Origin of the sequence: Eubacterium multiforme (genome assembly GCF_030813415.1) — a bacterium.
In the GTDB taxonomy this organism is placed as follows: Bacteria; Bacillota; Clostridia; order Clostridiales; family Clostridiaceae; genus Clostridium; species Clostridium multiforme.
This window is the reverse complement of record NZ_JAUSUF010000003.1, coordinates 1-57,671: the sequence shown is the minus strand read 5'-3', so window position 1 is coordinate 57,671 and position 57,671 is coordinate 1. Positions and strand designations below refer to the sequence as shown.

The following is a 57,671-nucleotide window of genomic DNA, read 5'->3' as shown; positions in this document are numbered from 1 at the left end:
TCAGATAGAGATTTTTTAAATTTTCTAAATAGATTTGAAAACTTTTTAAATTATTAAATTTAATATTTAATTACTTATAAAATAGGGATGTTTCAAATTTTTGAAACATCCCTAATAAATTATATATTTATCTCTATTATTTTAGTCTATTATATTATTTATCTAAAAGATTCTCCTCCTCATCTTTTTCATAATCTTTAAGCAATTTAACTACCACTTTATTTAGGGCAAGTAATGCCAGTAAGTTAGGTATAACCATAAATCCATTAAAGGTATCTGCAAGTTCCCAAACTAAATCAACCTTTAAACAGGATCCTAAAATTATGAAAAATAAAACTGCAAAAGTATAGTATTTTGTTGCTTTTTCTCCAAATAAATATTTAATATTAATTTCTCCAAAGAAATACCATCCTACTATAGTTGAAAATGCAAAGAAGAATAGGCATATAGCTATAAATATATGACCAAAATGTCCAAGTCCCGCATTAAATGCTATTTGTGTTAATTCTATACCAGTTGTTTTTCCATTTAATACACCAGTTGTTAATATTACTAAAGCTGTTAAAGTAAGTATTATAAAAGTATCTATAAAAACACCCATCATAGCTACAATTCCTTGGTCACAAGGATGTTTAACCTTAGCAATTGCATGTGCATGTGGAGTTGAACCCATACCTGCTTCATTTGAAAATAATCCTCTAGATACACCATATCTAACTGCTTGTCTAACAGTTGCACCTATAACTCCACCTGTAGCTGCTGCTGGATTAAAGGCACCTACAAATATAGATTCAAATGCAGGTAAAATATTTGACGCATTTAAAATTATTATAATAACGCTTCCTATTATATAAAATAATGCCATTATAGGAACTATTTTTTCAGTAACTGAAGCTATTTTAGCTCTACCACCAAAAAATATAAATGCTGCTAATATTGCAACTATAATTCCAACGATTAAAGGATTTATATTAAAAGAATTTTTAAAGGCAGCACCTATAGAATTACTTTGAACCATGTTACCCATAAAACCAAGTGCAAGAATTATAAATACTGAGAAACAAGCTGCTAATATTTTACCAAAATTACCTTTAAAAGCAGCTTTAATGTAATAAGCAGGACCTCCTGTAATTTCTCCATTTACCCTAGTCTTATATTTTTGAGCTAATGAAGCTTCAGCAAAAATTGTTGACATTCCAAAGAAAGCACTAAGCCACATCCAAAAAATTGCTCCAGGACCTCCCATTGTAATAGCAGTTGCTGCACCAGCTAAATTTCCTGTTCCAACTTGTGCTGCAATAGCTGTAGCCAAAGACTGGAAGGAACTCATCCCTTCATTACCAGCCTTTTCACCATGTAATGTAAGTTTACCAAAGGTATCAGAAAAACATTTTTTAAATTTCCTAATCTGGACAAATTTTAATCTAAAGCTAAAAAATATTCCTGTACCACAAAGTAAAAATACTAGTATATACCCCCAGAAAAAAGTATTGAAACTAGTTACTTTAGAAAGTAAATTCATAAATAATCCTCCTTTTATTTTTTAAATTTTATTAAAAATAAATATATAATAAAAATTTTTCAATTTATTTTCGTTAATTTTTAAACAAAAGTTTTGCTAAAAACTAGACTAGTTTTATTAATTAGTATTATTTATAAAATCGGTCTTCCTTGCTGTATTAAACGTTATCATAATTTTTAAAAAATCTTAACCTTAAAAACTTTTAATTTAAAAGGTTTTTATAAAACGTCCTATTATATAGAAATTTTTCTTCTTATTTACATTCTAAACCTAATAGAAATTTAATTCCACTTACTTTTTTAATTTAATTAATAAATTTTCAGTATTAAACATAATTTATTAAGTTTTTTTAAGAATATACATTGATAATTATATTATATGTTATAAAATAATCATTTTATAACGTTAACATTTATAATATGTTTATTTACAAAAAATTTTTAAGGTATATTATTAAAGTATAAATAACTATTTTTAATATTTATTTCAATATCTTCTAAAAAATACATTTTAATTAATTCTTATCATTAAAATACTTAATTTAATACTAAAGATGAACTATTATATATGGAAATATTAAATTTCCATAATAAATAAATTTATATTAAAGAGGTGCATGTTATGATCAAAGAAATTACTAAAGAAAATATTAAAAACTATCAAGAGGCTTTAAAAAACATTCCTCATTCTGAAGTTGTAAAAAGAGCTGTTATGAATAATGGAATTAATAAAGCAAGTGAAGACACAGAAGTTATAGCTAAAAATTTAAATAGAAACTTTTCCATAGATATTGATACTGGAGAAGTATCAAATCAAAAACATAGTGGAAGATGCTGGCTTTTTGCAACATTAAATACATTAAGATATGAATTTACAAAGAAATATAATGTTAAAGATTTTGAGTTTTCTCAAAATTATCTATCATTTTGGGATAGATTTGAAAAGGCTAATGCCTTTTATAACTTTATAGTTCAAACAGCTAATGAACCATTAGATAGTAGAATAGTAAATACTTTACTTAAAACTTGTGATGGAGATGGTGGACAATGGGATAATGCACCAGCTTTAATAAATAAATATGGACTACTTCCAAAATATGCAATGCCAGAAACTAATGTAAGTAACGATACAACTAACTTTAACCAAGTATTAAACTTTAAATTACGTAAAGATGCCCTAACATTACGTAATCTTATAAATAAAGGTGCAAAAGAAGAAGAAGTATCAAGCACCATAGAAAAAATGTTAAATGAAGTATATCGTATATGCGTATATTCCTTTGGAGAACCACCTGAAAAATTTGATTTTGAATATAGAGATGAAGATAAAAAGTACCATCAAGATTTAAACCTAACACCAAAAGAATTTGCTAAAAAATATATAAGTAGAAATTTAGATGATTATGTTGTTGTTATAAATTCACCAGATAAAGAATATAATAAAATTTATTCACTTCCTATGGAAAATAACATTATTGGTGGACGAGATGTCTTATTTTTAAATTTAGAATTAGATACTTTTAAAAAGTTACTTATAGATCAACTAAAAGAAGAAGAACCAACATGGTTTGCTTGTGATGTATTAAAACAAATGTGCCGTGATGACGGTTTATTAGGAGCTGATTTATTTAAATATGAAGATTTATTTGATATAGATCTTAATTTATCAAAGGCTGATCGTTTATCCTGTACTGAAGCTACAGTATCCCATGCAATGACAATGGTTGGTGTAGATTTAGTTGATGAAAAACCAACTAGATGGAAAGTTGAAAATAGTTGGGGAGAAAAAGTTGGAAAGAAAGGATATTTTGTTATGGATGATAAATGGTTTAATGAACATGTTTATCATGTTGTTATAAACAAGAAATTCTTAACAAAAGAACAACTTGAAGTTTTAAATACAAAACCTATTGAATTAACATTATGGGATTCAATGGCTTAAAAGCTATATAAGTTTCTATAAAAAGGGGCTATAAGGAAATTTGATTTTACACAAAATTCCTTATAGCCCCTAAAATATACTAATTTTTTTCTCTTATCTTCTTAAGAAACTATTTGTCATTTGAATCTTCTTTTGATTTATTAGTTTCAGAAGATACAATTTCTTGTATAGTATTTAACTTTTGAAGAATAACTCCCAATACAATTAAAACAACTGCAAATAATCCATATTGAGCACAATTTGTCATATAGTAACTTACTATATTAAATCCATTACCACTAACTGTTAATCCACCTTGTGCTATCATTGTTTGAATGTATTGATGACAATTAATAAGAGTCCAAATCATATAAAAAATTATAATTACTGCAATTACATATAAAATAATACTTGCAGTACCTGATTTCTTCATTTTATTTTTCATTGTTTATCACCCTTTCTTTTTATTTGTTAATTTAATAAACTGATTTAAATAGTCCATTTATTTTCTAACATAACTTATTATACCAATCTAATCTGTATTTAATATGAACTTTTTCTTAAAAGATATTATTAAAAATTATTCTTCAAATAATTTTTTAATCTCTTCTTTAGTTAAATCTCTATACTCACCTTTTCTTAAAGTTTCATCTAACATTAATCCACCAATAGATATTCTCTTTAAATAAACTACATAACATCCTACAGTCTTTAGCATCCGTTTCACTTGATTTTTACGCCCTTCTGAAATAGTAAGATATCCTGAAATAACCTTTTGATTATCATAATTTAAATCTATATTACATAAATTATTAATTTCATCTTTAAGATCTTTATATAAGCCACCCTTTGAAATTTTCATTTTAGAAGGTTTAGTTAATATTTCACCTTTTCCTATATAAACTCCCTCTTCTAAAGACTTTATATCCTCTTCACTTAAAAATCCTAATGCCCAAAAGAAATAGGTTTTATTAATATGTTTTTCTGGGTACATTATTTTATGCTCAAATTCACCATCATTAGTAAATAGTAATAATCCCTCTGTATCTTTGTCTAATCTACCAACGTGAAATATTCCATTTTTGTCATTAAAAAAATCAAATACTGTTTTATGCTTGCTATCTCTTTTTGCTGTAATGTAACCTGCTGGTTTATTGAAGATATAATATACTTTTTCATTATAAGGTACTACTTTATCCAAATATTTTATAGTGTCAGTTTTTTCATTTATTTCTATTGCTGGTATTTTTGTAATTTTCTCATTTACTTTTACTTTGCCTTCTTTTATATATATTCTAACTTCTTTACGCTTTCCAATGGCTCCTTGTGCTAAAAATTTATCTAGTCGCATATTTCACTTCTTTTCTAAAAATATTTAATTAAAATCTTTTATATACTAACATAAATTAATAAAAAAATAAAAGCTAACCTACTAAAATATTCAGTTAGCTTTCACCATTTTACTTCTTTCTATCTTGTTTAATCAATATATTTACATTTAAAGATTTTATCATATACTTAATTACTAATTGTACACTTATCTAACCTTTCTGTTTAACAAACTCATATATCCTACCACTACATTCATTAATCAATTCATAATCATGTGTAATAACAATAATCACCTTACCCTCCTCTTTCATTTGCCTTAGATAACGCACCATTTGAAGCATTTGTTTTTTGCATAGCCCACTTGTTGGTTCATCAAAAATAACAATTGGTTTATTACAAACTTTAGCTAAAGCAATCATCAATCTTTGTTTCTCCCCACCTGATAAAACTTGAGGATGCATATCTCTTTTATCATACAAATCAAGCTCTTCAAGTACCTTTTTCTTTTTAATATCATCATTACTTACTATAGATATTTCCTGCCAGACAGATTCTGTAAAAATTTGATAATTCACATCCTGCATAACCATAGAGATAAATTTATAAGGCTTATGGATTTTCTTTCCCTTATAAAAACTTTCTCCTTTTCCCTTTACCAACTTTGAAAGCTTTTTAATAAAAGTACTTTTTCCTACTCCATTTTCTCCAATAATAAAATAAATATCATTTGAAAAATAAATATTCATATTAAATACTTTTTTATTTGCATAAGAGACTTCAAAATTTTTGCATTCTAGTACTATATCTTTTTGTTTTAAATTCATCTTATTATTTTCTTTTTCATATAAATCTACTCTGGAAACACCAATCTTTTTCAAATCATCTATGTCTATTTCATTCATTGTACGAAGATTATATTTTTTTATTAACTGGTGTAAAAATTTTTCAGTTATCATTTCTTTTTCAAATACTTTCACATTCCTCTTATCCAAAATTGCAATTTTATTCATAACATCCTTTAAATAGTAAAGTCTATGTTCTGCTACTATAATAATTTTACCTGCATTCTTGAGTTTTATCATTGCACCTTTTAACAACTCAATAGATTTTTTATCTAAAGAAGAAGATGGCTCATCAAATATATAAACTTCATTGTTCATACAAGCCACACTTGTAATTGCAATTAATTGTTTTTCTCCTCCTGACAAAGAAAAAATATTTTTGTTCATAAGATGCTTTGTGTTTAAAAGTGAAGTATATTCATCAATTATTTTTATCATATCATCTTTTGGTATATTTCTATTTTCCAGTGCAAAGGCAAGTTCATCTGTGGAATCTACACAATAAAACTGTGTCTTAGGATTCTGAAAAACTGTAGATACAAATCTACTTCTATTTGAAATGTCTTCTTTTAATATTGGCTTACCCTCTAATATTATTTCACCAGAAATATCTGCCTCATTAATCTCTGGAATAATACCATTTAAAACCTTCAAAAGAGTACTCTTCCCAGACCCAGAGTTTCCTGTAAGAAGAAGTATCTCCCCCTTTTTTACTTTTAAATTTATATTTTCTAAAATAATCTTATCCCCATACTTTAACTCTAAATTTTTAATTTCCAGCATATTTCCCTCCTATATAAAAACCAATTAATACAAACATAAGAAGAAAGCATATATAGTCTGCTAAAGCAAACTTACTTTCTGTAAGAGTACTTCTTTTTTCTCTTACTTTCATCCCTCTTGTCATTGCTGATATAGCTACATCATCTGCTGTCTTTGTAGCTATCATAAAAAGAGGAACCCCTCTATATTCAAAAAATTTTATTGGCTTAAATAAGAGTCTTCTTGTTGTAAGTCCATGTAAATACATAGCATCTTTTATCTGAGAATAATCCTCTTTAATAGTATTAAAAAATCTTGTCATAACTGTAATAGGTATTATAATTTCATCTGGTATTTTCATTTTTTTAAGACAATACACAATTTCACTCATATTTGTAGAAGAAAGGGTGTATTTACCCATCATAAATCCTGGTAACATTCTAAGGAAAATCATAGAAATAAATAAAAAGAAAGTATTAATTATTCCTGCACTTTGATATAAATAGTATTTTTGTATCAATAGAGCTACAATAATAAATCCTGATCCAATTAAAACACTTTTATACTCCTTTTGAAAAAGTAAAAATACATATGGCAGTAGAGATGCTACTACTGCCACATATAAATATTTTTGTTGTAGATTTCCAAGAAGTAAAGTGTAGGAAAGAATTAGGGTCATAAAAAGTTTTGTACGAAAATCTAACCTAAACTTTTTTCCACTCAACCTTTACCCCTCCTTAACCATACCTGCTTTTACAAAATGTTTCTTTAGCATCTTAATTCCAATTGTACAACCAACATACATACCAAACATTCCAGATATAATTATAGGTAATAATGACCAATTAGGTAGAACGCTCATCATCTTATCTGCAAACTCTTGTCCATAACCCAAATCAATCATTTGCTTAATATAAGCTTCTCTTGCAAAGAAAATAGGAAGCCAATTTCCAAGGCCTGAAAGAGTAGCTACTACAAAGGCAAATCTAGCATATTTAATACTTTTATATTTACCTTTCTTTAGTATAAATTCACCAAGCACTCCTCCTACTGCTGCTGTAAGTAGCATCCAGGGTCCATGTCCCATAACAACGAATATAACTGCAATAATCATCTGCTCAATAAATAGCATTCCTGCTTTTTTTATTTTTGTGGCAAATAGAATTGAAACAGGACCTGAAAGTACACCACTAACAAAAGGTACCAGTGGCATAAGCACAGGAACAAATCCAATCATTCCACCAACAAAAGTAAATGCAAATATTAAAACTGTAAATAATCCTATATTAATCAAATCTTTAACATTAAGTTTTTCTTTATTCATTCTTTTATCACCTACCCTATTAATAAGTAAAACTCTCTGCTAAAATTGTTTTATTCACCAAATCTCCATATACCTTTGAGGTATAAATAAGATCTTTATGTTTTCCCATATTTTCAACTGTTCCATCATTTATAACCACAATTTTATCTACATTTTCAATAGATTTAAGTCTGTGAGATATAATTAATACTGTCTTATTTTTAGTTAACTTATTTAAACTTTCTTGAATCTTCTTTTCATTATCAACATCAAGTGATGCTGCAATTTCATCTAATATTATAATTGGCGCATTTTTTAAAAATGCTCTAGCTATTGATAATCTTTGTCTTTCTCCACCTGATAAACTAGCTCCATTTTCACCTATTGTTGTATTGTATCCATCTGGAAGTTTACTTATAAATTCCTCACAGTTAGCAAGCTTTGCTGCATTTTTCACTTCTTCATCTGTTGCTTTTAAGTTACCTATTCTTATGTTTTCTAAGATAGATGCATTAAATAATGTTACATCTTGAAATACGATAGATACTTTATCAAACAACGATTTTGTAGATATTTCTTTAATATCTTTTCCTGATATTTTAATTGTGCCTGTATCACAGTCATAAAGCCTTGAAACTAACTTTAATATACTAGTTTTACCACAACCACTTTTTCCAACTAGTGCTGTTATTTCATTTTGTTTTGCAACAAAAGTAACATTTTTTAGTACTGGAATATTTTCATCATATGAAAAACTTACATTATCAAGTTCAATATCAAAATTATTTAATAAAACATCTTCTCCCTCTTGTACTTTTGTATTTCTAATTTCTTTTATTCTTTGTATCATGGCATCTATATAAAATAGCTCTGCCATATTAAATCCTATTCCATCAGTTGCCTCTTTTAATTTCATAGAAGCCAAAAGGTATCCGATAAAATATAGTATATTAATCTCTCCAAGAATTAGCATATGTGATCCTAATACAATAACACCTACAAGTGCTAAATAAAGTACTACACTTGCAAGACTATTAAATAACCCAACAGAGACTTCAGAATTAATATGTATTTTTTCTCCCTCTTCCATTTCTTTATATAACTTTTCTTTGATTTGCTCAGACATTCCATAACTTTTAATATCTTGTTGAAGTTCAATTGTTTCTTGGAAACTTTCTGCATTTTCTCTTAGTTTATTGTAGTATTTTGTTTGATTCCTTATCTGCATTCTTTTTGAAAGATAAATTAAAGCAAAATATAAAAATATTGGTATAAGAACTGCAAGACCTAGCTTCACATTTCCAATTATTAGCATAATAGAAATTATTACGAAAAAGACTTCAAATCCAATTGTCTTTGCAATAGCATGAGAAAGTGCATGTTCAAGTGCTGCCACATCCCCCATAATGGTTTGAGCAAGATCAGACAAATCATGCTTTGAAAAATAAGATAGCGGCAAATTGCTAAGTGTTCTTGCAATATCAATACGCATATTTTCACTTTCTTTAAAAGTTGCATTGTACAAAGCATTGTATTCTATGGTAAGTAATATGTACATAACAATAAGTATCACAGCAGAAAATATATAATACAAACTATTACTTTTTACATTAGAGAGTACTAGTTGATCAAAAAATAGCATTAAAAGTATAGCAGGTATCATATTCATTGCATAAGTAAGAAATGATGCAAAGCTTGCTTTTACAAGATCTTCTGCTCCTTGCTCTGTAAGAGCAAATCTTTCTTTAAATAACTTCTTCATCTAAAACCCTCCAATCATTAGCTTTTGCATACATATCTTGAAAATGCTTGTACACACTATCTTCTTTCATTAAATTTTTATCAGTTCCACGTTCTATTATTTTTCCATTCTCAAGTACTAAAATTTCATCCACATTTTTGATACTTGTTAATCTGTGTGCAATCATGATAACCGTTTTACCCTTCATCAGATTTGCAAAGGCTTTTTGAAGTTCGTGTTCATTATCTGGATCAATAGCAGCACTTGCTTCATCAAATATTACTATTTGTGCATTTTTTAGAATTGCCCTTGCAATTGCTATTCTTTGCTTTTCACCACCAGATAAATACACTCCTTTTGATCCTATCAAAGTATTTTCTTTGTCCTTAAATTTATCTAAAATACTATCGCAGCCTGCAAGATGCATTGCACGAAGTACTTCTTCTTTACTAGCATTTTTATTTGCTAAAGCTACATTTTCAAATAAAGTTGTTTTAAATAATTTTGAATCTTGAAATACAAAAGAAATGTTATTAACAATTGCATCCTTAGTATAATTTGTTAGAGGCTTACCTCCAATTTTTATTTCACCATCATTTATTTTGTAAAATCCAGAAATAAGCTTAGCAATTGTTGATTTACCGCTACCACTTTCACCAACAAGAGCATATGATTTTCCAGCATCAAGCTTAAAACTTAAATTTTCTAAAACCATATTATCTGTATAACCAAAGGACACATTATCAAATTCAATATCAAAATTTTTAAAATTTGTTTCTGTTCCAAAGCTCAAACTATCTTTTTGCATTTCATCATATAACTGCTCTAATTTATCAACAGCATCTTGTGCTTGAAAGATATACATTGAAAGATACATAACCTTCATCACAAAAGTAAATAGTACTCCACTTAAGAAAAATAGCATAATTAGTTCTACTGCAATTTCCTTTGGATTACTTGTAATATCTATAAATAACAAAATAAGAGGTACAACAATTGCAACTAACCCAAAGAATAGTTCTTGAAATAAAACATATGGTTTACGACTACTTAAAGAATAATCAAGAGCATATTTTGCATATTCCTTAATGGCATTATTTAGTGCCTTAAAACTCCTAACGTCAACCCCAAAAATTTTTACTACCTGCATTCCCCTAATATATTCAACTGTTTCAGAACTTAATTTTTCAAGAGATTCTTGATATATTTTCATGAAATTCTTCTCACCCATCATAAAAAACATAAGTATACCACTTAAAACAGCAAGTGTTATAAGTACAACACCAACTCTTATACTGACAAAGAAACCAAGAACCAAAACAAGTATTGGAACAATTATAGCTCCAGTATTATCAGGTATAAGATGAGCTACTGCCATATGAGTTTGTGCAGCATTATCATCTAATAGCTTTCTTGTTTTACCAGAAGAATTCATATCAAAAAAACGAAAACTTGCATTAGTAAGTCCATCAATCCCAAACTTTCTTAAATTAGTTTCAAGTCTAAATGCAAACAAATGTGATAGAGTAAGTGATAAAAAGTATAAAATTCCACCACACATCATTAGCACTGCAATATAAAGAGCATATGTACCAGCCCCTTGAGAATTTCCTTCTGTAATGAGTTTATTTAAAAACTCATACAAATAATAAAAAGCACAAATCTGTAATACTGCTGATACTACAGAAAAGAAAATCGTAAAAAACAATAAATATTTCTTTTCTGGAGCATAGCTTATCAATTTCTTATAAACATTGAACATACAATACCTCCTTTTATCCCATTTAGACACTTAAATGCATAGTTTTTTATTTTTATAGAATAAAAAACTATTTTCTTCAGCATCTTGGTTTAATAATTGTATCATATACTAAAATATGGTACAATAAATCAAATATATTATTGTCTAATTGGAATATTGTCTAATTGGGATATTTGGAGGTGCTTTATGAATACTTTTCAAAATTTTCTTGAGGAAATGGGGTGGAATCCCTGTGATACCTTTTGTAAATATTGCAAGGTAGGTAAAATCTTTTGCATGCATAATGAAGACTTTGATGGTTTATATTGGTATTATGAAACAGATCATTTTATTATTGATATCCATGATTTTTTTATAAAAAAAGAAAGAGTAGTTGACTCTTTTCCTGATATGAGTGAGTTTATGTTGCTTTCTTCATCATATATTATATCAGCCAATGGTGAGAGCTTCTCTCCTTATCAAGCCCTTACCTCTAACACTATGTTTGTTACAAGTGTAAACAATCAAAATTATCGATTCCTTCTACACTCAAATTTTCCTTATTTAAGTGTTGGAATAAATTTCAAAGAAAAAATGTTCAAAGAATATATATCATGTAATAAATATACCTCAAATATAAATATTTCTGATATGTTCTTTGATACTAGAGAGCTTGTTACCAAACCTTTAGAAAAAATTGCAAATTCTATTTTAAACTGTACTATGACTTCTCCTGCAGCTGAAATATTTCTTGAGGCAAAAGCAAAAGAGTGGTTAAGTATTACCCTTGATGCTTATGTGAATAAAGCAAAAGCAAAAGTAATATCAAAAGCTGACGAAAAAGCTATTGAAAATGTTGCAAGTTATATAAATGACCACTATGCATTAGATATTCCTCAAGAGCTTTTAGAAAAAATTGCTATGATGAGCGGAACAAAACTAAAAACTTTATTTAAGCAAAAATATCAAATGAGTATTACAGAATACACTCAAAGAAAAAGAATGAATATTGCAGAAACACTATTACTTACTACAACATTGGATATTAAAGATATTGCAAAGGCTGTTGGATATTCATCCCACAGCAAATTTACAACTTATTTTAAAAAATATAAAGGAATATATCCTCGAGAAATCAAAAAGCTAAGTTCTACAAATTATGATGTGTTGCATGTATGTAAAAATGATATTTTAGATAATACATCTTCATTTAAAGATAAACTATAATTTATTAAAAATTATTTATTATTAATATAAAAATTAATGGACACATACTTTCTTAAATATAATTTTATTTAAGAAAGTATGTGTCCATTATGATTAAAATCAGAAAATATTATAGTAAATTTATTTATTCTGGAATTAACTTAACAGAAATAAGTAGAAAACAAGTACGGTAAGTGAAACGTGAAGCTATAAACTGAAGTTTATTTTAATAATCATGAAATTTTACTAATTGTTTTTTTCAATTTAATTCTTAACCATAATCCATATCCCCATATAAAGCATCCCACAGTCAATGTAATAATCTTTTGTATTGTAGATACAGCTATCACAGATGTCAGTGTAATTGCAATAATAATTCCTACTACTATCAATATTTCAGCTAAAACTTGCATATTTTCCAATTCTTTTTTTGCTACAATCACAGTAAGTGTATTTTTTTGTGATTCCATATGCTTTTCCTCTTCATTTAATCTTTTCCCACACAATAACTCATTTACACTAATATTTAATATATCACAAAGCTCAATCATAATAGAAGCATCAGGAATACTATTGCCAGTCTCCCATTTTGATACAGCTCTGTTTGTTATACCTAATTTTTCAGCTAGTTGCACTTGAGTTAAGTTGCTTTCTTTACGACATTCTGAAATAAATTTTCCTATTTGCAATTGATTCATTTATTTTTACCTCCTACACTTAGGATATATTAAAAAGTAATATATTTTAAGGAACTGGTGGTTGATTAATAAAAAATCTACCATTAGTTGAATATATAATTTGTTATTTATTCAGAAAAGAGTACATAAATAATATCGCTTTAAATTCTACTTTATTTAATAGTTTGATAAACAACTATATCAATTAACAAATGTAATTACTTTATAATTTACATTCCATATAGTTAAGATAAAACTATCTTTATCCATTCTAAGCATATTTTCCCATAACATATTTACATTCCATATAGTTAAGATAAAACCCAACTGGACCTGCTAATAACACTTTAATAATATTCCAATTTACATTCCATATAGTTAAGATAAAACTTAATCACGGAGAAGAAACAACAGGTAAACAAGAGTATTTACATTCCATATAGTTAAGATAAAACGAGCAGTAGACAACAATGACGGAAAAATGATAATCGAATTTACATTCCATATAGTTAAGATAAAACCATTAAGTTCCATATCTTCTATTTTAACGGCTCTAATATTTACATTCCATATAGTTAAGATAAAACTTACAATTTTTAAAAGTTCGTCGATTACAATATAAAAATTTACATTCCATATAGTTAAGATAAAACCAAGTTTTTCGATTTCCTCGTTTAACCTAGTAATTTCAATTTACATTCCATATAGTTAAGATAAAACCCCGAATCATCTTGAATCCACTGAAAAACTACTTCCATTTACATTCCATATAGTTAAGATAAAACTCTATTGCTTTTTCTACATCTTCATATGTTGTTGCTGTATTTACATTCCATATAGTTAAGATAAAACCAAGTTCAAAGCTCTCTAAGTATCTATTGGTACTTGGATTTACATTCCATATAGTTAAGATAAAACTTTTAGTTAAAGTTGCCACAAGATTACCATTATCATCATTTACATTCCATATAGTTAAGATAAAACTTCCTTTAATAATTTGCTATCTCTTCCAACCATAAAATTTACATTCCATATAGTTAAGATAAAACGTGCTAATAATTCAACATCTAACTCTGCCTTAGTATCATTTACATTCCATATAGTTAAGATAAAACTAAAAATAGAGTGGAATTTAAAAGCCTTATATTTTGTTATTTACATTCCATATAGTTAAGATAAAACCTAAAAGTTCAAAATATTCTCCATTAATAATTAAATGATTTACATTCCATATAGTTAAGATAAAACCGTATCTTATAGTATCATATTCTAAATCGAATGAAATATTTACATTCCATATAGTTAAGATAAAACGAAGAAGGTAAGAAATGGTACAAACACACAGTAGTTGATTTACATTCCATATAGTTAAGATAAAACTGGCGAACTCGGTGGTAAAATTCCTGACAAGCTAAAAGATTTACATTCCATATAGTTAAGATAAAACCCTTAATCTTTACCTTTGCACCTTCTTTTAATCCACCATTTACATTCCATATAGTTAAGATAAAACATTTCCCCATTTACCGTTTCTATATCCGTTTGAGCCATTTACATTCCATATAGTTAAGATAAAACTTAGTACACCCTGCATTTTTAACAGCGTTAACGATATTTACATTCCATATAGTTAAGATAAAACTTAAAAACTTCTGAGGGTACAGTATTACAAACATTAATTTACATTCCATACAGTTAAGATAAAACTTCACTATATGATATTACTATTGACGGTGAATATAAATTTACATTCCATATAGTTAAGATAAAACCGTGTGTTTTCGTGAACTAATAATAATATAATTGTTAATTTACATTCCATATAGTTAAGATAAAACCATGAACGTATTTAATGAGTTCTATTGGTGGCGTACTATTTACATTCCATATAGTTAAGATAAAACCTTTAGAATTAAATAAATCTTCTTTAACCTTCCCTGTATTTACATTCCATATAGTTAAGATAAAACAAGTAGGGGATATTAAAGATTGGAAGTATTTTGGAATATTTACATTCCATATAGTTAAGATAAAACAAGAATTATCATATATATAAATAGCTGGTTTAGTTTGATTTACATTCCATATAGTTAAGATAAAACCCCATAAAATATTAATAAAAAAATGTCTTAACTAAGCCATTTGCATATTAATATTTTACTATATTTGTAATGTTTTTGCAGTAAATCGTTAGTAATTTATTTTAATATCTTTTTATTTTATATCTAACCCATTGGTATATCTAGCTTATAATATATTTTTATTATTATTTAATCTACTGCAAATTTTATAGAAATAATTCATCATAATTTTTTTCACTACCTATAACATACTTATTTATATTTTTGTTATTCTTCACCTTATAAATATATATAGAATCGTATTTTACATCTAATATTAAATCAATTTCTGATAAACATTTTCTAAGTTTTGCTTCAGTTATACTGCCTTCAAAAACTGAATTTTGTGTCCATGTAAGGTACATCTTTAATTTCTTTCTTACTTTATTTACTCTCTTCTCTCCAACATCATAAGTAATTACAACAAACATATTACCACCATGCCTTTAATCCTTTATACTCTTCATTTTCAATAAAATATTTTATTAATTTATAACACTCAAGTTTTATTAATGTTCTATATGAAACCTTTCTATTTAAAGTTCTATGTTTTATAGTTGTCATTAATTTATTTTCATATTCTCTTATAAACTTTTTCTTTCCCATATCATTTAAATAACAAAGTTCATCTTTAATAATAAAATCTTTTAAAGTTATCATATTTTTATTAATTAATTTAAATATAATTGGATCAACCATTAAAGGTTTAAATATTTCTGCTATATCTAAACTTAATGAAAATCTTTTTGTTGAAGGTTCGTGTAGATAGCTAATTGTTGGGTCTAATTGTGTTTTATAAATTTCTCCAAGAACAGTTGTATACATAAGACTATTTCCAAAAGATATTAATGCATTTATGGGATCTTTAGGAGGCCTTTTTTCTCTTTTATTAAATTTAAATTCTTCTTTTAAAAAATAATTTAAAGCCTCATAATAAAGTTTTCTTCATCTTCCCTCAGCACCCATAAGTTCTGTTATATCATTTGAATTATTTACATTTTCTCTTTCTATTTCTATATTTTCTATTAGTTCTTTTGGAACTTCACTATGTCTTCTTAAATTTCTTAAAATATGATGAAAAGCTGCATCTATAAAAGATTTTGCTATTTTTAATCTCTTCTTTTTATTAGAATATGCAAGTCCTTGTTTAACTAAAAGCAATCCAGAAACATTCTTTTTTCTTGAGTAATATGTACCACTATAAAATCCATAATAATTATATACATTTATGATTACTCCATATCTTGATATATAATTTAAAAATTTTGTATTTAAATCTATTTCTCCAAATAAATGCATTCTCTCTATTTCTTCAATTGGTATAGCTTTCTTATTATCTTCTGAATCTATAAAATATACAGTATTTTCTTTTCTCTTAAGATTTCCACTACTAAAAACATAATAATCTCTTCCCATATTTTAAACCTCCTTCACATAACAATATTCATAGTAAGCACATTTTTTACAATAAGGATATTTTTTAACTTTAGGTGGATATTCAAGATTTAATATATGGTTTATATCAATTAAGGCACTTTCTATATGTTTTATATCTTCATCTGTAAGTTCTATTTCTTCAACTTTTCTTTCCTTTACGTAATTTAAAGTTCCTTTTCTTTCTATTCCCATATTTTTTAAATAATATAGATAATATAATAGCTGCATTTTGTCTGATTCTTTCATTTTACTAGTTATTTTTACTTCACTTATTTTTTCCTTATCCATAATATCAATTTTTATCATATTATCAATAAGCTTTTCTTTTTTATTTTCTTTATTTTTATAAGAACTCTCATGAACAACAGTACCTTGTAATACTCTATCATTTTGATTTTCCATAGATATTCCCTTTGAAAATAGCCATAGTTTTCTTTTGCATATGAAATAATAATTAAACTTTGTTCCTTGAACTTTTAGTTCATCAAATTTAAATTCCATAATAATCACTCCCATAAAATAATCCTTGATTGAATGTTATCATCAATCAAGGACATAATTGGTAATGAATTTTTTATAATTATATTAATTTGTAATACTTACATTTTAACATATGAATTTTATAAATTTTCAATCATTTTTTGAAGTTCACATTTAACTTCTTTTTTAAGTATATCAGGTTTTATAATTTTAACTGAACTTTTCATAGAAAAAATCCATGAAACTATTTCTGGATCAATATTCATCCTCGCTTTAAATAATATTTTCCCATTATCTAATTCTTTTATTATCTGATTATCAACCCATATTCTCTCTTTTATAGTATTAGCAATTGGAGGAGTAATTTCTAACTCTATATCATATTCTTTTCCTCCAAAAATACCTATACTATTTTTCTTATACTCATTTATTAATTTATCTACATCAATATCGACTTTAAACTTTTTATTTGTTATTATATAATTTGTTATTCTTATTAATTTGAAAAATCTTATACTATTTTTCAGTAAACATTTTGAAACTACATACCATTCTCCTTTAAATATAATTAATTTATAAGGTTCTATTCTCCTTTTTGTATTTATTCCATTATTTCCTGTATACTCTATTATTACCTGTTTCTTATTTAATACTGCTTCATAAAAATATCTCTGCATAATTAAAATATCTTCATTATTCACATTAACTTTTGAATACGGTATCATCTGTGCTGAAATATTATCTGTATCTTTTAAAATTGTGTAATTTATTTTTTCTAATGCTCTTTTTAGTTTTTCACTTTCTATATCACTATATTGACATGAACTTATATGCATTTTTAAAATCATTATTTCTTCTTTTGTAAGTAATTCCTTAAAAGGGAAATATGAATCTATCATTTTATAACCACCATTTGGTCCTGGTATAGACTCTATTGTAAATAATTCACTTATTGCATTTTTATATCTTAATATTTGTTTTTCTGTAACATCTAATTTATTTGCTAAATCCTTTTTCTTAACTATATTTCCTTTTTTTAATTCAAAAAGCATTTTTAGAATATTTTCTAAATTACTCATAAATTACTCCTTTAATACAATATTTTTAACTACTATACTTTGTTGTATCAATTTATTTTCTTTAGATTTAACGCATTTTCTAATATATATAATTTAAGTTATTTTTAATTCACCAAAAACACTTATAAAATAATTATTTATTATAAGAAATTATCATATATATTATTTTCTTTACTTCTCATAAAACCTAATTTACCATATTCACAACTTACAACTGGAATTTTTTCATATTTACTTATTTCTATTTCTTTATACAATGCTGTTTTTCCTAAAACTTCCAAGTCATATTTTCCTACTGATACTGTGCAACCTTTAAGCGTATCTCTAATTTTAATTTTTTCTAATTTTGATACATTCTTATCTCTTAATTTATCTATACATTCAGTTATTACTTCAATATTTTCTTCATAAATTGATTTTGGCATTATATCAAAAGATACTATATTTCTAAGTTTAGCATCTTTTTTATCTATTTCATATGGATTAACTTCTTTTATCCAATCTGAAAATTCATTATATTCTTCATAATATTTACTGCCTTTTATATTTTTAGTTGTTAAAGTTCTATTTATAATTTCAACTTTTTCTTTTTCTGATAATACTCCATCTTTATTTTTTAAAGCTTCTTTTGATAATTCATATATTTTTCTATCTATAAAGCCTGTATTTCCTTTTGTTAGTATATTATCATCAACATCTAAAAAAACAAAGCAGTTATGATTTTCTACTGATTTTTCTCCTTTTCTATTACATCTTCCTAACCTTTGAAATAATCCATTAATATCAGATAGCTCTGTAAATAAATAATCAAAATCAATATCCAAACTTGCCTCTACAATTTGTGTTGAAATCCATATTCCATCTCCTTTAAAATCTGTTTTTCCAAATTTTAAAATTTTATTTTCTTTACTAGCTCTATCTTTTTTTATAAATTTACTATGAAAAATTTCTAAATTGTCTATACCTTTTTCACTTAATTCTTTATATAACTCTTGTGCCTTTTTTATTGTATTACAGACTACTAATATTTTATTACTTACTCCACTCTCCTTATTTTCTTTATATTTATTATAAATTGTTTCACTATTTATTTTTGATTCATAAGTTTTTATATTGTGTCTTTTTAAATCATTAACAAAAGTGCTTTCTTTAAAATTAAATTCATTACCTTCTCCAATTAATAAATCTTTTATGAAAGGAGCTAATGTTGCTGTTAAAATTGCAACTTTCCCACCTAATTTAATTATACTTTTTACTCCATAAATTAAATAAGCTAATAAATCTGCACTATACATTTGTATTTCATCTATAACAACCTTTGAATATGATAATGTTGCCGCTTTCATTTCATATCCTTTATACTTTAAAACAAAGTCAAATATTTGATCTAAAGTTGTTATATTAAGGGGTATTGCTAATTGCTTTCCTTCTTTTTTATAAGTTAATATATCTATATTTTTGTCACTATTATCATTGTAATAAGAAAGAGTATCTGAATGTATTAATGCCACTTTATGCTCTATTCCATTACTTACAATATCTTCTGAAATTCTTTTATAAATAGCATTTATTGCAGTTTTTAATGGTAAAATAAAAAATCCTTTATTATCTCCAATCCAATGTAATCCAGCTTCAGTTTTTCCCATTCCAGTTTGTGCTACAACAATAATATTTTCATTTGAATTATTTTTGCAAAACTCTTGAAGTTCATTCCAACTTGCATTTTTATTTTTAACTTTCCAAATAGATAAAAGATTCTCTAAGCTCATATTTAAGAAATCATTCTTATATTCTATTTTTGTTCCTCCACTTGCACTAAAATCGCACTTATTTACAAACCCTTTAACTAATATAGCTTCATTATCTCCTCTTATTTTACCAATTCTTTTTGGTGTAATTGGTTTTAATTTATATGTTTCAAAATCACTTAATAAATCTTCTATTAACTCTTTTTCATCTATTAATGTTTTTAAATTATCATCATAATAATAATGATGAAATAATACCGCAAAACATACTCTATAATAGTCTTCCTTATTATCAAAATCTTTTGGATTTATAAAATAAAGAGATAGCAGATTATGAGCTATCTCCTTTTTAGTATTAAAATCTGTTCCATGTTTTATCCTATACTGAAATTCTCTATTTGCTTTTCCAAAATCATGATATTCACAAGCTATTTTCGTAAGATTTAGTATTTTTTCATCTTTTATATAACCAAGCTCCTTTAAATACTCAAGATTGTTTAATAAATCATCTGTATGCTCTCTTATTGATTTATCTAGCTTAGCACTATAAATACTTAAATCCATTTTAAAACCTCCAAGTTATATGAAATTCACTATATATTTATTATTATCATCTATATCAAAATAAACATTTTCTGCCGCTTTTCCTACCATATATTTTGAAATAAATAAGACCTTTTTTTTATTAAAAACCCTCTTATTATCAATTATTTTATAGTCTTTATTCAAATAATACTTAGTTCCAGAACAGCATTTACTATCACTAGCTTTTATAGATTCAATTACTTCTTCTTTTACTAAATTAAAATCAATATATGCTGAATTTGAATTTATTATTTCATCTTTGTCTTCAACTTCTTTAAGAAGTTCAACCATTTTAACTTCTTGTATATCAACAAAATCTTCACTTCTCCCAATTGATTTTAGGTTATAAATATTTTTTTCTATATCAAATAAAGTTTCTTTATCACTTCTTATATGAATAATTAGATTTATATTATTTAAAGTTTCATAATATTTTAATGAAGTTGTTAAACTAGCAAATCTTGAATATGGTTTTGTATAATTTTCTTCTTTAAAATTTTCAAACTCATCTTTTATATTTTTTTCTTTAAGTTTAAGATCTGCTTCCCTTTTCTTAATCTCTTCTAACGCAATCTTATTTCCTTTAAGTTCTTTTTTCTTCTCAGATAAATGTTTCTTTTCATCTTTTATTAGTTTTAATTTATTATCTTTTTCTCTTTTTAATTCTCCGCCTATCTTTTCAGATAAATCTTTTAAACATCTAAACTCTTGTAAAAGTTCTTCATTATATACTTGTATTGTTGTTCCTTTTCTAAAACTATTTCCTTTAGCTTTTAATGCCTTTGCAACTTTTTCATAAGCCATTGATAAACTATTTGAATTTTTAAATTTTACAAGTATTCCTCTATCATCCATAACTGTATTTAAAAAACAATAGTCTGTATATGGCTCTAAAGTTAATGATTCATAATTTCCTTGAATACTTACATCCATAGTCCTATATTTTTTATAATTACATGCATTATGAATAGCTCCAATAACTGTTGAAAAAGGTGGTAATGGATATGTCATCTTATTTAAAGAAGTTTCTTCTTTTTTATAGTTAGCACTATTTTGTTTTAAAACTATTCTTAAAGCTTCCATAATTAAATACCATAATACTCGTCTACTTCTTCTTCTAATTTCTTAAAAAATTTTCTTATACTTAAAGGACTTAATTTTTCTTTTATTTCTCCTTCATTTGCTAGATTTTCTCCTTCTAATAATCCAACATAACATCCATTATCTACTCTATCTTTTAAATCTTCTGTAACTTCTAATTTATTATTTTTTACACTAACTACATTTTCAAAATAATGAGTTTTTCTATTTACAAGTCCACCAACTATAAATATTGGCTCTGCATTATCAAGATTTCCCTTTACAACTAATGAAAGATTTTCTACTGCATTTAAAAGCATTTTTACTCTCGTTGCCTTTTCTTCATTACTTGCTTCCTGTGAATCGAAATTTTCATCTCTTCCTATCATTTCTAAATCTATTGTCATACTATATTGTTTTAATGATTTATCATATTCATATTGATAAGGCATAAGTCCAGCTTCTCCTGCTTTTGCTTGTAGATTTATACCATTCTTTTTAGCATAGTTTGTTGCCATATATAAGTTGTTGTGAAATCTATATTCATTAACAAATTCATTACAAGCTACTGCATCAGTTAAATAAAATGAACTGTTTCTAACATAAGTATTATTAACTGTATTCATATACCCGCCTTCTAATGCTCTACAATTTGTAACATTTAAATCCTTTGATACAGCTTTTTGATTTACTTTTTTATCTATAATAGTTTCTAAATCATCATAAAGCCCACTTTGAACCATTATTCCATTTTTAATACTTTCTCTACTTCTAGTTGCATATATTTTTCCATTTCTAAAAACTTTTTGTACTGAAGATATATTACCTAGACCTTCCCCATAGTTTGAAGTCATATTTGCTATAACTGTAAGTGTTAAAGACTTTTTACTCATTATTTTCTCCTCCTTCTTTATTGCTTTCATTATTTCCAAGTGCATTTATAAATGTATATGCTAAGTTTTTATTTTCCTCAAAATCATCAAATAAATCATAAGCAAAATTAAATACTATTCCAGAATAAGATGATAGTTGAAGTAGTATTTCACAAAATCTATCATAATTTTTAAAAGTTATAGAGCTTATTAACTTTTGTTTGTAGCTATTTATTTTATTTGCTTCTAACCCTTTATTTACAGATTTAGCAGCAGCAAAAGCTCCTTTCATTTTTTGATTCATTATATCCCCTCCATATATTAACTTATTTATATCTATAAGTGTCTTTATATTGTATGAATAATTGTATTTAGTTGACTTTAATAACATTTCTATTATTGAATCTAACTTTATCTTATTTAATATACAATCAATGATATCATTTTCTAAATAATCAGGACTTTTTGGGTTTTTATCTTTATAAACTACTTTTATTCCATTATAGTTTTCTATTTTTTTTAATATTTCTATTGTTTCTTTTCTAAGAAAAAGAGTTTTATAATATGCTTCTCCTTGATTTTTAATAATAACTTCTACATCAAAATCAATGTATTCACTAGAATTTTTAAGTTCACTAAATAACGTATCTCTTGGATGCTCACTATTTTCTATTAATGAATTGCTTTTTAATAATTCTTTTATTGAGTAATTATTATTTATAAAAAATGCCTCATATGATTTAGAAAATGCAAAAGGTATGAAATCGAATACTTCATCATCTTGATAACTGAATGTAGTGATATCCCAAAAATATCCTAGACTCTTGCCTTTCTTCGCCATATCAACATAATAATTAAGAATTCTACAAGACTTACCTTCTTTTGAAAATAAAGAATTTTCATTGTTAAATTTTTTATACAATTTAAGTCCTTTTTCATATGTCCTTTTTATAAGTTCCAATCTATTTTTATTTATTAAATCTAGAATAACTTCTTTATTTTCCTCTGAATACTTAATTTTATTGAAGACATTTTGCATTGGCTTATTTGCTTTTAATTTTTCATTTATTAATTTTTCTTGTTCCTCTGTAATTTCATCATTAGCTAGTATTGATTCTATAGATAAATGATGCATTTCTTTTGAAAAAGTTTTTTCTACAAATAATAAATAATTTTCCTCTGTTATTGCTTTACTATTATATTTCAAAATATCATCATCTATTTGATATAAATTTTCCTTATCTTCAATTCCTTTTCCATGAAGATAATCAAAATATTTTATAAGTCCAACAATTGCAGCACTATATCTCCAATCAGAAGCTTCTATAGAATAATCAAATTTATCTTCATTTATAATATTTTTCATATAATAATATCACCTCCTCTTAAAATTTTAAAATAAATCAATATTCCCAAATCCACTTCTTCTTGCACCAACACCTAAGTCCTTTAAAAGATTTAAATCTTCAGTGTTTCCAATAAGTTTAAAAATTCCAGAATAAGCTTTTATATAAATGTATTCTTTTCCTGTTTTTTCTTTAAATCCTTTAATTTGTTCTTTAGCTACTATTTTTTTCATGTTTAAAGGTATAAATTCTAAAGTTTTATTTAATCCATATCCTCTATATGATCTTAATATTATATCTGCATAATAATTAAATACTTTATTATAATTTTCATCTTCAATATCTAAATCTTTTCCATCTTTATCTTTAATATAAATCGGTGATAACGTTTTAAATATTGCTTCATCTTTATTGATTTTCCTTTCCTTTTCAACATTAACTGAAAATTTTATAAAGTCTCCATAATTCTTCATATTCATAAAACCATTAAAAAGAATCATCATAAGTTTCATATCAGCTGAAGATATTATTATCTTTACTTCTCCATTCACTTCTATATATTTTCCTTTTATTTTATAATCTCTAAAAAACACACTAAAAGTAAATGGCTTTATCTTTTTAGACTTTTTACCATCATGAAAAAAAATACTATTAAAATATTTCTCATCAAAATCTGATAGGATTTTTTTTATCATACTTAATATAAACATCCTATACCCAATTTGAATTTTATTTCCTTTCATTCTTCCTGTAATAGAAATTTTCATCATGCACCTCCTATACTCTATAATTAAATTTTGTTACCTTTTTAAAATTTTGTCAATTTATTTCATAATTAAATTTTAATCTTAATTAGTGACATATTTGGTCCATAATTATTTTTTTATAATTATTTTTTAAATTTTTACTCAAAAATATAATATTATACAAAGGTTAATTATAATAAATTTAGTTGCATAATAATGAACTTTTATTATGCAGGTAAATTAATTTTTAAATTAATAGTTAAATCTCTTCAATTATATTATATCAATTTATTTTCTTTTAATAATTTCCATGCAAAGGATCTAGAAACATTAAAACGCCTAGCAACTTTAGATATATTTTTATTATCATTATTTAGTATGGTTCTTTAAATCATTCACACTATTTATATTCCTTACAGTTAAGATAAAACTATCTATCTTTTCTTCATACTCTTTATTTATTACATTTATTTACATTCCATATAGTTAAGATAAAACGATTTATGAATTACAATATGATGTTAAATTTGCTAGATTTACATTCCATATAGTTAAGATAAAACTGTAAATTTCAACGTAAGCTTAGAAGATTTTATGTAGATTTACATTCCATATAGTTAAGATAAAACTTTCATGTAAGTAACCTAATACTTCATCTTTTCTATCATTTACATTCCATATAGTTAAGATAAAACTAGTCCATAAACTTATTTTCAAATCTCTTTTTAAAGTTATTTACATTCCATATAGTTAAGATAAAACCATTTGCAATTTAAAGATAAATTAGCAAAAGAAAAATTTACATTCCATATAGTTAAGATAAAACGAATTAAATTCATTATACAAATACACTCATTTTGAAATTTACATTCCATATAGTTAAGATAAAACAATAAAGTGGTTCACCATAAACATTGAACTCTGCTGTATTTACATTCCATATAGTTAAGATAAAACCCCATAGCGTTCATACTTAAAGCACTTCCTACTAAATATTTACATTCCATATAGTTAAGATAAAACCTCTACTATAAGAGCCAACGGTTCTTGATTTAGTTGAATTTACATTCCATATAGTTAAGATAAAACCAGCATTTATCTGACTTGCAGTATTTGCATTACTATAATTTACATTCCATATAGTTAAGATAAAACTGTCTATATTAAATTATTGCTCTGTTTTATTTTCTGTATTTACATTCCATATAGTTAAGATAAAACCATAGTCTTTATAATAATTTACTTTTAATATTTTGTATTTACATTCCATATAGTTAAGATAAAACAGTTACTGGTGTTTCTTTTAATAATAGAACTGGAAGAATTTACATTCCATATAGTTAAGATAAAACATATGGGAATAATTATTTATTAGTGGACTATCTACCCAATTTACATTCCATATAGTTAAGATAAAACATAAATTAGATGATGAATTTAGTAAATTATTAACTCAATTTACATTCCATATAGTTAAGATAAAACCTAAAAATTCTATGTTAAAGAATGGCTTATTTAAGCCATTCTTTATATTAATATTCTACCATATTTAATACTCTTTTGCAGTAAACCTTAAGTAATACATTGGAAATATACTCCACACAACTTCTAACCTGTTCATTTACAATGCCTAGAAAGTATTTCTTTAAAAACTCGATCTACTGCACTAATATTTTTCGAAACAATTATTTTAAGTATAGTAAAGCTACGTTCTCAACATGACTAGTATAATTAAATTTATATTTTTTATCTATCTATATAATTTTAATTATTACTATATAATGTTGTTTTTTCTTAATGTAAAGTAATACTATATATCTATGCGATGTTAATTACTATTAAAATAAGTTATTTAAATTTATATATATGTCGTCAATCTGCCAGCAAAATTGAATTTATGTAGGCAAATATAAGCAAAAGACTAGAATTAATAATTCCTAGTCTTTTGTTATACATTAAAACTATATAAACAACAAATTTAAAATTCTTACTATATATAATATCTTTTATCAAAATACCTTTTTGACACTCTTCCAGCAACTGTTATATAACCATTTTTATTAGGCTCCTCATTTAATTCTCGTATTATTGCATATGCTTTAGTTTCTTTAACCTCTAACATCTTCATAACATCTTTTACAAAATAATATCGTGATTCCATATTTCAATGTCCCCTTTTAATAAGCAAAACTATTTTATAGATTAAATATTTTATTTAGTACTCTTTAAAATATTTAATTTCACCATAAACTCAAAAGGACTATGATTAAAACCTCATAGTCCTTTTAATTTACAACTTCCATTTATGTCCACAATTTAAGCAAACTACTTTTCCTTTTTTACCACTAAGTCCACCAAGAACTGTTCCTCCTGGACCTAAAAGAGCTCCTCCAACTATAGCTTTACCTATACTAATTTTTTTGCCTTGATAAGTTATTGCTGTACTATGGCATTTAGGACAATAAGGTATATGATCCCTCTTTAATTGTTTTAATCTATCTTTCTGATACTGTTTTTCATTTCTTTTTTCTTCTGCCTTGGCTTTTATTTTTTCTTCATATTCTATTTTGGCTTTCTCATACTCTTGTCTTTCTTTTTCCTTCTTTTCTTCCTTTAACTTATTTTCTTTTTCAAGCTTGGCTAATTCATATTCTTTAGAAATATCAGCCCAGACTAATTTTGCTTCTCCATACTCAATATTATCTCTATTCATAATACATTTAATTATTGTTTCATTTAAAATATTAAACATACCTTCAACATAATCTTTATAGATATTAGTAATTACAATGTATTCATCATTTAGTCCTATTTCTATTTTTCCAGATAGTAAACCTGTTTTAAAATTTGTAAACTTTATATCATTGATACTTATTTCTTCTACTTTAATATCTCCTTTGAATTTTTTATGTAAAAATATTAGTCTGCTATTTGTAGTAGCGATTATCCAACTTCCTTCTTCAGTACATCCTTCAACTAAGTAATTACACTCTTCATTATCTTTTAATATACCTTGTAACTCCTGAATTTCTTTTTTACTACTATCAAGTGAATATTCTCCTAGTTTATTTTCTTCCTTCTCCTCTGTTTTATCAAAAAATCCCATAACTTCTCCTCCTTGGCAAATATATCTATATTTATATTTTAGCATTTTTTAATTCTTTTAGTAGCACTTTTTACTATGTAAATCAACTGTACACAATATATTGTAAAGCAAAATAAGTGCTTTAATGCATAACTAAAGCATTTTTTAGTTATAAATTTATTTTTAGAATTGTATATTATAAAAACAAAAGAAAAGAAGGTGATGATTTTGAAAAATAATCTATTCAAATATAATATTTTTCTTATTTTAAATATGATGTTTTGCAATTTTATATATTTAATTGCTGTTGTTATATTTTTAATTTTTAAATAAAAATAAAGGCAGGATTTCTCCTGCCTAAAATAATTATTATTCACAATGTCCTAATCTTTCATTTGTTTTAAGATTTCTAACTGCCATATATCTATATTTACCACTTGTAGCTCCTACCCAACGTATCCATCTGTAACCATCATTATCTATTACGTAATCATATTTTACTTTGCTGCCTTTATCATAATGCCCTTTAACTTCTGCATTTAAAGAAGGATTACTTCTTATACATAGGCTATTTACTGCTACTGTGCAAGTACCATGTTCTACATATTCTTTCTTATAATTATTACTATTAGAAGTTGTAACCTCTCTTAATTTAGCAAAAGTATTTGTTCCAGCTAAACCATCTGGAGATAATCCATGATCCCTTTGGAAATCTAATAAAGAATTATAAGTTCCTCTACCAAACTTTCCATCTGGTCCATACCCGCCACAATTATATCCTGCTTTTATAAGTAGCCTTTGTAGTTCCTCACATCTAGCTCCTACATATTTTCTTGCTTTATCTAAAGTAATATCTATAATTGAATTTCTAACTTCAATTTCTGGAGCATTTCCTGTTAACTTTTCCTTGAAAGCTCTCCATTTAGCCCAATTATTATGTGATAATGCTTCTGGACATATCTTTCTACTTGCATCATAATGTCTTACTACTCTATTATCAGAAACATTATATTTATCTTGCAGCCTTTTCACAAGCCATATTGTATTTTCAATAGTCTTAGAAGTAACTTCATTATTTCTTCTACACATTTCTATACCTAAACTATTTCTATTATCTATTCCATAAACACCATGTCCATCTCCACAATGCCAAGCCCCATTATATTCTTCAACAACTTGTGTAATTGAGTCATCATCTACAAAATAATGAGCTGATGCATTACGAGTACCAGTGCAAAAATAATTAGCATTTCCTTCATCTGAATCTGTCTTATTTCCAGTATCATGCACTACTATATATTTTATTGCATTCCTTCCGTTATAATGGTCGTCTGGGTCTATTCTTCTTTTCATTAATACCATTTTTTAATCCTTCTTTCTTGCTAAATTTATATATAAAAAAGAACAAGGACTATTGTCCTTGCTCTTCCTTTGGTACATAATTTGAAATAGCGTTTAATTTATTTTCCAAATCTGAATTTTTAGCTTTTAATTCTTCATTTTCAGATTGTAATTTTCTTAAAATTTCTGAATTATCTAATACAGCTTGTTTGCCTTGATTAACTTCTCCAGCTACTGCTTGCCTAAAGTATTCAATATCTTCTTTAGATACTTCTGGATGTTCTTTTAAAAACTTCTTGTTAAATTCATCAGCTTTGCTAGATAATTTTTCCTTAACATTTTGTGTAAGCCTAAACTGTTCATCAACTATTCCCCATACTTCTTTAGCTGTATCAATATACTTTTTATGATTTAATATCTCCTCTTCCATTCCTGTTTTCTTTAATTTTGCTTCCACTAACTTTACTAAAATTTTAATAAGCTCTTTTAACATTTAAATTCCTTCTTTCTTAAATTTATTTATAAAAATAAAGCACAAATAAAACTATTTATGCTCTTCTTTATCTTCTCTTAATTGTATTAATGCATTTTTTAATTTGCTTGGAACTGGTGCTCCTAACTCTGATGCATTTTCTAAAATACTTATTCCCTCATTCGCTATGTAAAAATAACATACAAGGCTTCTAAATACCCAATTACCTGTATTTAGGAGTCTATCTAGCATAACTGCTACAATAAGTATTGCAAATATAACACATTTCCTTGCTATACCTTTAAGCCCTATATTAGAACTTAAATCTTTATTTACATATCCTTTCGTAAGCCCTGTTAGATAGTCAATCACCATAAATATTATTAATACAATTAGTGGAGTGTCCCATGCTCCAAACAACCAGGTAAATAAAACTCCTAATACTGCAACAAAAATTTTTAATTGATTTAAAACATTATCCATTAATCTTTCCTTTCTTTCTGTCTAATTTTTTATAAAGAAAAAAGACTAGAATTAACTAGCCCTTTTTAACTTTTTCTAATCTTATATTTTCATATCCTATTTGTTTTGCAGTTATGGTCCAGTCAAATAATGTATTCGGTGTACCTCTAACCTTAAAATATCGCTCTGTTTTTTCTACAACCCTAACATAAGTTAATTTGCCATTTGATGCAAATTCTCCAAGTGGAGTTACATCTATTTTATATCTACATTTTGTATTAACAGTTAATAAGAATGTATTATCAAACCAAATTATGCAATCACCATTTGAATCAGTTCTATTCTGTTCTATAGACATATCTGTAAACCAACATTCTGTACTTTCTACTGCATTTAATGCTAGATTTCCAATTCCTGTTTCTACAATTCTATTTTTCTTTCCATTAACAGATAAATTTCCTTGCACACACATATTCATACCAACCTTAGTGCATATATCCCATGAACCATCATCTAGCCAAAAAAGTGCCTTTCCATCATTACCTGAAAATTGAAAACCTCCTGGGAAAAATTGAGCATAATAATGATTTTGATCCCATTTTGCAAACCCAGTGTAATTAGCATCTAAATTAGCAGTATAATTCCCATTGTCTTTATCCATTATTTTTAATCCATGTGCTGTTTTTATGCAAAAATCTCCACCACTAGATTGATACATGTAATTTCTTTTGGTATCTCCTAAATACATTGTATATCCATTTAAATTTATATCTTCATATAATGTTATAGGACACATTTGATTATTAATATTATCTTTATCAAATCTTATATACGGAAAGTAATTCTTATCTTTATCACTATAATAGGCTATAGCTACTGTTGTATTTTTTTCATTTGCTATTGTTATGCCTGTTTTATTTCTATCTCCACCAATCCTACTTGAATATATACTTCCTATTGAATCTTTTCTACTAGTATCTTCCCAATCATAAAAATTAATAATTGGTCCATCTATTTCCATAGCTTTTATTCCTGTATTCCTTGCAAATGTTGTTAATCCATTTAACTTAATTTTACTAGCATCTATCTTAATTTCTTCTGCTGATTGGTTTATTGCACTAATAATATTATTTTTATCTGTCTTTTTTGCAACTTCTGTTCTTATTCCATCTACACCTATATTTAAACTTGCTAATTGACTTTGTATAGAACTTACTGTACTTCCATCAGCTTTAGTATTTAATATACTTTTTACATCACTAACTGATGCATTTATATTGTTAGTTTTTTGGGTTAATGAGGTTTCAACTGTATTTATTTTTGAAGTAGTTTCTATTATCTTTCCATTTAATGTCCTTGTAAGAGTATCTATATCTGTTTTATTTACTTTGGAACTAACTTCTGTTTTCAATATATTTATTGCTGATGTATTAGCTGTAACAACATTATTAACATCTTTTACTTTACCATTGATATACTTATTAGTTTCTGCTTTAGCTGTATCAGTAACACTGTCTGCATATGCCTTAGCTTTTGCTTCAGCATCAGTTGCTTTAGCAATAGCAACATTTAAATTTTCTGTAGCTTGTTTTATCCTAGATTGCTCTTCTTTAGTTACAATTCCGTCTGCATAGGCTTGTGCCTGTGTTTGTGCTAGGTTTGACTTAGCAATAGATACCTCATCTGCATATGCTTTTGCTAAATTAGATTTAGAAGTTGCTATGTTTTCTGCATAACTTTGTGCATCTGATTTAGCTTGATTAACTTTTGTAACCGCTATATTTAAATTTTCTGTAGCTTGTTTTATCCTAGACTGCTCTTCCTTGCTTACAACTCCATCTGCATATGCTTTTACCTGTGTTACAGCTAAATTAACCCTAGCAGTAGAAACATCATCAGAATACTTTTTTAAATCAATCTGTGCTTGATTTAATTTAGCAGTATTTTCTTCAATGGATTTTTTTGCTGTACCGATTTGATTTTCAATATCTTCAGGAGCTGGTGTCCATGAAGGTGATGTTTTATTACCTTCAACTAATTTACACCAGTTTACAGTAGCGTTACCAGTTCTATCTCCACCACTCGGAAACCAGTAAAACCCAACTTTCCATACTAAATTTTCTGGTATACTTCCAGTTGTAAAAGTAATTGATTTTGTAATATCTTTAGTTTCTTCTATTGAAAAATTACATCCAAAATAATTCCAATTAACGTCATAAACGTAACATCGTAAATGTTTTCCTTCTATATTTCCATTTCTGTTACTTCTACCATTTACTACAAAAGTATAAGTTGTGTTTGCTTTTAATGAAACAGAAATTTGTCTACTTCCAAAGCCATAAATTGCAGAAGTTTCATTTATTAAACTATCTAATATTAAATTTCTATCGTTAAATTTAATATTATTAATAGCATTAGTAGTATTACTGTTTGCTTGTTTAATCGCATCTTCTTTTGCAGTTACAGTAATTTTATTAGCATATATTTTAGCTTCTTCAACTTTAGCTAAAGCATTATTAAGATTATCTTGTGCTTGCTTAATTCGTGCCTGTTCTTCAATAGTAATTTTATTATCAGCATTAGCTATTGCATTTTCTTGTGCAAGATTAGCTTTAGCTATTGCTACTTCATCACTATATTTTTTTAAATCAGTTTTAGCTTTTTTCAGTTCTTTTTCTACTATAGTAGCATTTTCTTTAGAAACATTATCAGCATAAGTTTTAGCCTCAACTAAAGAGCTGTTAGTATTTTTTAATGATTGATTTATAGCATCTTGTTTACTTTTATCTATTTTTACATCAATATTGGTTTCAACTGTTCTTATATTAGTTTCTATTGTACTTGTCTTAGAATTTAGGCTGTTAACACTAGCACTAAAACTATCTTTAGCTTGTGTCAATTCAGTTGATACTGTATTTATCTTTTCATCTATTTTCTTAGCACTATCAATAATTGCTTGATTTAAATCTTCTGGAGCTGCTGTCCATAAAAGTGATGTCTTATTCCCTTTCACTAATTTTATGTTATGCAAATAAACTATTGCATTTACTCCAAAATCATAACCATACACATAAAAAACTATATCTTTACTAAAATCAACATCATCATTCAGTTTGTATACTTGACTTAATGTTTGCCATTCATTTATTTTTGTAGGTTCTAATCTATAAAAACCAGAACCAAAACTCATTTTATCCGAACCCTTTTTATAATAATAAAAACCACCAAAAATATTGCCTTTTAAAAAGGTTGTATATATATCCATTGTTACAACAAAAGTTCCACTTTCTGTAACTCTATCTTTTATGCGTTGCGAAATACCTTTCCAATTTCTATTACCATCACTTTCATTAAACTCATAAACTGGAAAATTAAATTTTTCTATATTTAAATGAGCATGATAAGACTGTTGTGGATTTGCTATACCACTATTATACCCACCCCAATTTTCAGCATATAAATTACCATGCTTATCAGTAACAGATGTATCTTTATATTTATTAATGAAATTTGAATTTAATAATAGATTTCTATCTCCTATTTCTATATTATTTATAGATTTATCTACATCTGATTGAGATACTTTACCTTTTATTTCTTCCTGTAATATATTAAGCTCTGCTGTATGTTTAGATAAATTAGTATTAACTGTATTTATTTGTACATTAGTATAAGCATTAGCTTTATTCAAAGTATCTGAAATATTAGCATTAATGCTATCTTTAGTTTCTTTAAAAACTTGATTATCTACTTTTAATTTAATAGCATTATCTAATGCAAGAATATTAGTTTGTTGATTTTCTAATCTTTTACCATTCTCTACTATAGAATTTTGTTGTGTAGATAATTCTACATCTAAAGTTCTATCTCCTACCTGAACTTTAGTTCCTTTAATGGTTTCACTACCATTTTCATTAATTCCTCTAATCACACTATTCATATTAAGTTTTGATGCATCTAATTCATTCTCTTCAAGTTTTCCATATCCATTAGTAAATCCTTGTTTTGTCATTCCATCTTGATTAATCAAAACAGTTTTACCATCAGGACCTCTAAGTATTAAAGAAGATTGATTGTTTTCATCTATTCCTAACATTATTCTTTCATACATCTTACCATTGTTCATATCCATAACTTGAAGTTTATTGCCTACTAATCTAAGCCTACCTTGTGGTCCTAAAATACTAACTAAGCTTGTATCTATAGTTCCAAATCTTAATTTATTACCACTAAGAGAACTAATTTCTGCATCACCTATTGCACCTTCTGCAATTATTCCAGAATTAGCAGTTATAGCTCCAGTTGCTATATTTTTAGATGTAATATTTTTATTAAACATATTCTCTATAGCAGCTGTTTTACCTTCTACAATTCCAACCCTTTCTACAGCTACATTAAGCTCATTTACATCTGCTTTACCTATAAGTGCTGTTTGCAACTTAGATTCTAAAGCATTAAATTCTATTGTACTAATTTTATTGGATTGCAAATCCTTAATATTTGCTTTTAAAGATGTTAAATCTTCAGTATATAAAGTATTCACTCTTCCATTTAATGCATTAAACTCATCTATATCAGCTTTTTGTATCAACGCTACTTTAATAGCAGCCTGTTCAATAGAATAGTTTTCCATAGCTTGTGTTATAGAGCCTTTACTATCAAATTTATCAGAACTTTCTGTTTTACCAGTTGCTTTTAATTCACTTGTAATCCCTCCACTATAAGTAAGTTTATGACTCATTATTAATGTATTATATTCTTTATTATCTACCCCAACTATAACAACTCTATCACCTGCTTGAACTGCTGGATTACCTTGCCAACTTAAAGTATATGGTCTATAAGTAAAATCTTTAAACTTATTATAAAGGTCGCCAACAATGTTTTCTGTAATTACTGGATTATCAATTATTATTTCTGTATTAGAGCCTTTACTAAAAGTCTTTTCACCCTTTTTAGCTGTTATCTTTCCTATAATATAATCTTTATCATTTGTTTCAAATTTAAAGAATGTATCTGGTGTTATTCTTAAATCTGTATCTTCATAAGATATTATTTCTAACTCTCCAAGTCTATTAAATCTAGCAAAACATCCTGCAAGTGTTGCAATAATTCCTATTGCTTGTCTAAAGCTATACCCCTTTATTTCATCTATAGAATGATTAGGTAATATAGAATTACAAGTTATATCAGCTTTTTTACATATTTCTTTTAATACTTCATTTATGTTAGCTGGATAACTTAAGTCAGAAAAATAAGCTCTTTCTAAATTAAACATATTATCTACACATTGTAATTTAATTTTCTTATCCTTTTTAGATACTTCATCTACAGTAAATACACCTAATGGAATATACTCTATTTCATTATCAATTTCTAAACCTATATATGGCTTAACAATTGCATTTTCAAATATATCATCAACATTAATTAAATTTATTTCAAATGTATTAGAAACAACAGAGCCTAGTGAAAAGTTATCTCCTGGATTAACACTTTCCTCTAGGCTCATATCAATAATATTATCGTCATTATATTCCTTATCTCTTATTAATACTTTACTTACAAATTTTCTTCCACCAAGCTTATTTATCTCTTTTAGAAAAGCTTTTGTTGTCTTAATCAATGTCTAACCTCCTTTCATAGAGATTAATTTAAATCTATTCTTCTATCATAAAGTCAATGCACATCATTTCACTTGCAGTCATATCGTAGCCATTAAGTTCTTCTAACTTAAATTTATGCACATCAACATCAACTTCTATGTCTTGTAAATCTATCATGTCTTTATTCCAATTTTCTTTTTCATCTTCTTTGATAACATAGTTACCATTTTCTATTTTAAATTTACCTTCTTCATCCTTCTCACAATATTTATCTACTATCTTTTCTCTTTCATTGTTATAATGCTTTAATTCACTTTCTATTTTTCCAATATTCTTACCTATTGCATAAGAAACCTTTACTGGTAAACTCTTTCTGCTAATTTCTCCTAACATTCCTACTTTTTCTAATATTTCTTTATTTGTTAACTTTGCCATATTCAAATCCTTCTTTCTTAAATTAATAAATATAAAAGAGCCTACATAGTGTAAGATCTTAAACTAAAATACAAAACATTTTAAACCTTTTGCCACCTCTGTAGCCTTTGTTCTAAATTTTTGTACTTCTGCTGCAACTAAAGTAGAATTAGCTAAAAATAATTCTTGGTTTGTTACATAAGTTTGAATGTTTGCAACTCCATTTTCTTTCAAACAACAATTCATATTTAAGACTTGTTGTTTCATTCCGTCCTTCTCAACTTCAACTACTCCATTTAAATTTGTTGTTTCACTCACTACACTTGTTACCTTTACTTCATTTTCCATTCTAAATTCCTTCTTTCTATTTTTCTATTAAATTAAAAGATAGTCCCTGCCACATATTGCTTTTAAAATCAAAAGCTGGTGCTGACCTATCTCCTGTATAAAATGTTTTTGTTGTTTTACCATCCTTTGGATCTGGATAATAAACTGAAAAATATACATCACTTATTGCATTTAATATTGTTTTTATCTCATCAGATGTTAATGGACCCCATTCACATTCTAATTTTCTTGTGACCCTTAACCTATCTCTAAGCATTACACCTTTTGCATTTCTATTACTATTTTCCCCATCTAAATCCATTATGTTTACTTTAAAACTTTTAGGGGCAACAACTGTTACCCCATTAATTACTAGGCTTATTATTGCCACCTCCTAAAGTATTAATAATTGTTTTCCTGATATTTTATTTAATTTATTTATAGTTCTTATAGCAATTCTGCCAAACTCTGTATCTCCAACTTTTAAGACTATATCTCCCATATCGCTGTCGCTATTTCCGTTATATTTATCGTCTTTATCTTCTTTGCTCTCTTTTATAGCTTCAATAATTGCTTCTTTTAATTTTTCTAAGTAATTAGGATCATTAGTATTTGTATTATCATTATTAGAATTTTGACCAAGCATTGTTAAATCTGGTTGTTGTAATAAGCTACTTGAAGTTAATAATATATTATTTATTCTTTCAGATAACTTATTTGCAAGTAAATCTAATCCTTGCGTATTATTTTCTAAAGGCACTACAGCTTCCGTTCCTGCTTCTCCTACTACTGCAGGAGTTGCTTTATTTACAATACCACCTTTTGCAAGATAATTCATATGTGGTATATGAACGCCAAAATGCTTACCACCAATTCCAGGAATCCAATCTGGTGCTGTAAAACTTATTCTATTTAATCCGCTTATTGCCATATTAATAAGTCCAATTACAGCATTAAGTGGTGCTTTTGCTATTCCAGATAAACATTGGAATGCTCCTCTGAATATTTCTTTAACTCCATTCCAAGCTCTTCTCCAATTTCCTGTAAATACACCTGCAACAAAATCTATAATTCCTCCAAAGATACGTCTTACTCCACCAAATATATTGTGTACATTTCTAGAAAAAGCGTTTAATATATTTCCAAATATACCAAAAGATTTAGTCCAATCTCTAGAAAATCCGCCTTTAAGGAAATCAGCAAATCCTTTAAATAATTTTTTTATAAAATCCCATACTTTATTTACGCCATCTCTAAACCATTTACAATGTTTATATGCTTCTATTAGTGCAATACCTATTGTTGCAATTAAAGCAACAACTAGCACTATTGGATTTGCCATTAAAATGCCCCATAAACTTTTTAAACCACTTCCTAGTTTAGCAACACCAACCTTTGCAATGTTCTTTAGAGCCTTACCGAATTTTAAAAGCTTATCTTTAGTTAAAGATACTAAATTCTTTCCAAAGTCTTTTAATGCTTTTCCTGCTTTTTTAGTCAATGCTAAAGAAAATCTTCCAACATCCTTTAAGCTATTTTTTAATTTCCCTCCAAATTTTCCTAATAAAGTTGTTCCTTGTTTTGTTTCCTTAGCAAACTTTTTCAATGGGTTTATAGCTGATTTTAAAACTTGAATTTTATTTCCTATTTTAATTGATGCACATCTTTTTAAAGCACCACCTATATTACCTAGAACCCCTACAACTCCTCCAGCTTGTTGAATAAAAGATGCTAACTTGGCAACTTTCCAAGCTGCAAAAAATGCAATTACTGTTTTTATCATAATATCTAGTACAGGTTTACCACTACCCATTAACCAATCTATTAATTTACTAAATGCATCAAGAATAGTTCCTACTATATCAGCTACCTTTGCAATAACTGGTGCTATATTATTTATAAACCAATTAACCATAGGAACAACAAATTGAGTATAAATATACCCAGCTAATTCAAATATTTTAGCACCTAGCCTTATAAATCCTTGGAATAAATGGCTTCCACCATTATCCCAAACATAGACTAATTTTTGAGTTAAGTTTTCAAGAACTTTAGCTGTTGAATGAAGTATCGCCATAAAAGTCTTTGCAACTCCTGGACCAACTTCTCCCCAAACTTGTCTTAAAGAATCTCCCATATGTTTTATAAGAGTCAGTACATTTAAAAATGCATTAGCTAATGATTGTACTATGGCAGTTCCTATTCCCCCAGCATTCCAAGCATTAGCAAAAGTAATTCCTATATCTCCTATAATATTAAATATGTTTTGTAAAATCTGTAGAATAACAACAAGTATTGCTTCACCTGTCCCATTTGTCCATACTTCCATAAAACTATGTCCTATAGACCTTATTAACTCCCAAATTCCATGTAATGCATATTTAATACTTGCAATAGTTGCTGCCCCTTCTCTAGCCCACGCAGCTTTAAAAGGCTGAAATATTCTAGATATAATATCTTTTAACTTTTCTACCATTCCATTTATTTTTTGCATTGCTGCACTTGCTGGGCTTAAATCTACATTAGGAGCAACCATTGGTATTGGGTCAATTCCCCCTCCACCACCTTTAGGTGTTTTTGGAGCTTTGTCTTTTGGATCCTTAGGTAGACTTAATTTATTTATTTCATCAAATCCAGCTAAAGCACCTTTTATTTTTTTAGCTGCCTTTGCTGTACTATCACCAACACCTTTTACTGCTCCACCAGTTTTCTTGCCTTGCTTCTCCATATTTTTCATTGCTGCTATGGAAGCATTCATGTGTTTAGCAGCTCCAAAGCTAGCTTGATATGTTTTACCAAATAAAGCACTTACAAATGCTGCAATATATGCAGTTACAGTTGCTAGTGCACTCATTAATGCATTAAGTGCAGGTAGGACGGCTTGATAAATAGGCATAAAAGCAACCATTAAATTAGTTCTAATTTGTTGTAAGCTATTTGCAAATTGTGCATTTGTCATTAAAGCACTTCCAATATATCCTGCAACTGCTGAAATACCTTTCATGATTATAGGAAATACAATTCCCCATCTAAACATACTATCAATAAACATCCCTGTTGCACTTCTTGCACCATTAATGTTATTTCTATATTGCCTTGTGGTGTTATTCGCACCTCTTAAACTTCTACTAGCATTATTAGCAGCACCTGCTGTTTTCTTTATACTTTCATTAGCTTGGTTTACTCCACTACTAGAACTCTTAGCTGCACTACTTAATCTTTGGAATTCTGCATCCAAGTCAGCTAATTTAAATCCTGCCTTGTCACTTTGGCTTATAAGTTTATTTATAGTAGCTTCTGTCTTTAGAATTTGTTCTTCTATTTTATTTTTTCTAGCTTGATTAAATGTAGAGTTATATGTTTCTCTTAATCCTGCTAACTTTTCTTGTTGTTGTTCTATTCTTCTATTAGTTATATCTAAGCTACTAGATAAGTTATCTATCTGTGCTTTAACTCCTTCAAGATTTACTGTACTAGTCTTAGGTGGTCCTCTTGAACTAACTGTCTTTGCAGTAGTTTGATTAGGCATTACAATATTTTTTACTGGTTCAAAGTTTAAAGGTAATTTAATCTTTTTTGCATTGGCCATAATACTTCTTACAGCATCTAAAGCTCTCTCTTTAATTTCTTCAATAGTTTTTAATATACTTTGCTTATTCTTTTCAACATTAGATTTTATTGTTTCATTAATACTATTAAAGGACCTATTCAAAGACTCAGTAATTCCTTTAGTCATAGAACTAAAATCAAACTTTCCTGTAATTCCTTCTAAAGTTTTACTTATTTGACTTCCTATCTTAGATGCCATTTGCTCTATTTGTTTTTCTATATCGTCCCCTTGTATCTCCAAGTCAAGGCCAATCTTACCTACACTATCATCATCTGCCATTTAATCACCTACCTTTCTTTACAAACTAAAACAAGCACCTAGATTTAACTAAATGCTTGTTTAAATAATTCTTGTATTTCTTTCATTTGTTGCTCTTTCTCTTCATCAGTCATTTCTTCTAACTGCTTATTTCTCCAATCATTTCTGATTTTATGTTGTTCTTTAGTAAAACTCTTTAATATTTCTTCATCATCTTCACTTCTAATACTTATTATCTGTCCTAAAGGAGTCTTAGGCATTATTCCACTAAGCAAAGTACAAAACTCATCCCAACTCATATCTGGTTCGTTTCTAAGTCTTATTCCATATTGAGCGGTAAAGGAAGCATCTATAAGCTCCCAATCTTCAATTAAATCGTACCATTGCTTATTTTTCTTCTTCTTGAAATCGCTCCATTTCTTTTTTACCCATTTCCTCTATTTCTTCAAGTTCTACATTTGATATTCCAGCCATTATAGCATTGACTATTAAGTTATACCCTTCTAGGCTTAAATCTAAGCTTTCTATATAATCAAATGCCTCTTCACCTAGAGATGCTTTAATTATTTTATCTAAAGCTTCAAACTCATTTATTTCTTTATCTTTGCCTTTATTTTTCTTATTATTAGAAAATAAGGATTGAATATAAACTGCATTGTTTTTACTATTATTTATTTTATATTTATGATTTTCATCTATTTCTAAAATTGGTTTTACATTAACCAGCTTATCCATTATGTTATATACTTTTGCCATAAATTATCCTCCTAATGACTTAATTCTGATGATGGTGTTCCTGGTGTATATGTTGGTTTACCATCACCCTTTAAATCAAATTCAAGTGGTGCAACCTTTGTACTATCATCTCCACCAACATTCTTAACATCAATTACACAATCAAATGCAAGTTTTGAACCATCTGGAAATTCTATAGCACCTTTTGAACTACAATCTAATCCATCTTTCCAAGCAACACCTGCAACATAATCATTACCTGGATCACCTACATGTCTTTTACCTTTTAGAGATAAAGAAAAGGCTTTTCCTGTCATTAAATTTCTAGCCCATCCTGCCGTATTCATAGGTGTCCAGTCCTGCACCTTACCATCTATCTTTATACCGAAATTCTCCATGTCTGCTATTTCAACCATTTCTTTTTCGGTACTTGCTTTTCCTTTTGTTCCTATTTTGAATTTAAGATTATATACTGGAAATACTCCTTCAAATCCTGCCATTATATTACCTACCTTTCATGTATTATATTTACTTCTATCACATATTCGTATATACCATTTTTATCTGTTCCAACACTTATAGGCTCTGTAGTTTTCATATTAAAATCTATTACTCGCTTGCCACCTATGATAGCATTTTGACCAAATAAACTATTATATACATCCTGTGCTTTTTGTTCTGCTTTATTAGCATTATTGCCCCAATGGACTAATATAGAAATAGCCTTAGTAGAATAGCTTGTATTTGCTAAACCACCTAAGGCTATATGACTTTTAGGACCTCTTATACTATAAATCCCTATACACTTTTCTTTAGTTGCATCAATCTTTCCTATATACCATTGAGGACATTCTATTTTACTTTTTAAATATTCTCTTACTTCACTTAGCAACATTATTTAATCAATCCTTTGCTAAATTTTTTTAAATTTTCTTTGTATGCATTAACAACAAATTCTTTATTATCTCCATCAATATAAGACTGCATCCATTTACCTTGTGCATTTATGTTTTTATCTTGCCTAAAGTTATACTCTGGATGCCAATATAATCTTCTTGCATATGGTGTATCAAAAATTATGGATGTTGCTCCAGAATCTATCCTTGATAAATCAACAAAACCACTTCTTTCAAGTTCTCCAGTATCTTTAGGAACTACAGCACTTGTCTTAATATCACTTAATATAGCCTCTGTAGTTTCCTCTAAAGCCTTATTTTTAGCATTTACTATTGTATTTATCTTTGCCCTATCTAATTTTATTGTTACTTTAGTTTTCATCAGATAAGCTCCAATTCTGTGCTAAATACAGAACCATCTGGATTCCTTGGTCTTGAAGATTTATAAATATCCTTTTTAAGTTCTCCGATTTTAATAAATCCTTCTATTAATTTACCTGGATTAATATCACCTTCAATAATAACTTTACCACTTAAGGTTACAAGTCTGCGCTCTGCATCTAAAGTTTGCTTACTCTTTTCATTGTAATTACATAAACCATCATATAAAAGAATTTCTACTGGCTCTCCATCTTCATTAATAAATGTTTGATAAACTTCTACTGGAGTATTTAAAATCCATTTAGGAAATGGTAACTTAACACCCATAACTATAACCTCCTACTATTCAGTCCTGTTTGAGATATATAATTAATAACTTCCTTAGTTGTAGTTATTCCATTTACAATACTCCCATTAAAACTAACGGATGTACCTCCAACAGAATAAGAACTTAAAGGCATATTAATAAAATCACCATATTGCTCTATAAATTCAGCTTGTAAACATATTGCTTTCTTTACTTTATCTTGTTGAAATGGAGACAAATTCTTAAATTCTATTCCTATTATTCTGTTATAAGTTAAAACATCTATCTGATCACTTGCTCTTTCAAGTTTGCTTTCATTATCTTCACCAGAAAGTATTTTCCCTTTAAACTTATCCCTATAGTACGAACTATCTACATAAGACATATTATTCACCTTGTTCTGCTGCTTTAATCTTCTCTATTATTCCACTTTGTGTTGTAGCTTTTCCTATGTCTATGTTATGTTCATTTGCATAAGCTATAAGTTCCTCTACTGACATTTCATCTATACTCTTATCTTTTTTTGCAATATCTTCTTCTACAACACTATAACCATGTTCCTTAAACCAACTAATTAAATCTTCATTAGTTGTTTCTCCAATTCCATTACAAAAATATACACTAGCACTAGTGCCAGTGTATTGTTTATTTGGTGCTATTATTTTAGCCATACCGATACCTCCTATTTAACTTTTATATTTCTAAATACTCCTGCAGCTTTACTAGCTTTTAATGCTATAGCTGCATTCATTTCAACTTCACCAGTTTTTACAGCTCCTGCAGTTTTGAAATCAGGTAACCATGTTTGTACTGGTGATACTCCTGCCATAGATACTCCATGTAATCCATCTAAACCTAGTCTAGCAACATATAATGATGTTGTTCCTTTTGAAGAATCAGTCGCAACTACTTCTTCATTAGTTCCTGGCTTTGTACCTAAATCTACAAATGGTATATTCCCATAAGATTCTACTTGTTGTCCCCAATCATTTTTTGTTACTTGATACATACTAGCTCTTCTTGCACATGCTCTTAATTTAGATATAAGTTTTGTATTACCTGCTATAAATGATGGTGTTCCATCTAATGTAGTTAGGAATTCATCTAGCATATCTAAAAATGCTGTATAATTATCTGTTACAGCTTTAGATGTTGATAAATCAATAATACTACTTTCACCTGAATTATATTCAGTAGAAGAACCTTTTAAAGCTTTTTCTAATCCATCAAATGCTTTGCTATCTGTTGCACTATCCCCGTTTATAAAAGTATCATTGAATAAAGCTTGAGCTGCTTTAATTTTTTGAGCTTGTTGTAATTCTACTTCTGAAATGATACCACCCATGTTAGCTATAACTCTATCAATTTGATAGCTACCACCAAATATCTTTATATCTACTGAATGTCTTTCCTTAGTAACTTCACTTGGTGAATACTCTTTATTAATATCTCTGAATCCAGCTGTTGGTTGTGTTTTTAATCTAGTATATGAATAAGTAAGTGTTGCTCCACCACCTGTTGGTGAAACTGCATCATCAAATGTTAAATGATCTAGAATCCAATTTGATTTTCTAAATTCATCAATTACCCCCATTTGTAATGCATCTTGTACATTTAATTTTGCCTCTGCTAATGTTACTGGCATATAAAATCATCTCCCTTTAAATTTATTTTTGTATTTGTGATTGAATATGTGATGCTATAGCATCTCTCATACTTATACCTGGATCATTATGTTTTTGATCTCCATCACTTCCTAATTTAAAACCAGGTAATGGATTATCATTTTCTTCACTCTTAAATAAAAAAGCCTTATTTTCTTCTAACCCCTTAACCTGTTCATCAAGCCCTGTAACTTTCCCGTCTTCACTTAATATTAATTTGGTTTTATCAATTAAACTAGCCACTAAATCACTATCTTGTGCTTTTCCTGAAATAGCTAATTTAATAGCATTAGTCAATTTTAAATCCTTAAGCTCTGCTTGGTAATCTTCATCTTTCTTTTTATTATCAGATTGAAGTTGTTCAATTTGCTTTTTAAGTTCTTCATTATCACCAGTTGATTTTTTTAAATCTTCTAATTGTTTATCTCTGTCTTTAATATCTGTTTCTAATTGCTTGTTAGACTGTGAAACCTCATCAAATTTAGATTTTTCAACATAATTAGAACTATCAACTAAGTCAACATCTTTATATTTACTTTTAATATCTTCTGGTAAACTCTTAAAGCTATCACCTAATATTTCTTTTAAATTTGCCATATTAATCAATCCTTTCTTAATCTTAATAATTCCATGCATCTTTTAGTGCCTTAAGCAAGTTTTGGGCAAAATAAAAAGCCTTATTTCTAAGACTTATAATTCTATATTTTCAACTTTTGCTCTTTCTTCAAGTACATTTTTATAGCATTCCATGTAAACCAATTGAGTGCGTAATAATTCATAAGAGCAAGAAGGTTTAAATGTTAGTTTACCTTCTTTATATTTCTTAAGCATATTGCTTAATCCATTCATTCTAATTTTTAACTGTAAATATTCTGCTCTAAATCTTTCTTTATAGTCAGAACTATTCATCATTTTTACTGTTTCATTTAATTTCATTATTCAACTACCTCCTCATATGTTTGTTTAAATATATCTGGCTTACATGGATAAAATTCTCCTTTTATACCTCTAATTAAATAATCACCTACGGTACAAATTTCACCTTCTAATGTTGGTATTCTCAAACAAGGTATACCATCTTCATAACTAGGTTCTATATTCATTTGTTGTTCACTAGCCCAAAGATATACATCTTCCTTTGTTTCATCTGTAAACTGCATAGCTTCAATTACGACTGGTTTCTTTCTATACTTTGCCATAATCTAATCCTCCTTAATTTTAGGCATAATAAAAGCACCCACCTTCTAATTTAGTAAGCGCTCTATATTACCTCTATAGATTTTATTTCATTTTCATATATTTCTATTCCATAACCAGTTCTTGCTATTGAAATACTATCTATCTCTGGATCATTATCTAAAGCTTGTGTATACCCATTACATTTTCCTTTTATTATCTGATTATCTATACAAGTAATTTTTATATTTTTGCCTACATATTCCCATAATTTCATTCTATCACTCCTTTAACGTTGGAACTATATGAGTTCCTTTATTAGAATAGTGTATTTTAAATTTATTAGTATGAGTTTCTATTCCTGTTTTATTATTTACATTCATACCTATATCTTTCTTTACGCTTATGAGCTCTTTTTTATCCCATTCACCTTTCCTGTTAAAGTTTACTTCTCCAGTACCTGCATATTTATTAACAAATTCTTGTGCTTCTTCTAAAGATATATTTAAATAACTTCTACCTTCTTTATAATTGTTATGACCTAAGATATGTTTACCCTGCTTACCTTCTTCTATTTCTAAAAGTTGTTTATTTCTTATATACTCTCTAATTTCTTTAATTTTAGCATTTAAAATCTTTTGCTTCAATACTTGAGCCTTAATATTATCATCTTCAATATTTAATCCTGCTCTTGCTTCTTCTCTATTGTAATTTCTTCTAAGCTGCTTATTATCTTCTATATGCTTTCTTAATGCTTTTTGTAGCTCTTTTACTTTATTATGTGCTATATTCTTACTTTCTTCATCACAAGTACCAACCTCAAACCTTTTCCACTTTCTAAGTTGCCTTTCATAGTATCTTTGCTTTTGTTCCTTCTCATAAAGTTTAATGGCTTCAGCTCCATCTGGTATAGTTGGCAATCTTGTTATACCTGAAAAATATGTTATTAATGTATGTCTACAGTTAGGATGCAATAAACCTTCTGTTATAGCTTTACTAAGTAGTGGATATGGACCATCTTCTTTAGTTCCATGAGAAAATACATCATCTATTAATATTTTCCCTTGCCATGGCTCACACATCTTACAAGTATTAGCATGTGCACTTACAACTATTAAATGTATTTCATATTCATCACGCTTTTTACCTTCTCCAAGAAACGTAGCTCTTTGACTTGCTGTTCTTAAACACATTTCTGCATAACTAGCAATATTAACTCTCTTGCCATCTTTATATACTATGCTATTTATACCTTTGTCTAAGAAGTCCTTAGTTGCCATGTCTATAGCTTGATTTACTGTCTTAGTACCGCTCTGTAAATACATATGAGTCTTAAATATAGTTTGTCTATATACATCATCCATCTTTCTAAGAACAGAATATTGTGCTTTCTTTAAATCATTTGCAACTGTTTCTTGTAATGCATTAAGCTTCTTTTCATTGATACCAAAGAAGTTTTCTTCAACTTGAGATGTACTCTCTTTTCCTAGCTCCTTGGATATATACTCCTTAATTGTTTGAGATTCCTTTATATCTTCTGGGAATTGAACCTTAACCTTATCTATGAGTTTTTCTACATTATCTTCACCATTTATAAAGTTACCTTTTATTTCTCTTTCTATAGCTTCTTGTATAGGCTTATTATAGCTTTCAACTATCTTTTTATTTCTTTTTCTGTACTTTTCTAATTCTCTAAGTTTAGTACGTTGCCATTGTTCCCAATTAAAACCTTCATCTTCCTGCTGCTTTTTGTGAAAATAAAAAGCCTTATGCATACTAGAAATTAAATCAAGCTCCATCTGCTCGAATATCTTTCTAATATCATATGACTTATCTCTTTCCTTCTTAGCATTATCTTTAATTTTCTTTCTGGTTAACTTATTTAGAATATCTTTTAATTTTGATGGCTTATTCTTCTTGTCCATCTTCTTCATCCTCTAAATTCAAATCTTCATCATCTACTGACTTAGGTTCATCAACTTCATTAAGACCTTGTTCATCTTTAAGCCTTTTAATTTCTTCTTCCTTTTCTTCTTCTGTCCATGTATCACCATATAATTCTTCGACACACTGTTCTATAGACATAACACCATAGTTTTTAGCCTTACCTATAGTTTCTACCTTATCATTAAATGACGGTGAAGCATACTCTCCAAAATCTATAGTAACATCTAGAGCATCATTAATCGCTTTTCTACTTATAAATATGCTATTAACTTTAATCAATGTATTTATAAGTTCTGGTATAACTTCTTGTAATTCATCTACTATTTTCTTTCTAGTATACAAAGTAGTTTTTTCTTTTTCTCTTTGAGCTTCAGCATTATCTAGTTTCTTTAAATCTATACCTAATGTTGCAGGACTTATTATACCTTGCAAACACATATCTAGTGCTTTAGCATAACTTTCTATGAAAGCTTCATAACGTATTTCTGGCTGTACCATATTTATTTCATTTTTTGCATCTTCTGCTAAACTTGTACCAATCTTTATAAATTGATTATCAAAAGGATTAGGCTCCATAATTTGCCCTTGTGAGTCTTTAGGCAATAAATCCTCTGGTATATACTTTTGGACTCTACCATTTCTTATAGCATCTATCCATTGTGATATGACTTCATCTAAGCTATCAAATGAATCTGCTTTATTATCAAATAATGATTTACCTCTATTACTCCACTTTTGAGATTCAAAGAATTTTAAAGGTATTGCCATTATAAACTTACCATCATAAGTTACATCTTTTAATTCTGATAATTCAGGAATAGTATTTAAAGGAACCTCTGCACCTCTTTGATCTATAAGTTTATTTCTTATATATCCTTTACCAAATGTTTCTATCAATCTATAATTATTATTTCTAACAGAATAATCAGTATAAAATAATACTTCCTGTAGTCTACCTCTTTTTATTGTATAATCAACTCTTTCACCAGAATAAAACTCTAAAATAGGATATAGAGTAATATCAGTATCAATAGTTATCTTATATGCTCCATCACCAGTAACAAGTGTTTCTATTAATGATTTTTTTAATAACTTATAAAACTTATTATCATTACTTATGTCTTCCCATAATTTAAATGTTTCTTTATCTTCAATTGATATATTACTTATATCACTTACAACAATATCAGCTAAAGTTTCAACTATTATTGCTGGTAATCCTGAATGCATTTTTCTTATATTTAATTTATCACTTGGAACTGCTGCCCAAAATCTACTTCTACTTACTTGGTCCATTACAGTACCCTTAAAAAATTGGTCTAGTTCTGACGGATCACCTCTATACCACATCCTATTTTTCATAACATTGCCTTCAAAGGATAAAGGCTCTTTTATAATTACTGGTTTAGCTATAGCAGGTTGTATATCTAATAACTTTATAGCCGCATTAGTTAACATACTCTTAAACCACCCCATTTCTATTCCTCCTTATAATCTCCAATCATCTTCCTAAATGGTATCCATGCATACTGACTAGAGTTAATTGTATGATCGTTTGCATCTTCTGGCTCATACTTATCTTCTTTCCATGAATAACATTCAAGTTCTCTTATATGCTCTTTACAAGTATCTACAACATAATAAAATACTTTACCATTAACATTTATCCAACCTAGCATTAAATGTATTCTATCTAGTATAGTTACCTTCTTATAAGAGTTAATAAAGTTATACATACAAGCATTAGTTCTCTTAAACTTCTTAAGCTCCGTTATTGTTGCTTGGTCAGCACAATCTATAAATACATCTCTAGCAAATCCCCAATTCTTTCTATTCTTTTCTAAGAACTTAAAGTATTTAGGAGCTATATCTGATGGTGCTAAAGGTATTTCTAAATCCTTATTGTTATATACTTCTTCATCTATTATTACTAACTCTTTCTTATCTGTAATACCTAAGAAAGTAAATGCAAATGTATCTGGACTATTTTGAGAATATGCTGTATCAAGTCCTGCTGTAAATTGAACAAACTTCATTCCCTTGGCTTTTTCTTTAGTAATTACATTATTCTTTCTTTCAAAGTTAGAGAATATAAGTCCTGTTGCTCTACCTCTTAAACCTAATATCTTATTCTTATAAAGTTTTGTACCTTTAGGAGCACTTGTCTTTTTCTTCTCTATATCTTCATCAGATAAACTTGCATTATCATAAAAAGAAAAGAACCAATAAGTCCAATTAGGCTTTGGTTCTGAATTTAATTGCTCCATTATTTCTTTTGGAACATCAGTTTTATATTTTTCTAATGGTCTACTGCAATTAATAAATTCATCATATATAGGTAAGTTAGGATCATCTGGATTAAGTGTAGCCATTAAGTAATCATTTCTGGTACATATCTCTCTTACAAACTCTATACTTGCTGTATTAATCTCATCAATCAAAACACATCCAAATTGAGAACCTAGAGCCATCTTCCACTTATCAGCATTATCATAACCTAGAATATAAATTACTTTATCTCCTGAAGGTGTATGATACAGAATATGTGGTATCTTATTATCCTTATCACCATTACCATTGTACCTGACTAAATCTCCAAATACGTCACATATTCCATATTCCTTTTGTATTATATTCTTTTCGCATACACCTGTTGTCTTAGATGCTATAACATGCATCTTCTTGTTTGACTTTGCAACCTTTAACATAAACTTAAGTATTCCTACTGTTGTTTTACCTGCTGCTGTTGTACCTTCTAGAAATTCTACTGGTGCTTCATGTTTTAAAAAGTCTAAGTATTTATCAGATAATTTGTATTCATCACTCATTTTTATTCCTTGCCTTTATTTGTCCTAATATAGAATCTAATTTTGCCGTTGAAGTAGCTAATTCATTGCCAACATTGTTTTTACTTAGTTGCTCTTTTAATACTTCAACTTTTAATTTTTGTTCTTCTGTTACTAAATTCCAATTAGCATACAATAATTTTTCATAGCTATTTATTAAACTTTCTAAAGTTTTTATTGCTTTACTTTGTGCTTGTAAGAAAGTAGCTTGCTTATCCCATGCAAACTGTAATTCATATTCATATTCTTCTTCTTTTGAATTAGATGAAGTCTTTTCAGTTTCTCTATTATTAGATTTAACTTTACTTCTTTTTAATTCTTTAGTTAAGTCGTTCTTACTTTTAACATGCATAATTTTTTGAGATCTTATTATTGCAGCTAACTGAAGGTTTATATTAGTCCATAAAATATCTAAAGAACTTAATCCACTATTTTCAATGTCATTTATTATATTTTCCGTAGCTTTTGGAATATACTTAGCTAAAAATTTCTTAGATGAAAACTTAGAATCATCAATATACATTCCATGTTTGAAATTATTTAGGTTTCCTTTTGGAGCTGCTCCGCCTTTATTACCAACTGCATTTTTATTACCTAATGGTGCTCCTTGTTTAATCTTTTTCTCCCATTTATCTTTTACTTTCCATGTATATATATTATTAAGTCTTTCATTTAGCCTATCAGCTATTTCTTTTGGTGTTATTCTTCCATCATTTTCTCTATATATCTCAAATGCTTTATCCCTATTAGGACTTCTATTCCTTCCCATATAATATACCTCCAAAATAAAAGAGAACACTTAAATGTTCTCTAATTCTTCATATCTCTTTATATATTTATACAATGTTGTTCTACTCTTTAAACCTAATAAAGTAGTAAATTGAATTGCTGTTATCTTTTTATCTTTCCATTGTTTATACAACTTAGGAAAATTATCAGGTAAATCTTTTTGAGGTCTACCTTTATATTTTCCTTCTTTCTTTGCAATTTCTATTCCTTCCCTTTGTCTTGACCTTATCTTATTTCTTTCTTCCTCAGCCATAGCCCCAAGAACTTCAATAAGAATATTATTAATCATATCAAAAATCCATTCACTACCTTCTGGAAAATCCATTAGAGTTGTAGGAATATTTAATATTTTTACTCTTATTTTCTTTTCTTTAAAAAAATTAAGCTCCTTTTTTACTTCTTCTTTATTTCTTCCTAATCTATCAAGTTCTTTTATTAAAAGAATATCTCCTGCTCTTAGACAATTTCTTAAAGCCTGGTATTGAGATCTATTAAAATCTTTACCACTTTCTTTGTCTATATAAATATTTTCATTTTTTAATTCTTTACAGAAATTTTTTAATACTTCTACTTGTCTACTTTCATTTTGCTCTTTAGTTGAAACTCTAACATAACCAAAAATCATTTTTACCATTCCTTTTTTAAAATGTATTATGATTATATTATAAATGTTCATTTAGGGTATATCAAATACAATGAACACTTTTAAAGAAGTTTATGAGTAATTTATTTATTATTTTCTTTAGTTTTCTTTCTTTTTCTTTTGTTCTTGTTTAGGTATACCCTAAATGAACATAATATTTTTTTATCTAAATTAATAGACTTAAAGCATTGAAAATACTAACTTTGCTCTTATATTTAAGTTTAGACTTTGGTATAATTTAACAAATTTAGCTTTTTAAAAATTTTCACTATTTTAAAAGTACTTAATAAAAACCACTTCAAAGCCTTATCATAACTAAGTTTAGACACATTTTTTCTTATGTACGATTTATAGGAACTCTTACATGAATAAAAATTATTAAAAGTCTTTAATATCAATGCTTTTAATAAGTTTATCTTTTTTCTAGTAATCTACTTCTAAAAATCGTACATGATTAAGAATTATCAAAGAATTTTATAGATCTAGTAGCTTTATTTATAACTTCTTCTTCTACTCCAATATATCTTAAAGTGTCTAATTGATTTTCATGCTGCAACGCTCCTTGAACTACAGATATATCATTGTTTTGATATAAATAATATGCATATGTCTTTCTTAATGAATGTGTTCCTAAGTTGTCTTTTATCTTAGCTCTATGTTGAACCTCTTTCATTATTCTATACGCTTGTGTAGCCGAAATTGGTTCATTTAATATTTCATTATCTAATGTCTTAGTAGTCCTTATAAGATATTCATTGCCATTTTTATCTTTTACAAAACTTTTTAATTCAAATTTTAATTCTTCGCTTATCTCGACTTTTACTATTTTTTTAGTTTTCTGAGCTTTAATTTTTATAAAATCCTTATTTCTAACATCTTTAATTTTTAAATTAAGAATATCAGATATTCTTAACCCAGTATAAACGCCTGTAGCTATCATTATCCAATCTCTTTCTCTTGATTCTTTTAATAATATCCTTTTTATAACTGGTATTTTATTTCTATCTTTTATTGGATATACCTTAGCCATCACCTTACCTGCCTTAAAGAACCTTTAACTCTTTTAAAACTACTATGTTTCATACATTTATCTATACTTTCATAAGGATCATACATCATAATTTCTTTTGAACATTTTCCATATTTAAAATAAGGACATTTTTCTATTAATGGAGAAGATATTGAACATGCACATTTAATTTTATTATCTTTCCATCTAACATACATTTTTATTTTTTCCATATCTTCACCACCTTTAAATTAATAAATTATTCCTTTTAAACTTTCCAAGATACTTTCTGCAACTTTTATAACAATACTATTGCCAGCCATTTTATACATTTGAGTATCTGTCATATCTTTTCCATGATAAAACTTATTTTCTAATGCATTTCTAACATTCCAATAGTCTTCATCATTAAATCCAACTAAACGCCAACATTCTAATGGCGTAAGTTTTCTAACTCTGCATTGAATTATTTTAGGAATACTATCTGACCCAGTAACAATTGTTGGGCTTGCTCCTAATTCAGAAAAAACTCTTTTATTCATTTCTCTTAATTTAGGATTATTTATATCTCCAATTTTAATTAGGCCAAATTTACTAGGATTCTTAAAATTAGTTATCCTTTGATGAATAGAATTTGTAAATTCTTTAATATATTTATTATCTTTACAATAATATTTTTCTTCCACTACCTTTTCAGTAACACTTTGTAATGTTAATAATTTATTATTTCTTTCTTTAAATTCAAAACTTCCATCATCTATATCTTTTCTTATACTAACTATAAAAACTCTTTCTCTAGAATGTGGAGAATCAAATTTTATTCCATTAAGAACCTTCCAATAGGAGTTATATCCTAATCTATCTAATTCTTTTATTAATTCATCAAAATCATTTATAAACATTTTACTAACTAAATTCTTAACATTTTCAGCAATAGCAACTTTTGGTTTGCTTTCTTCAATTATTCTTAACGCTTCAAATAACAATCCGCTTTTAGTTTTTCCTTTTATTATCCCCTTACACTTTCCAGCCAAACTAATATCTTGACACGGAAATCCATAAGTAATAAGATCTGCTTCTTTACCTTTTGCAATTAAGATATCTCCAAGATTTTTTTCTTCCTCAATATTATGCAATATACTATATGCATAACTTGCATATTTATCTTTTTCACAATAATTTAATATCTCATGCTCTATATTTTTATTAGACATTGCTCTTTCAAAAGCTCCTATGCCACTAAATAAACTTACTACTTTCAAATTTATCAACTCCTTAATTATTATTGGGTTAATATTAGTCACACACCTAACCGTAACAATAATTAAAGGTATTAAAAAAGAGCCTGGGCAGTGGCCCAACCAGCTCTTTTTCTGTAATCCCTCCGAGGGGTAAATATATATTTTTAATAAGTAGAGATAGAAGGATTTGAACCTTCGCCTTTTGGCATATAAGACCACTACTCTAACCAACTGAGTTATATCTCCATGTTGCAAGGTTTTACCCTTGCATATTACCTAATAAAGGAGGTCGCAATTAACTATTACCATGTTTACATACTAACATACTTTTTAGGTTCTTAGTCGGTCTTTCTTAGGTTCTAAAACGGACACTTATATTTTAAAAGTTTCTTGCTTTCCTGCATCATAAAATATTGTATTTATCATTTTTTTAATTGCTCTAACTCTTATTCTTTTTCTACAATGATCTGCCGAATAATTAACTGCAAATCCTATTTGATTCCAATTTAATTTACTTTTATTTATGTACCTTAATTCTATTACTTTTTTATCAGCACCATTTAATTTATTAACTGCTGTTTCTATTCTATTTTTCATTCTTATTTTATTATTTAAATCTAATTTTAATTCTCTTAACAATCTTTCTTTATTGATAAGTTCATTTTCTACAACACTACTAAATGCATTTGTAGGACTTCCTTTTTCTTCGTAACTTAATCCACTACAGCCTTGATATTCTTCTTCTGTCATCCTTATATCTTCTCTTATTAAATCTATATCATATAATAAATCATTATATCCATAAAGTACCCACTCTGCTTTTCTAAACAACTCATTTTTATTAGTCATACTACCACCTCAAAACAAAAAATAATACAAGATATTTTCTATCTTGTATTATATCATCGCAACTAGCTTGTCCTTAGGTTTTCACTATAAAAATATTTTCTTTTAGTAGCAGCTCCACCCCTAAGATGCCTTTCTAATTTATTAATTTCTAAAATCTTTTCAGCTTCTTTTGCCAGTATAGGATTTATATCTAATATCCTCTTAGTTATATCCTCGTATATAGTTGATTTACTAACTCCAAATTCTTTAGCAGTTGCCCTTACAGTACTACCTGTTTCTATAATATATTGTGCAACTTCTAAAGCTCTGCTTTCTATTCTCATTTTATTTCTATTATTCATTTTCATCTTCCTCAATTTCTATTAAAATCCTTGCATTTTTACTATTTCTCTTATCTAATTTTCTCTTATAAGCATTTGTCTTATAATACTTAATTGTTCCTATTCCTACATTTTGCTCTTTGGCTATTTGATATATAGTACCCATGCACAAAAATTCTTCACCTTTATACAAAGCATACATATTTATTTTCCTCCTTGCTTAATCTTATCTTCTTCTTTTAAAACTACCGCTGCACTTAAAGCATCCATGCCTGCATCATCATTCTTTTCTTTTCTATTAATACATTTATCTAAATGCTTATGGAAATTATACTCTGCTCCTGTTTCTATAACTTCTATTAAGTAATTAACTTCTTCTAATTTATTTTCAAATCTAATTTTATTAAGTGAGTTATCTGGTTCAAATTCCTCAATATCCTTTTTTAAATTTTCAAGTGCTTCTAAAATTACAATCATTTGTTTGTATGGGAATTTAATATGTTTTTCTTCTCCACTTAGCATATTAAAATCAAATATACATGTTTGCCCTTCTATCATTTATTTCACTTCTTTCTCAAAATCCATTTAGTCATACAATATATAAATGTTGTTCCAACTATTATAATTACTATTTTCATTTTTAAGCTCTCCTTTTATTTGTATTGTTTGTTAACTAGCAATCTCATTATCTATTAATTCATGTACATTAACCTGTACTAATGCTTTTGCTAAAGCTGGTACTACCGCATTTCCACATCTAGCTTTTTGTTGAGTTATAGGATATTTTTTCCCTGTATAATCTTGATCTATGACATAACTCTTTGGAAATCCTTGACCTGCGAATAATTCTTTAGCTGTCAACATCCTCAATCCAATATCAGCTATTTTATAATCCTTAGATCTAATCGTAACTAAACCAAATCTATCTTTCGTTGTAATAGTATGAATTGGTCCATTTATGCTTTGCCCTGTATCACATCCATAATATTTAGTTAAAAATGCTGCTACTCCATCTTTTACTGGTAAATTAATATCTTGGAACTTAACTTCTACTAATCCAAATCTATTTTGAGTAGGTATCGTAGCTATAGGCTCTCTTAAACTACTACATCTTACTTCCTTACCTTGATGCGTATAATAATGACTTAGAAAATACGCCTTATCTTTAACTATAAAAGGTTTTTCTTCTACGATATACTTTTGTATTCCTCTTGCAATTCTTATTAAAGTATTGTCTGCAAGTGGTTTTTTCCTATCAAATATACTATGTACATCTAAATTCCAGTCTATTATTGTACTTGCAGCAACATATGGTATTTTGCCTGGACCATGTGTAGGTTTTGGCCATACTATAGGTTTATTATCACATCTAGCTATTAAGAAAAATCTTTTTCTAGTAGTAGGTGCTCCATAATCTGCAGCTACTAATTGCTTATATTCAACTTTATATCCTAAATACTTGAATGCATTTAAAAAACTTCTAAAAGTTCTTCCTTTTTCTTTAGTTATAGGTTTACCATTTTTACCAATTGGTCCCCAAGTTTGAAACTCTTCTACATTCTCTAGGATAATTACTTTAGGTCTTACAGTGCCTGCCCACTTTATTGCAACCCATGCTAAACCTCTAATATTTTTATTAACTGGCTTTCCACCTTTAGCTTTGCTAAAATGCTTACAGTCCGGGCTACACCACACTAAATCAACATCTTTGCCTTCAGTAATTTTTCTTATATCAACATCCCAAACACTTTCTTCGTAATGTTTTGTATTCGGATGATTTGTTTTATGCATTAATATTGCAGATGGATCATGGTTTATTGCTATATCTACTTTTCTGCCTAAGGCCTGTTCAATTCCTGTACTAGCACCACCTCCACCAGCAAAGTTATCAACTATTAATCCCATTTAATCAACTCCTCTGAATCTCTTTTTATATCTTCCATAAGCACTTCTTAAAAGCATTGACTTAACACCCAATTCTTCTGCAACTTCTTTAGTAACTTCACCAGCATCTAACCTTTTTATTATTTTTTTCATTTCTTCTTCGCTGACTATTTTCCCATCTATAGTTATCTTTTTCTTTTTTCTACCCTTTAAAATTCCTTTTCTCTTATAGTATCTAAATGCATACAATAAACTTTGTATACTAACATCAACTTCCTTTGAAAGATCATCTACCTTTTCTCCATTTTTATATCTTTCAAATATAACTTTTAGTTCTTCTATATTAACCTGGTACTTTTTTCTTTCTTTTGCTTTTATATCTTTATATTGCTTAGTAGGAATATCTGCAGTACCTATAACTGCTTGTTTCCATGTATAATAAACTGTCTTAACTTCTTTATCTTCTAATTCAAACAATCTTCTTATTTCATCTTGGATCTTATATTTTTCTATGTTAGGAGCTTCTGAGTATTTATTTATTAAATATTTATAAGCTAATTGCTTTTTATCCATGTCCTCACCTTCTCATTTGATTTTCATATGAGAATGATTAGATATAACAATACCTGAAATCACTCTCATATTTAGTTGATTAAATTTATTTATTTATTTATTTATTTATCATTAATTCAAATCCTTGTTTTTGTTCAACTGAAAGATATTTCTTATTTCTCTCAAACCATTTAATTTGTTGCTTAGTTGGTTTATAACCATCATCTATAAATGCATAATTATATACATCTGTATTTTGAAATACTACAGCTCCTTTTATGTTTCCATGGCAGTTATCAATAAAATTTAACATATTTG

The 57,671-nt window shown here is 27.3% G+C and carries 58 protein-coding genes, 1 tRNA gene, 1 pseudogene and 2 CRISPR repeat arrays (1 of these 62 running past the window's edge); of the genes and pseudogenes, 3 read left to right on the top strand and 57 right to left on the bottom strand.

Annotated elements, in window-relative coordinates; all coding sequences use genetic code 11:
- Positions 1–57, top strand: partial view of a hypothetical protein gene (locus tag J2S18_RS06490; RefSeq protein ID WP_307484805.1) — the 3' end only. Its footprint begins 1,215 nt before the window's first position; 57 of the gene's 1,272 nt are visible here — the last part of the coding sequence; the start codon falls outside the window, past its left edge; it ends in the stop codon at positions 55–57.
- A gap of 97 nt (positions 58–154) precedes the next feature.
- Here J2S18_RS06490 and J2S18_RS06485 read toward each other — a convergent pair whose 3' ends face one another.
- Entirely contained in the window at positions 155–1,522 is a 1,368-nt protein-coding gene (locus tag J2S18_RS06485; RefSeq protein WP_307484804.1) for an alanine/glycine:cation symporter family protein, read from the bottom strand.
- Positions 1,523–2,143: 621 nt separating this feature from the next.
- Here J2S18_RS06485 and J2S18_RS06480 point away from each other — a divergent pair.
- Positions 2,144–3,463: a C1 family peptidase gene (locus tag J2S18_RS06480; RefSeq protein ID WP_307484801.1), complete on the top strand. Its 1,320-nt coding sequence runs from the start codon at positions 2,144–2,146 to the stop codon at positions 3,461–3,463.
- Between the two features lie 109 nt (positions 3,464–3,572).
- Here J2S18_RS06480 and J2S18_RS06475 read toward each other — a convergent pair whose 3' ends face one another.
- The 7 genes from J2S18_RS06475 to J2S18_RS06445 form a co-directional block, all read right to left on the bottom strand.
- Positions 3,573–3,887: a hypothetical protein gene (locus J2S18_RS06475; RefSeq protein ID WP_307484798.1), complete on the bottom strand. Its 315-nt coding sequence runs from the start codon at positions 3,885–3,887 to the stop codon at positions 3,573–3,575.
- Positions 3,888–4,022: 135 nt separating this feature from the next.
- A complete protein-coding gene (locus J2S18_RS06470; RefSeq protein WP_307484797.1) occupies positions 4,023–4,793 on the bottom strand; it encodes a pseudouridine synthase in 771 nt (256 codons plus the stop codon).
- Positions 4,794–4,983: 190 nt separating this feature from the next.
- Positions 4,984–6,399, bottom strand: a complete 1,416-nt coding sequence (locus J2S18_RS06465; protein ID WP_307484794.1) for an ATP-binding cassette domain-containing protein — start codon at positions 6,397–6,399, stop codon at positions 4,984–4,986.
- The gene (locus J2S18_RS06460) at positions 6,386–7,102 is read right to left on the bottom strand and encodes an energy-coupling factor transporter transmembrane component T (protein WP_307484791.1); all 717 of its coding nucleotides are present in this window, start codon (positions 7,100–7,102) and stop codon (positions 6,386–6,388) included. Before J2S18_RS06460 ends, J2S18_RS06465 begins: the two co-directional genes overlap by 14 nt.
- 3 nt (positions 7,103–7,105) lie before the next feature.
- Positions 7,106–7,702, bottom strand: coding sequence for an MptD family putative ECF transporter S component (locus tag J2S18_RS06455; RefSeq protein ID WP_307484788.1), 597 nt, complete (start codon positions 7,700–7,702; stop codon positions 7,106–7,108).
- 19 nt (positions 7,703–7,721) lie between these two features.
- Positions 7,722–9,443 carry an ABC transporter ATP-binding protein gene (locus J2S18_RS06450; protein ID WP_307484784.1) on the bottom strand — a complete coding sequence of 574 codons (1,722 nt, stop codon included), beginning with the start codon at positions 9,441–9,443 and terminating at the stop codon, positions 7,722–7,724.
- Positions 9,427–11,184, bottom strand: a complete 1,758-nt coding sequence (locus J2S18_RS06445) for an ABC transporter ATP-binding protein (protein ID WP_307484780.1) — start codon at positions 11,182–11,184, stop codon at positions 9,427–9,429. Before J2S18_RS06445 ends, J2S18_RS06450 begins: the two co-directional genes overlap by 17 nt.
- Before the next feature lie 186 nt (positions 11,185–11,370).
- Between J2S18_RS06445 and J2S18_RS06440 the strand changes: the two genes are divergently transcribed.
- On the top strand, positions 11,371–12,390 hold the full coding sequence (locus J2S18_RS06440) for a helix-turn-helix domain-containing protein (protein ID WP_307484778.1): 1,020 nt from the start codon (positions 11,371–11,373) through the stop codon (positions 12,388–12,390).
- Positions 12,391–12,602: 212 nt separating this feature from the next.
- Here J2S18_RS06440 and J2S18_RS06435 read toward each other — a convergent pair whose 3' ends face one another.
- The 49 genes and pseudogenes from J2S18_RS06435 to J2S18_RS06195 all read right to left on the bottom strand — a co-directional run.
- A complete protein-coding gene (locus J2S18_RS06435; protein WP_307484775.1) occupies positions 12,603–13,067 on the bottom strand; it encodes a helix-turn-helix domain-containing protein in 465 nt (154 codons plus the stop codon).
- A 207-nt stretch (positions 13,068–13,274) separates the two neighbouring features.
- Positions 13,275–15,148: direct repeats of the CRISPR family, unit length 29 nt; unit sequence ATTTACATTCCATATAGTTAAGATAAAAC.
- Between the two features lie 185 nt (positions 15,149–15,333).
- The gene (gene cas2 / locus J2S18_RS06430; protein ID WP_307484772.1) at positions 15,334–15,597 is read right to left on the bottom strand and encodes a CRISPR-associated endonuclease Cas2; all 264 of its coding nucleotides are present in this window, start codon (positions 15,595–15,597) and stop codon (positions 15,334–15,336) included.
- Between the two features lies 1 nt (position 15,598).
- Positions 15,599–16,582: pseudogene (gene cas1b / locus J2S18_RS06425) on the bottom strand (type I-B CRISPR-associated endonuclease Cas1b).
- Positions 16,583–16,585: 3 nt separating this feature from the next.
- Positions 16,586–17,104 carry a CRISPR-associated protein Cas4 gene (gene cas4, locus J2S18_RS06420; RefSeq protein WP_307484769.1) on the bottom strand — a complete coding sequence of 173 codons (519 nt, stop codon included), beginning with the start codon at positions 17,102–17,104 and terminating at the stop codon, positions 16,586–16,588.
- A 119-nt stretch (positions 17,105–17,223) separates the two neighbouring features.
- Complete coding sequence (locus J2S18_RS06415) at positions 17,224–18,162, bottom strand: helix-turn-helix transcriptional regulator (RefSeq protein WP_307484767.1); 939 nt, start codon at positions 18,160–18,162, stop codon at positions 17,224–17,226.
- Between the two features lie 140 nt (positions 18,163–18,302).
- Positions 18,303–20,474: a CRISPR-associated helicase Cas3' gene (gene cas3, locus J2S18_RS06410; protein WP_307484764.1), complete on the bottom strand. Its 2,172-nt coding sequence runs from the start codon at positions 20,472–20,474 to the stop codon at positions 18,303–18,305.
- 15 nt (positions 20,475–20,489) lie between these two features.
- On the bottom strand, positions 20,490–21,578 hold the full coding sequence (gene cas5 / locus J2S18_RS06405; protein ID WP_307484763.1) for a CRISPR-associated protein Cas5: 1,089 nt from the start codon (positions 21,576–21,578) through the stop codon (positions 20,490–20,492).
- Between the two features lie 2 nt (positions 21,579–21,580).
- Positions 21,581–22,468 carry a type I-B CRISPR-associated protein Cas7/Cst2/DevR gene (gene cas7i / locus J2S18_RS06400; protein WP_307484761.1) on the bottom strand — a complete coding sequence of 296 codons (888 nt, stop codon included), beginning with the start codon at positions 22,466–22,468 and terminating at the stop codon, positions 21,581–21,583.
- Positions 22,461–23,813, bottom strand: a complete 1,353-nt coding sequence (gene cas8a1 / locus J2S18_RS06395) for a type I CRISPR-associated protein Cas8a1/Csx8 (protein WP_307484758.1) — start codon at positions 23,811–23,813, stop codon at positions 22,461–22,463. The genes cas7i and cas8a1 overlap by 8 nt, the downstream gene beginning before the upstream one ends.
- Before the next feature lie 27 nt (positions 23,814–23,840).
- Positions 23,841–24,560: a CRISPR-associated endoribonuclease Cas6 gene (gene cas6, locus J2S18_RS06390; RefSeq protein WP_307484755.1), complete on the bottom strand. Its 720-nt coding sequence runs from the start codon at positions 24,558–24,560 to the stop codon at positions 23,841–23,843.
- 381 nt (positions 24,561–24,941) lie between these two features.
- Positions 24,942–26,024: direct repeats of the CRISPR family, unit length 29 nt; unit sequence ATTTACATTCCATATAGTTAAGATAAAAC.
- A gap of 505 nt (positions 26,025–26,529) precedes the next feature.
- A complete protein-coding gene (locus J2S18_RS06385) occupies positions 26,530–26,700 on the bottom strand; it encodes a transcriptional regulator (protein ID WP_307484752.1) in 171 nt (56 codons plus the stop codon).
- Between the two features lie 129 nt (positions 26,701–26,829).
- Entirely contained in the window at positions 26,830–27,645 is an 816-nt protein-coding gene (locus J2S18_RS06380) for a PH domain-containing protein (RefSeq protein ID WP_307484749.1), read from the bottom strand.
- 348 nt (positions 27,646–27,993) lie between these two features.
- Positions 27,994–28,986, bottom strand: a complete 993-nt coding sequence (locus J2S18_RS06375; RefSeq protein WP_307484745.1) for an N-acetylmuramoyl-L-alanine amidase — start codon at positions 28,984–28,986, stop codon at positions 27,994–27,996.
- A gap of 49 nt (positions 28,987–29,035) precedes the next feature.
- Entirely contained in the window at positions 29,036–29,458 is a 423-nt protein-coding gene (locus tag J2S18_RS06370) for a hypothetical protein (protein WP_307484742.1), read from the bottom strand.
- Between the two features lie 51 nt (positions 29,459–29,509).
- Positions 29,510–29,920, bottom strand: coding sequence for a phage holin family protein (locus J2S18_RS06365; RefSeq protein ID WP_307484739.1), 411 nt, complete (start codon positions 29,918–29,920; stop codon positions 29,510–29,512).
- 55 nt (positions 29,921–29,975) lie between these two features.
- The gene (locus tag J2S18_RS06360; protein WP_307484738.1) at positions 29,976–35,525 is read right to left on the bottom strand and encodes a hypothetical protein; all 5,550 of its coding nucleotides are present in this window, start codon (positions 35,523–35,525) and stop codon (positions 29,976–29,978) included.
- Positions 35,526–35,559: 34 nt separating this feature from the next.
- Positions 35,560–35,940, bottom strand: a complete 381-nt coding sequence (locus J2S18_RS06355) for a hypothetical protein (RefSeq protein ID WP_307484735.1) — start codon at positions 35,938–35,940, stop codon at positions 35,560–35,562.
- Positions 35,941–36,003: 63 nt separating this feature from the next.
- Entirely contained in the window at positions 36,004–36,267 is a 264-nt protein-coding gene (locus J2S18_RS06350; RefSeq protein WP_307484732.1) for a hypothetical protein, read from the bottom strand.
- A 16-nt stretch (positions 36,268–36,283) separates the two neighbouring features.
- Positions 36,284–36,637: a DUF6711 family protein gene (locus J2S18_RS06345; RefSeq protein ID WP_307484730.1), complete on the bottom strand. Its 354-nt coding sequence runs from the start codon at positions 36,635–36,637 to the stop codon at positions 36,284–36,286.
- Between the two features lie 3 nt (positions 36,638–36,640).
- Positions 36,641–40,135: a hypothetical protein gene (locus J2S18_RS06340; RefSeq protein ID WP_307484727.1), complete on the bottom strand. Its 3,495-nt coding sequence runs from the start codon at positions 40,133–40,135 to the stop codon at positions 36,641–36,643.
- Between the two features lie 44 nt (positions 40,136–40,179).
- Positions 40,180–40,467: a Gp15 family bacteriophage protein gene (locus J2S18_RS06335; RefSeq protein ID WP_503128517.1), complete on the bottom strand. Its 288-nt coding sequence runs from the start codon at positions 40,465–40,467 to the stop codon at positions 40,180–40,182.
- Between the two features lie 34 nt (positions 40,468–40,501).
- Positions 40,502–40,870, bottom strand: coding sequence for a hypothetical protein (locus tag J2S18_RS06330; protein ID WP_307484724.1), 369 nt, complete (start codon positions 40,868–40,870; stop codon positions 40,502–40,504).
- A gap of 11 nt (positions 40,871–40,881) precedes the next feature.
- Positions 40,882–41,349: a phage tail tube protein gene (locus tag J2S18_RS06325; RefSeq protein ID WP_307484722.1), complete on the bottom strand. Its 468-nt coding sequence runs from the start codon at positions 41,347–41,349 to the stop codon at positions 40,882–40,884.
- An 8-nt stretch (positions 41,350–41,357) separates the two neighbouring features.
- Positions 41,358–41,744, bottom strand: coding sequence for a phage tail terminator protein (locus J2S18_RS06320; protein ID WP_307484719.1), 387 nt, complete (start codon positions 41,742–41,744; stop codon positions 41,358–41,360).
- Positions 41,744–42,127, bottom strand: coding sequence for a hypothetical protein (locus tag J2S18_RS06315; RefSeq protein ID WP_307484716.1), 384 nt, complete (start codon positions 42,125–42,127; stop codon positions 41,744–41,746). The genes J2S18_RS06320 and J2S18_RS06315 overlap by 1 nt, the downstream gene beginning before the upstream one ends.
- The gene (locus J2S18_RS06310; protein ID WP_307484715.1) at positions 42,127–42,453 is read right to left on the bottom strand and encodes a hypothetical protein; all 327 of its coding nucleotides are present in this window, start codon (positions 42,451–42,453) and stop codon (positions 42,127–42,129) included. Before J2S18_RS06310 ends, J2S18_RS06315 begins: the two co-directional genes overlap by 1 nt.
- A gap of 2 nt (positions 42,454–42,455) precedes the next feature.
- Positions 42,456–42,818, bottom strand: coding sequence for a head-tail connector protein (locus J2S18_RS06305; RefSeq protein ID WP_307484713.1), 363 nt, complete (start codon positions 42,816–42,818; stop codon positions 42,456–42,458).
- A 1-nt stretch (position 42,819) separates the two neighbouring features.
- On the bottom strand, positions 42,820–43,104 hold the full coding sequence (locus tag J2S18_RS06300; protein ID WP_307484710.1) for a hypothetical protein: 285 nt from the start codon (positions 43,102–43,104) through the stop codon (positions 42,820–42,822).
- A gap of 11 nt (positions 43,105–43,115) precedes the next feature.
- Positions 43,116–44,078, bottom strand: a complete 963-nt coding sequence (locus J2S18_RS06295) for a major capsid protein (RefSeq protein ID WP_307484708.1) — start codon at positions 44,076–44,078, stop codon at positions 43,116–43,118.
- Positions 44,079–44,100: 22 nt separating this feature from the next.
- Positions 44,101–44,694 carry a phage scaffolding protein gene (locus J2S18_RS06290; RefSeq protein ID WP_307484706.1) on the bottom strand — a complete coding sequence of 198 codons (594 nt, stop codon included), beginning with the start codon at positions 44,692–44,694 and terminating at the stop codon, positions 44,101–44,103.
- Between the two features lie 93 nt (positions 44,695–44,787).
- Positions 44,788–45,033: a crAss001_48 related protein gene (locus J2S18_RS06285; RefSeq protein ID WP_307484704.1), complete on the bottom strand. Its 246-nt coding sequence runs from the start codon at positions 45,031–45,033 to the stop codon at positions 44,788–44,790.
- Positions 45,033–45,296 carry a hypothetical protein gene (locus tag J2S18_RS06280; RefSeq protein WP_307484702.1) on the bottom strand — a complete coding sequence of 88 codons (264 nt, stop codon included), beginning with the start codon at positions 45,294–45,296 and terminating at the stop codon, positions 45,033–45,035. Before J2S18_RS06280 ends, J2S18_RS06285 begins: the two co-directional genes overlap by 1 nt.
- 62 nt (positions 45,297–45,358) lie before the next feature.
- Positions 45,359–45,550: a hypothetical protein gene (locus J2S18_RS06275; protein ID WP_307484700.1), complete on the bottom strand. Its 192-nt coding sequence runs from the start codon at positions 45,548–45,550 to the stop codon at positions 45,359–45,361.
- Between the two features lie 4 nt (positions 45,551–45,554).
- Positions 45,555–47,198: a phage minor capsid protein gene (locus J2S18_RS06270; RefSeq protein ID WP_307484697.1), complete on the bottom strand. Its 1,644-nt coding sequence runs from the start codon at positions 47,196–47,198 to the stop codon at positions 45,555–45,557.
- A complete protein-coding gene (locus J2S18_RS06265; protein WP_307484695.1) occupies positions 47,182–48,696 on the bottom strand; it encodes a capsid protein in 1,515 nt (504 codons plus the stop codon). The genes J2S18_RS06270 and J2S18_RS06265 overlap by 17 nt, the downstream gene beginning before the upstream one ends.
- A 2-nt stretch (positions 48,697–48,698) precedes the next feature.
- Complete coding sequence (locus tag J2S18_RS06260) at positions 48,699–50,048, bottom strand: terminase large subunit domain-containing protein (protein ID WP_307484693.1); 1,350 nt, start codon at positions 50,046–50,048, stop codon at positions 48,699–48,701.
- Positions 50,041–50,835: a phage terminase small subunit gene (terS, locus tag J2S18_RS06255; protein ID WP_307484692.1), complete on the bottom strand. Its 795-nt coding sequence runs from the start codon at positions 50,833–50,835 to the stop codon at positions 50,041–50,043. The genes J2S18_RS06260 and terS overlap by 8 nt, the downstream gene beginning before the upstream one ends.
- 30 nt (positions 50,836–50,865) lie before the next feature.
- On the bottom strand, positions 50,866–51,480 hold the full coding sequence (locus J2S18_RS06250; protein WP_307484690.1) for a recombinase family protein: 615 nt from the start codon (positions 51,478–51,480) through the stop codon (positions 50,866–50,868).
- A 472-nt stretch (positions 51,481–51,952) separates the two neighbouring features.
- Positions 51,953–52,528, bottom strand: a complete 576-nt coding sequence (locus J2S18_RS06245) for a tyrosine-type recombinase/integrase (protein ID WP_307484688.1) — start codon at positions 52,526–52,528, stop codon at positions 51,953–51,955.
- Complete coding sequence (locus J2S18_RS06240; RefSeq protein ID WP_307484686.1) at positions 52,528–52,740, bottom strand: hypothetical protein; 213 nt, start codon at positions 52,738–52,740, stop codon at positions 52,528–52,530. Before J2S18_RS06240 ends, J2S18_RS06245 begins: the two co-directional genes overlap by 1 nt.
- 18 nt (positions 52,741–52,758) lie before the next feature.
- Positions 52,759–53,769 (bottom strand): DNA cytosine methyltransferase, encoded by a 1,011-nt coding sequence (locus J2S18_RS06235; RefSeq protein ID WP_307484683.1) that lies wholly within the window; start codon positions 53,767–53,769, stop codon positions 52,759–52,761.
- A 151-nt stretch (positions 53,770–53,920) separates the two neighbouring features.
- A tRNA-Ile gene (locus J2S18_RS06230) sits at positions 53,921–53,994 on the bottom strand.
- Positions 53,995–54,120: 126 nt separating this feature from the next.
- Positions 54,121–54,597, bottom strand: a complete 477-nt coding sequence (locus J2S18_RS06225; protein WP_307484680.1) for a DUF722 domain-containing protein — start codon at positions 54,595–54,597, stop codon at positions 54,121–54,123.
- Positions 54,598–54,659: 62 nt separating this feature from the next.
- On the bottom strand, positions 54,660–54,938 hold the full coding sequence (locus tag J2S18_RS06220; RefSeq protein ID WP_307484677.1) for a sporulation transcriptional regulator SpoIIID: 279 nt from the start codon (positions 54,936–54,938) through the stop codon (positions 54,660–54,662).
- The gene (locus J2S18_RS06215; protein WP_307484675.1) at positions 54,931–55,119 is read right to left on the bottom strand and encodes a hypothetical protein; all 189 of its coding nucleotides are present in this window, start codon (positions 55,117–55,119) and stop codon (positions 54,931–54,933) included. Before J2S18_RS06215 ends, J2S18_RS06220 begins: the two co-directional genes overlap by 8 nt.
- Before the next feature lie 2 nt (positions 55,120–55,121).
- Positions 55,122–55,475 carry a hypothetical protein gene (locus J2S18_RS06210; protein ID WP_307484672.1) on the bottom strand — a complete coding sequence of 118 codons (354 nt, stop codon included), beginning with the start codon at positions 55,473–55,475 and terminating at the stop codon, positions 55,122–55,124.
- A gap of 111 nt (positions 55,476–55,586) precedes the next feature.
- Positions 55,587–56,822 carry a DNA cytosine methyltransferase gene (locus J2S18_RS06205; protein ID WP_307484670.1) on the bottom strand — a complete coding sequence of 412 codons (1,236 nt, stop codon included), beginning with the start codon at positions 56,820–56,822 and terminating at the stop codon, positions 55,587–55,589.
- Positions 56,823–57,374 carry a hypothetical protein gene (locus J2S18_RS06200; protein WP_307484667.1) on the bottom strand — a complete coding sequence of 184 codons (552 nt, stop codon included), beginning with the start codon at positions 57,372–57,374 and terminating at the stop codon, positions 56,823–56,825.
- Positions 57,375–57,471: 97 nt separating this feature from the next.
- On the bottom strand, positions 57,472–57,671 hold a 200-nt coding region (locus J2S18_RS06195; protein ID WP_307484664.1), incomplete at its 5' end, for a hypothetical protein.

What these genes read in the sequence shown, in the direction of transcription:
- J2S18_RS06315 (WP_307484716.1), bottom strand. Translation starts at nt 42,127, where the DNA reads ATGAAAACTAAAGTAACAATAAAATTAGATAGGGCAAAGATAAATACA.
- J2S18_RS06250 (WP_307484690.1), bottom strand. Translation starts at nt 51,480, where the DNA reads ATGATTTTTGGTTATGTTAGAGTTTCAACTAAAGAGCAAAATGAAAGT.
- J2S18_RS06415 (WP_307484767.1), bottom strand. Translation starts at nt 18,162, where the DNA reads ATGAGTAATTTAGAAAATATTCTAAAAATGCTTTTTGAATTAAAAAAA.
- J2S18_RS06215 (WP_307484675.1), bottom strand. Translation starts at nt 55,119, where the DNA reads ATGTATGCTTTGTATAAAGGTGAAGAATTTTTGTGCATGGGTACTATA.
- J2S18_RS06480 (WP_307484801.1), top strand. Translation starts at nt 2,144, where the DNA reads ATGATCAAAGAAATTACTAAAGAAAATATTAAAAACTATCAAGAGGCT.
- J2S18_RS06270 (WP_307484697.1), bottom strand. Translation starts at nt 47,198, where the DNA reads ATGGACAAGAAGAATAAGCCATCAAAATTAAAAGATATTCTAAATAAG.
- cas2 (WP_307484772.1), bottom strand. Translation starts at nt 15,597, where the DNA reads ATGTTTGTTGTAATTACTTATGATGTTGGAGAGAAGAGAGTAAATAAA.
- J2S18_RS06280 (WP_307484702.1), bottom strand. Translation starts at nt 45,296, where the DNA reads ATGGCAAAGTATAGAAAGAAACCAGTCGTAATTGAAGCTATGCAGTTT.
- J2S18_RS06385 (WP_307484752.1), bottom strand. Translation starts at nt 26,700, where the DNA reads ATGGAATCACGATATTATTTTGTAAAAGATGTTATGAAGATGTTAGAG.
- J2S18_RS06380 (WP_307484749.1), bottom strand. Translation starts at nt 27,645, where the DNA reads ATGGGATTTTTTGATAAAACAGAGGAGAAGGAAGAAAATAAACTAGGA.
- J2S18_RS06450 (WP_307484784.1), bottom strand. Translation starts at nt 9,443, where the DNA reads ATGAAGAAGTTATTTAAAGAAAGATTTGCTCTTACAGAGCAAGGAGCA.
- J2S18_RS06200 (WP_307484667.1), bottom strand. Translation starts at nt 57,374, where the DNA reads ATGGATAAAAAGCAATTAGCTTATAAATATTTAATAAATAAATACTCA.
- cas6 (WP_307484755.1), bottom strand. Translation starts at nt 24,560, where the DNA reads ATGAAAATTTCTATTACAGGAAGAATGAAAGGAAATAAAATTCAAATT.
- cas4 (WP_307484769.1), bottom strand. Translation starts at nt 17,104, where the DNA reads ATGGAATTTAAATTTGATGAACTAAAAGTTCAAGGAACAAAGTTTAAT.
- J2S18_RS06300 (WP_307484710.1), bottom strand. Translation starts at nt 43,104, where the DNA reads ATGGCTAAAATAATAGCACCAAATAAACAATACACTGGCACTAGTGCT.
- J2S18_RS06275 (WP_307484700.1), bottom strand. Translation starts at nt 45,550, where the DNA reads ATGAAATTATGGGAATATGTAGGCAAAAATATAAAAATTACTTGTATA.
- J2S18_RS06310 (WP_307484715.1), bottom strand. Translation starts at nt 42,453, where the DNA reads ATGGGTGTTAAGTTACCATTTCCTAAATGGATTTTAAATACTCCAGTA.
- J2S18_RS06225 (WP_307484680.1), bottom strand. Translation starts at nt 54,597, where the DNA reads ATGACTAATAAAAATGAGTTGTTTAGAAAAGCAGAGTGGGTACTTTAT.
- J2S18_RS06470 (WP_307484797.1), bottom strand. Translation starts at nt 4,793, where the DNA reads ATGCGACTAGATAAATTTTTAGCACAAGGAGCCATTGGAAAGCGTAAA.
- J2S18_RS06435 (WP_307484775.1), bottom strand. Translation starts at nt 13,067, where the DNA reads ATGAATCAATTGCAAATAGGAAAATTTATTTCAGAATGTCGTAAAGAA.
- cas5 (WP_307484763.1), bottom strand. Translation starts at nt 21,578, where the DNA reads ATGGAAGCTTTAAGAATAGTTTTAAAACAAAATAGTGCTAACTATAAA.
- J2S18_RS06285 (WP_307484704.1), bottom strand. Translation starts at nt 45,033, where the DNA reads ATGAAATTAAATGAAACAGTAAAAATGATGAATAGTTCTGACTATAAA.
- J2S18_RS06370 (WP_307484742.1), bottom strand. Translation starts at nt 29,458, where the DNA reads ATGTTAAAAGAGCTTATTAAAATTTTAGTAAAGTTAGTGGAAGCAAAA.
- J2S18_RS06375 (WP_307484745.1), bottom strand. Translation starts at nt 28,986, where the DNA reads ATGGTATTAATGAAAAGAAGAATAGACCCAGACGACCATTATAACGGA.
- J2S18_RS06245 (WP_307484688.1), bottom strand. Translation starts at nt 52,528, where the DNA reads ATGGCTAAGGTATATCCAATAAAAGATAGAAATAAAATACCAGTTATA.
- J2S18_RS06205 (WP_307484670.1), bottom strand. Translation starts at nt 56,822, where the DNA reads ATGGGATTAATAGTTGATAACTTTGCTGGTGGAGGTGGTGCTAGTACA.
- cas8a1 (WP_307484758.1), bottom strand. Translation starts at nt 23,813, where the DNA reads ATGAAAAATATTATAAATGAAGATAAATTTGATTATTCTATAGAAGCT.
- J2S18_RS06340 (WP_307484727.1), bottom strand. Translation starts at nt 40,135, where the DNA reads ATGGCAGATGATGATAGTGTAGGTAAGATTGGCCTTGACTTGGAGATA.
- J2S18_RS06350 (WP_307484732.1), bottom strand. Translation starts at nt 36,267, where the DNA reads ATGGAAAATGAAGTAAAGGTAACAAGTGTAGTGAGTGAAACAACAAAT.
- J2S18_RS06355 (WP_307484735.1), bottom strand. Translation starts at nt 35,940, where the DNA reads ATGGCAAAGTTAACAAATAAAGAAATATTAGAAAAAGTAGGAATGTTA.
- J2S18_RS06265 (WP_307484695.1), bottom strand. Translation starts at nt 48,696, where the DNA reads ATGGGGTGGTTTAAGAGTATGTTAACTAATGCGGCTATAAAGTTATTA.
- terS (WP_307484692.1), bottom strand. Translation starts at nt 50,835, where the DNA reads ATGGGAAGGAATAGAAGTCCTAATAGGGATAAAGCATTTGAGATATAT.
- J2S18_RS06295 (WP_307484708.1), bottom strand. Translation starts at nt 44,078, where the DNA reads ATGCCAGTAACATTAGCAGAGGCAAAATTAAATGTACAAGATGCATTA.
- cas3 (WP_307484764.1), bottom strand. Translation starts at nt 20,474, where the DNA reads ATGGATTTAAGTATTTATAGTGCTAAGCTAGATAAATCAATAAGAGAG.
- J2S18_RS06325 (WP_307484722.1), bottom strand. Translation starts at nt 41,349, where the DNA reads ATGGCAGGATTTGAAGGAGTATTTCCAGTATATAATCTTAAATTCAAA.
- J2S18_RS06485 (WP_307484804.1), bottom strand. Translation starts at nt 1,522, where the DNA reads ATGAATTTACTTTCTAAAGTAACTAGTTTCAATACTTTTTTCTGGGGG.
- J2S18_RS06210 (WP_307484672.1), bottom strand. Translation starts at nt 55,475, where the DNA reads ATGATAGAAGGGCAAACATGTATATTTGATTTTAATATGCTAAGTGGA.
- J2S18_RS06475 (WP_307484798.1), bottom strand. Translation starts at nt 3,887, where the DNA reads ATGAAAAATAAAATGAAGAAATCAGGTACTGCAAGTATTATTTTATAT.
- J2S18_RS06455 (WP_307484788.1), bottom strand. Translation starts at nt 7,702, where the DNA reads ATGAATAAAGAAAAACTTAATGTTAAAGATTTGATTAATATAGGATTA.
- J2S18_RS06330 (WP_307484724.1), bottom strand. Translation starts at nt 40,870, where the DNA reads ATGGCAAAAGTATATAACATAATGGATAAGCTGGTTAATGTAAAACCA.
- J2S18_RS06320 (WP_307484719.1), bottom strand. Translation starts at nt 41,744, where the DNA reads ATGTTGCTAAGTGAAGTAAGAGAATATTTAAAAAGTAAAATAGAATGT.
- J2S18_RS06305 (WP_307484713.1), bottom strand. Translation starts at nt 42,818, where the DNA reads ATGTCTTATGTAGATAGTTCGTACTATAGGGATAAGTTTAAAGGGAAA.
- J2S18_RS06260 (WP_307484693.1), bottom strand. Translation starts at nt 50,048, where the DNA reads ATGAGTGATGAATACAAATTATCTGATAAATACTTAGACTTTTTAAAA.
- J2S18_RS06240 (WP_307484686.1), bottom strand. Translation starts at nt 52,740, where the DNA reads ATGGAAAAAATAAAAATGTATGTTAGATGGAAAGATAATAAAATTAAA.
- J2S18_RS06220 (WP_307484677.1), bottom strand. Translation starts at nt 54,938, where the DNA reads ATGAATAATAGAAATAAAATGAGAATAGAAAGCAGAGCTTTAGAAGTT.
- J2S18_RS06290 (WP_307484706.1), bottom strand. Translation starts at nt 44,694, where the DNA reads ATGGCAAATTTAAAAGAAATATTAGGTGATAGCTTTAAGAGTTTACCA.
- J2S18_RS06445 (WP_307484780.1), bottom strand. Translation starts at nt 11,184, where the DNA reads ATGTTCAATGTTTATAAGAAATTGATAAGCTATGCTCCAGAAAAGAAA.
- cas7i (WP_307484761.1), bottom strand. Translation starts at nt 22,468, where the DNA reads ATGAGTAAAAAGTCTTTAACACTTACAGTTATAGCAAATATGACTTCA.
- J2S18_RS06365 (WP_307484739.1), bottom strand. Translation starts at nt 29,920, where the DNA reads ATGGATAATGTTTTAAATCAATTAAAAATTTTTGTTGCAGTATTAGGA.
- J2S18_RS06440 (WP_307484778.1), top strand. Translation starts at nt 11,371, where the DNA reads ATGAATACTTTTCAAAATTTTCTTGAGGAAATGGGGTGGAATCCCTGT.
- J2S18_RS06465 (WP_307484794.1), bottom strand. Translation starts at nt 6,399, where the DNA reads ATGCTGGAAATTAAAAATTTAGAGTTAAAGTATGGGGATAAGATTATT.